The sequence below is a fragment of the Streptomyces sp. NPDC053560 genome, from assembly GCF_044544605.1.
In the GTDB taxonomy this organism is placed as follows: Bacteria; Actinomycetota; Actinomycetes; order Streptomycetales; family Streptomycetaceae; genus Streptomyces.
Genome location: NZ_JBITXI010000006.1, coordinates 1 through 54,341 on the forward strand (window position 1 = coordinate 1; position 54,341 = coordinate 54,341).

General features: G+C 72.4%; 55 protein-coding genes and 2 pseudogenes (1 of these 57 running past the window's edge). 28 read left to right on the forward strand and 29 right to left on the reverse strand.

What is annotated here, in order from left to right; translation table 11 throughout:
• Positions 1-166: 166 nt before the first annotated feature.
• The 3 genes from ACIGQF_RS15420 to ACIGQF_RS15430 form a co-directional block, all read right to left on the reverse strand.
• A complete protein-coding gene (locus ACIGQF_RS15420; RefSeq protein ID WP_399710170.1) occupies positions 167-418 on the reverse strand; it encodes a YbdD/YjiX family protein in 252 nt (83 codons plus the stop codon).
• A 120-nt stretch (positions 419-538) separates the two neighbouring features.
• Positions 539-2,737 carry a carbon starvation CstA family protein gene (locus ACIGQF_RS15425; protein WP_399710172.1) on the reverse strand — a complete coding sequence of 733 codons (2,199 nt, stop codon included), beginning with the start codon at positions 2,735-2,737 and terminating at the stop codon, positions 539-541.
• A 168-nt stretch (positions 2,738-2,905) separates the two neighbouring features.
• Positions 2,906-3,667 (reverse strand): GntR family transcriptional regulator, encoded by a 762-nt coding sequence (locus ACIGQF_RS15430; RefSeq protein WP_361564102.1) that lies wholly within the window; start codon positions 3,665-3,667, stop codon positions 2,906-2,908.
• A 242-nt stretch (positions 3,668-3,909) separates the two neighbouring features.
• Here ACIGQF_RS15430 and ACIGQF_RS15435 point away from each other — a divergent pair, with 242 nt between their 5' ends.
• From ACIGQF_RS15435 to ACIGQF_RS15460, 6 genes are all read left to right on the forward strand, one after another.
• Positions 3,910-5,163 (forward strand): extracellular solute-binding protein, encoded by a 1,254-nt coding sequence (locus ACIGQF_RS15435; protein ID WP_399710174.1) that lies wholly within the window; start codon positions 3,910-3,912, stop codon positions 5,161-5,163.
• Positions 5,164-5,238: 75 nt separating this feature from the next.
• Complete coding sequence (locus ACIGQF_RS15440) at positions 5,239-6,225, forward strand: carbohydrate ABC transporter permease (protein ID WP_399710176.1); 987 nt, start codon at positions 5,239-5,241, stop codon at positions 6,223-6,225.
• The gene (locus tag ACIGQF_RS15445) at positions 6,222-7,052 is read left to right on the forward strand and encodes a carbohydrate ABC transporter permease (protein ID WP_399710178.1); all 831 of its coding nucleotides are present in this window, start codon (positions 6,222-6,224) and stop codon (positions 7,050-7,052) included. Before ACIGQF_RS15440 ends, ACIGQF_RS15445 begins: the two co-directional genes overlap by 4 nt.
• A gap of 217 nt (positions 7,053-7,269) precedes the next feature.
• Positions 7,270-8,865: a glycoside hydrolase family 3 protein gene (locus tag ACIGQF_RS15450; protein ID WP_399710180.1), complete on the forward strand. Its 1,596-nt coding sequence runs from the start codon at positions 7,270-7,272 to the stop codon at positions 8,863-8,865.
• Between the two features lie 50 nt (positions 8,866-8,915).
• Entirely contained in the window at positions 8,916-9,986 is a 1,071-nt protein-coding gene (locus ACIGQF_RS15455; RefSeq protein WP_399710182.1) for an SIS domain-containing protein, read from the forward strand.
• A gap of 517 nt (positions 9,987-10,503) precedes the next feature.
• Positions 10,504-11,973, forward strand: coding sequence for a sensor histidine kinase (locus ACIGQF_RS15460; RefSeq protein ID WP_399710184.1), 1,470 nt, complete (start codon positions 10,504-10,506; stop codon positions 11,971-11,973).
• Positions 11,974-12,246: 273 nt separating this feature from the next.
• On the opposite strand, the gene ACIGQF_RS15465 is transcribed toward ACIGQF_RS15460, so the two are convergent.
• Together ACIGQF_RS15465 and ACIGQF_RS15470 are read right to left on the reverse strand one after the other, a co-directional pair.
• Complete coding sequence (locus ACIGQF_RS15465) at positions 12,247-12,504, reverse strand: WhiB family transcriptional regulator (RefSeq protein WP_003983230.1); 258 nt, start codon at positions 12,502-12,504, stop codon at positions 12,247-12,249.
• 318 nt (positions 12,505-12,822) lie between these two features.
• Positions 12,823-13,806, reverse strand: coding sequence for a diacylglycerol/lipid kinase family protein (locus ACIGQF_RS15470; RefSeq protein WP_399710187.1), 984 nt, complete (start codon positions 13,804-13,806; stop codon positions 12,823-12,825).
• 82 nt (positions 13,807-13,888) lie between these two features.
• Between ACIGQF_RS15470 and ACIGQF_RS15475 the strand changes: the two genes are divergently transcribed.
• Positions 13,889-14,344, forward strand: coding sequence for a hypothetical protein (locus tag ACIGQF_RS15475; RefSeq protein WP_399710189.1), 456 nt, complete (start codon positions 13,889-13,891; stop codon positions 14,342-14,344).
• Positions 14,345-14,895: 551 nt separating this feature from the next.
• Here the strand turns inward: ACIGQF_RS15475 and ACIGQF_RS15480 are convergent.
• The 4 genes from ACIGQF_RS15480 to ACIGQF_RS15495 all read right to left on the reverse strand — a co-directional run bounded on the left by ACIGQF_RS15480 (position 14,896) and on the right by ACIGQF_RS15495 (position 17,350).
• Complete coding sequence (locus tag ACIGQF_RS15480; protein ID WP_052867834.1) at positions 14,896-15,828, reverse strand: RNA polymerase sigma factor SigF; 933 nt, start codon at positions 15,826-15,828, stop codon at positions 14,896-14,898.
• A gap of 43 nt (positions 15,829-15,871) precedes the next feature.
• A complete protein-coding gene (locus ACIGQF_RS15485; RefSeq protein WP_361564011.1) occupies positions 15,872-16,285 on the reverse strand; it encodes an anti-sigma regulatory factor in 414 nt (137 codons plus the stop codon).
• A gap of 266 nt (positions 16,286-16,551) precedes the next feature.
• Positions 16,552-17,040 (reverse strand): GNAT family N-acetyltransferase, encoded by a 489-nt coding sequence (locus ACIGQF_RS15490; protein WP_399710191.1) that lies wholly within the window; start codon positions 17,038-17,040, stop codon positions 16,552-16,554.
• A gap of 49 nt (positions 17,041-17,089) precedes the next feature.
• Positions 17,090-17,350: a UBP-type zinc finger domain-containing protein gene (locus ACIGQF_RS15495; protein ID WP_361564015.1), complete on the reverse strand. Its 261-nt coding sequence runs from the start codon at positions 17,348-17,350 to the stop codon at positions 17,090-17,092.
• Between the two features lie 40 nt (positions 17,351-17,390).
• Between ACIGQF_RS15495 and ACIGQF_RS15500 the strand changes: the two genes are divergently transcribed.
• Positions 17,391-18,998, forward strand: coding sequence for a Na+/H+ antiporter (locus ACIGQF_RS15500; protein WP_399710194.1), 1,608 nt, complete (start codon positions 17,391-17,393; stop codon positions 18,996-18,998).
• Positions 18,999-19,040: 42 nt separating this feature from the next.
• On the opposite strand, the gene ACIGQF_RS15505 is transcribed toward ACIGQF_RS15500, so the two are convergent.
• The 3 genes from ACIGQF_RS15505 to ACIGQF_RS15515 all read right to left on the reverse strand — a co-directional run bounded on the left by ACIGQF_RS15505 (position 19,041) and on the right by ACIGQF_RS15515 (position 21,186).
• Complete coding sequence (locus ACIGQF_RS15505) at positions 19,041-19,934, reverse strand: 1-aminocyclopropane-1-carboxylate deaminase/D-cysteine desulfhydrase (protein ID WP_399710949.1); 894 nt, start codon at positions 19,932-19,934, stop codon at positions 19,041-19,043.
• A gap of 184 nt (positions 19,935-20,118) precedes the next feature.
• The gene (locus tag ACIGQF_RS15510; protein WP_399710196.1) at positions 20,119-20,709 is read right to left on the reverse strand and encodes an N-acetylmuramoyl-L-alanine amidase; all 591 of its coding nucleotides are present in this window, start codon (positions 20,707-20,709) and stop codon (positions 20,119-20,121) included.
• Between the two features lie 243 nt (positions 20,710-20,952).
• Positions 20,953-21,186 carry a hypothetical protein gene (locus ACIGQF_RS15515; RefSeq protein WP_361564022.1) on the reverse strand — a complete coding sequence of 78 codons (234 nt, stop codon included), beginning with the start codon at positions 21,184-21,186 and terminating at the stop codon, positions 20,953-20,955.
• A 125-nt stretch (positions 21,187-21,311) separates the two neighbouring features.
• Here ACIGQF_RS15515 and ACIGQF_RS15520 point away from each other — a divergent pair, with 125 nt between their 5' ends.
• Both ACIGQF_RS15520 and ACIGQF_RS15525 read left to right on the forward strand, forming a co-directional pair.
• Entirely contained in the window at positions 21,312-22,007 is a 696-nt protein-coding gene (locus tag ACIGQF_RS15520; protein ID WP_399710198.1) for a helix-turn-helix domain-containing protein, read from the forward strand.
• 10 nt (positions 22,008-22,017) lie between these two features.
• Complete coding sequence (locus tag ACIGQF_RS15525) at positions 22,018-22,929, forward strand: glutaminase (RefSeq protein ID WP_399710200.1); 912 nt, start codon at positions 22,018-22,020, stop codon at positions 22,927-22,929.
• Positions 22,930-22,971: 42 nt separating this feature from the next.
• Here ACIGQF_RS15525 and ACIGQF_RS15530 read toward each other — a convergent pair whose 3' ends face one another.
• Positions 22,972-23,415: a VOC family protein gene (locus ACIGQF_RS15530; RefSeq protein WP_399710202.1), complete on the reverse strand. Its 444-nt coding sequence runs from the start codon at positions 23,413-23,415 to the stop codon at positions 22,972-22,974.
• Between the two features lie 88 nt (positions 23,416-23,503).
• Complete coding sequence (locus ACIGQF_RS15535) at positions 23,504-24,442, reverse strand: beta-ketoacyl-ACP synthase III (RefSeq protein ID WP_399710204.1); 939 nt, start codon at positions 24,440-24,442, stop codon at positions 23,504-23,506.
• Positions 24,443-24,631: 189 nt separating this feature from the next.
• Here ACIGQF_RS15535 and ACIGQF_RS15540 point away from each other — a divergent pair, with 189 nt between their 5' ends.
• Positions 24,632-25,642 (forward strand): NAD-dependent epimerase/dehydratase family protein, encoded by a 1,011-nt coding sequence (locus tag ACIGQF_RS15540; RefSeq protein ID WP_399710207.1) that lies wholly within the window; start codon positions 24,632-24,634, stop codon positions 25,640-25,642.
• 54 nt (positions 25,643-25,696) lie between these two features.
• Here the strand turns inward: ACIGQF_RS15540 and ACIGQF_RS15545 are convergent, their stop codons facing one another.
• The 4 genes from ACIGQF_RS15545 to snpA all read right to left on the reverse strand — a co-directional run bounded on the left by ACIGQF_RS15545 (position 25,697) and on the right by snpA (position 29,887).
• Positions 25,697-26,785: a magnesium and cobalt transport protein CorA gene (locus ACIGQF_RS15545; protein ID WP_399710952.1), complete on the reverse strand. Its 1,089-nt coding sequence runs from the start codon at positions 26,783-26,785 to the stop codon at positions 25,697-25,699.
• 67 nt (positions 26,786-26,852) lie between these two features.
• Entirely contained in the window at positions 26,853-28,124 is a 1,272-nt protein-coding gene (locus tag ACIGQF_RS15550; RefSeq protein WP_399710209.1) for a CynX/NimT family MFS transporter, read from the reverse strand.
• Positions 28,121-28,813: a FadR/GntR family transcriptional regulator gene (locus ACIGQF_RS15555; protein ID WP_399710211.1), complete on the reverse strand. Its 693-nt coding sequence runs from the start codon at positions 28,811-28,813 to the stop codon at positions 28,121-28,123. Before ACIGQF_RS15555 ends, ACIGQF_RS15550 begins: the two co-directional genes overlap by 4 nt.
• A 423-nt stretch (positions 28,814-29,236) precedes the next feature.
• Positions 29,237-29,887 (reverse strand): snapalysin, encoded by a 651-nt coding sequence (snpA, locus tag ACIGQF_RS15560; RefSeq protein ID WP_399710213.1) that lies wholly within the window; start codon positions 29,885-29,887, stop codon positions 29,237-29,239.
• Positions 29,888-30,114: 227 nt separating this feature from the next.
• On the opposite strand from snpA, the gene ACIGQF_RS15565 reads away from it, so the two are divergent.
• The 3 genes and pseudogenes from ACIGQF_RS15565 (at position 30,115) to ACIGQF_RS15575 (ending at position 32,518) form a co-directional block, all read left to right on the forward strand.
• Positions 30,115-31,062: a LysR family transcriptional regulator gene (locus ACIGQF_RS15565; protein WP_399710215.1), complete on the forward strand. Its 948-nt coding sequence runs from the start codon at positions 30,115-30,117 to the stop codon at positions 31,060-31,062.
• A 233-nt stretch (positions 31,063-31,295) separates the two neighbouring features.
• Positions 31,296-31,700, forward strand: coding sequence for a YciI family protein (locus tag ACIGQF_RS15570; RefSeq protein ID WP_399710954.1), 405 nt, complete (start codon positions 31,296-31,298; stop codon positions 31,698-31,700).
• A gap of 13 nt (positions 31,701-31,713) precedes the next feature.
• A pseudogene (locus ACIGQF_RS15575) lies at positions 31,714-32,518 on the forward strand (DUF6596 domain-containing protein).
• Here ACIGQF_RS15575 and ACIGQF_RS15580 read toward each other — a convergent pair.
• Positions 32,466-32,891, reverse strand: coding sequence for a hypothetical protein (locus tag ACIGQF_RS15580; protein WP_399710217.1), 426 nt, complete (start codon positions 32,889-32,891; stop codon positions 32,466-32,468). The pseudogene ACIGQF_RS15575 and the gene ACIGQF_RS15580 sit on opposite strands and share 53 nt — an antisense overlap.
• Before the next feature lie 390 nt (positions 32,892-33,281).
• Between ACIGQF_RS15580 and ACIGQF_RS15585 the strand changes: the two genes are divergently transcribed.
• Positions 33,282-34,019 carry a GAF and ANTAR domain-containing protein gene (locus ACIGQF_RS15585; RefSeq protein WP_399710219.1) on the forward strand — a complete coding sequence of 246 codons (738 nt, stop codon included), beginning with the start codon at positions 33,282-33,284 and terminating at the stop codon, positions 34,017-34,019.
• Entirely contained in the window at positions 34,019-34,762 is a 744-nt protein-coding gene (locus ACIGQF_RS15590; RefSeq protein ID WP_399710221.1) for a GAF and ANTAR domain-containing protein, read from the forward strand. The genes ACIGQF_RS15585 and ACIGQF_RS15590 overlap by 1 nt, the downstream gene beginning before the upstream one ends.
• Before the next feature lie 22 nt (positions 34,763-34,784).
• Here ACIGQF_RS15590 and ACIGQF_RS15595 read toward each other — a convergent pair whose 3' ends face one another.
• Together ACIGQF_RS15595 and sodN are read right to left on the reverse strand one after the other, a co-directional pair.
• Positions 34,785-35,513 (reverse strand): GAF and ANTAR domain-containing protein, encoded by a 729-nt coding sequence (locus ACIGQF_RS15595; RefSeq protein WP_399710223.1) that lies wholly within the window; start codon positions 35,511-35,513, stop codon positions 34,785-34,787.
• A gap of 248 nt (positions 35,514-35,761) precedes the next feature.
• A complete protein-coding gene (gene sodN, locus ACIGQF_RS15600) occupies positions 35,762-36,157 on the reverse strand; it encodes a superoxide dismutase, Ni (protein ID WP_030085982.1) in 396 nt (131 codons plus the stop codon).
• Between the two features lie 141 nt (positions 36,158-36,298).
• On the opposite strand from sodN, the gene sodX reads away from it, so the two are divergent.
• Positions 36,299-36,757, forward strand: a complete 459-nt coding sequence (gene sodX, locus ACIGQF_RS15605; protein WP_399710225.1) for a nickel-type superoxide dismutase maturation protease — start codon at positions 36,299-36,301, stop codon at positions 36,755-36,757.
• On the opposite strand, the gene ACIGQF_RS15610 is transcribed toward sodX, so the two are convergent.
• Positions 36,754-37,377, reverse strand: coding sequence for a CGNR zinc finger domain-containing protein (locus ACIGQF_RS15610; protein ID WP_399710227.1), 624 nt, complete (start codon positions 37,375-37,377; stop codon positions 36,754-36,756). The two genes, sodX and ACIGQF_RS15610, sit on opposite strands and share 4 nt — an antisense overlap.
• Positions 37,378-37,423: 46 nt before the next feature.
• Between ACIGQF_RS15610 and ACIGQF_RS15615 the strand changes: the two genes are divergently transcribed.
• On the forward strand, positions 37,424-38,230 hold the full coding sequence (locus ACIGQF_RS15615; protein ID WP_399710229.1) for a class I SAM-dependent methyltransferase: 807 nt from the start codon (positions 37,424-37,426) through the stop codon (positions 38,228-38,230).
• Between the two features lie 74 nt (positions 38,231-38,304).
• Here the strand turns inward: ACIGQF_RS15615 and ACIGQF_RS15620 are convergent, their stop codons facing one another.
• From ACIGQF_RS15620 to ACIGQF_RS15630, 3 genes are read right to left on the reverse strand one after another with little or no spacing between them, the layout of a single operon-like run.
• Positions 38,305-39,057, reverse strand: a complete 753-nt coding sequence (locus ACIGQF_RS15620; protein ID WP_361556536.1) for an amino acid ABC transporter ATP-binding protein — start codon at positions 39,055-39,057, stop codon at positions 38,305-38,307.
• Positions 39,058-39,089: 32 nt separating this feature from the next.
• Entirely contained in the window at positions 39,090-40,034 is a 945-nt protein-coding gene (locus ACIGQF_RS15625) for an amino acid ABC transporter permease (RefSeq protein WP_399710231.1), read from the reverse strand.
• Between the two features lie 57 nt (positions 40,035-40,091).
• The gene (locus ACIGQF_RS15630; RefSeq protein ID WP_399710233.1) at positions 40,092-41,060 is read right to left on the reverse strand and encodes an ABC transporter substrate-binding protein; all 969 of its coding nucleotides are present in this window, start codon (positions 41,058-41,060) and stop codon (positions 40,092-40,094) included.
• Positions 41,061-41,600: 540 nt separating this feature from the next.
• On the opposite strand from ACIGQF_RS15630, the gene ACIGQF_RS15635 reads away from it, so the two are divergent.
• From ACIGQF_RS15635 to ACIGQF_RS15660, 6 genes are all read left to right on the forward strand, one after another.
• The gene (locus tag ACIGQF_RS15635; RefSeq protein WP_361555453.1) at positions 41,601-42,806 is read left to right on the forward strand and encodes an NADP-dependent malic enzyme; all 1,206 of its coding nucleotides are present in this window, start codon (positions 41,601-41,603) and stop codon (positions 42,804-42,806) included.
• Between the two features lie 308 nt (positions 42,807-43,114).
• Positions 43,115-44,077, forward strand: a complete 963-nt coding sequence (locus tag ACIGQF_RS15640) for a zinc-binding dehydrogenase (protein ID WP_361555456.1) — start codon at positions 43,115-43,117, stop codon at positions 44,075-44,077.
• On the forward strand, positions 44,077-44,685 hold the full coding sequence (locus tag ACIGQF_RS15645; protein ID WP_399710236.1) for a HutD family protein: 609 nt from the start codon (positions 44,077-44,079) through the stop codon (positions 44,683-44,685). Before ACIGQF_RS15640 ends, ACIGQF_RS15645 begins: the two co-directional genes overlap by 1 nt.
• 192 nt (positions 44,686-44,877) lie before the next feature.
• On the forward strand, positions 44,878-46,122 hold the full coding sequence (locus ACIGQF_RS15650; RefSeq protein WP_399710238.1) for an extracellular solute-binding protein: 1,245 nt from the start codon (positions 44,878-44,880) through the stop codon (positions 46,120-46,122).
• A 75-nt stretch (positions 46,123-46,197) separates the two neighbouring features.
• Positions 46,198-46,407, forward strand: a complete 210-nt coding sequence (locus tag ACIGQF_RS15655) for a helix-turn-helix domain-containing protein (protein ID WP_361555465.1) — start codon at positions 46,198-46,200, stop codon at positions 46,405-46,407.
• The gene (locus tag ACIGQF_RS15660; protein ID WP_399710241.1) at positions 46,407-46,958 is read left to right on the forward strand and encodes a Clp protease N-terminal domain-containing protein; all 552 of its coding nucleotides are present in this window, start codon (positions 46,407-46,409) and stop codon (positions 46,956-46,958) included. Before ACIGQF_RS15655 ends, ACIGQF_RS15660 begins: the two co-directional genes overlap by 1 nt.
• A 23-nt stretch (positions 46,959-46,981) precedes the next feature.
• Here ACIGQF_RS15660 and ACIGQF_RS15665 read toward each other — a convergent pair whose 3' ends face one another.
• The 4 genes from ACIGQF_RS15665 to ACIGQF_RS15680 form a co-directional block, all read right to left on the reverse strand.
• Positions 46,982-47,860 (reverse strand): hypothetical protein, encoded by an 879-nt coding sequence (locus ACIGQF_RS15665; protein WP_399710243.1) that lies wholly within the window; start codon positions 47,858-47,860, stop codon positions 46,982-46,984.
• Positions 47,861-48,039: 179 nt separating this feature from the next.
• Entirely contained in the window at positions 48,040-49,077 is a 1,038-nt protein-coding gene (locus ACIGQF_RS15670; protein ID WP_399710245.1) for a helix-turn-helix transcriptional regulator, read from the reverse strand.
• A 3-nt stretch (positions 49,078-49,080) separates the two neighbouring features.
• Entirely contained in the window at positions 49,081-49,959 is an 879-nt protein-coding gene (locus tag ACIGQF_RS15675) for a DUF4097 family beta strand repeat-containing protein (RefSeq protein ID WP_399710247.1), read from the reverse strand.
• A gap of 115 nt (positions 49,960-50,074) precedes the next feature.
• Positions 50,075-50,254, reverse strand: a complete 180-nt coding sequence (locus ACIGQF_RS15680) for a DUF6104 family protein (RefSeq protein ID WP_018536135.1) — start codon at positions 50,252-50,254, stop codon at positions 50,075-50,077.
• Between the two features lie 126 nt (positions 50,255-50,380).
• Here ACIGQF_RS15680 and ACIGQF_RS15685 point away from each other — a divergent pair.
• The 4 genes and pseudogenes from ACIGQF_RS15685 to ACIGQF_RS15700 all read left to right on the forward strand — a co-directional run.
• A pseudogene (locus tag ACIGQF_RS15685) lies at positions 50,381-50,776 on the forward strand (CU044_2847 family protein); the annotation flags it as partial.
• A 29-nt stretch (positions 50,777-50,805) separates the two neighbouring features.
• Positions 50,806-52,833, forward strand: a complete 2,028-nt coding sequence (locus ACIGQF_RS15690) for a trypsin-like peptidase domain-containing protein (protein ID WP_399710249.1) — start codon at positions 50,806-50,808, stop codon at positions 52,831-52,833.
• A 110-nt stretch (positions 52,834-52,943) separates the two neighbouring features.
• Positions 52,944-53,966, forward strand: coding sequence for an AAA family ATPase (locus tag ACIGQF_RS15695; protein ID WP_399710251.1), 1,023 nt, complete (start codon positions 52,944-52,946; stop codon positions 53,964-53,966).
• A 4-nt stretch (positions 53,967-53,970) separates the two neighbouring features.
• Positions 53,971-54,341, forward strand: partial view of an SAV_2336 N-terminal domain-related protein gene (locus tag ACIGQF_RS15700; protein WP_399710253.1) — the 5' end (the start) only. 2,926 nt of this gene lie beyond the right edge of the window; only the first 371 of its 3,297 coding nucleotides appear in the window; its start codon is at positions 53,971-53,973; the stop codon falls past the right edge of the window.

Here is a 54,341-nt window from a genome sequence, read left to right on the forward strand (position 1 = left end):
GGCCGGGGGGGGGGGGGGGGGCGGGGGGGGGGGGGGGGGGGGGGGGGGGGCCGCGGGGGGGGGGGGGGGCGCGGGCGCTGGGGGGGGCCTCCCCCCCCCGCCCCCTCCCCACCCCCACCTCCTCCACTCACCCCTCCACCCTCCCCCTCCGCCCCCGGCACCCCCCTCAGCAGCAGCGGAAGCCCGAGCGGGGGTCTCCCTCCTGGGAGTCCGTGCGGTGGCGCTCGAACTCACGGCGCGTGGGCACCGGCGCATCCGGGGCGTGCCGGCGGAGATGTCCGACGTACCGTTCGTACGCCGACTCGCCGGTCAACTCCCGTACGTACCACCGGATGCCACGGCCCCATCGCGCCACCAAGGCCGCCCACCGCACCCCGCCCCGCGAGCCCGAGCCCTGCCGCGCCTCGGTCGCCCCCATCGTCCGCCTCCTAAGCCGTCGCCCAGTCACTCCTGTCGTTCCTGCCCCCTCCGGCCCCCGCCGCCGTTCCCCGACCCGGCCCCAGGACCTCACCCGGCCCTTGGGCCCGGCCCCAGAACCTCACCCGAACCCTGGCCCCGACCCGGTCCCCGGACCCGACCCGACGCCCGCTCCGCCCCCATCCCCATCCCTGGCCCCCGCTGCCGCCAGGAGTTCGGCCTTTTCCTCTCGTGTGGTGATCAGGCCGGCGGGGGCCACGATGCGGGAGGCGACGTACGGGGCCTCGTGCAGCGGGGCCGCGTCCGGAGTGCGGAGGTGGCGTATGCACATCCGGGCCGCGTCGGCGATGACGATCACGATCAGCAGGGCCAGCACCGCCGACAGCACGCCGTCCACCGTGGAGTTGGTGACGACCGTGTGCATGTCGTCCATCGACTTCGCGGGCGGCAGCACCTTCCCCGCGTCGATCGCGTCCTGGTAGATGGCGCGCTGCGTGAAGAAGCCGACCTTCGGGTCGCCGGAGAACACCTTCTGCCAGCTCGCGGTCAGGGTGACCACCGCGTCCCAGGCCAGCGGTATGCCCGTGATCCAGGCCCATTTCACCCGGCCGGACTTCACCAGCAGCGTCGTGCACACCGCCAGCGCGACCGCCGCCAGCAGCTGGTTGGAGATACCGAAGATCGGGAAGAGCTGGTTGATGCCGCCCAGCGGCTCGTGGACGCCCACCCACAGGAAGTAGCCCCACAGACCGACCACCGCCGCGCTGCTCAGCAGCAGCCCCGGCTTCCAGCTGATGTCGCGGAACGGTTTGTAGGCGTTGCCCAGCATGTCCTGGAGCATGAACCGGCCGACCCGGGTGCCCGCGTCCAGCGCCGTCAGGATGAACAGCGCCTCGAACATGATCGCGAAGTGGTACCAGAACGCCTTCATCCCGGCGCCGCCCACCACCTGGGAGAAGATCTCGGATACGCCGACCGCGAGCGTGGGCGCTCCGCCCGTCCGGGACAGCAGCGTCTGTTCCTCCACGGCCTTGGCCGCTGCGGCCAGCTGGTCCGGGGAGATCGCGTAGCCGAACTGGGCGACCGCCTGGGAGGCGGACTGGACCGTGTCGCCGATGACGCCGGCCGGTGCGTTCATCGCGAAGTACAGGCCGGGGTCGATGATGGAGGCGGCCACCAGCGCCATCACCGCGACGAACGACTCCATGAGCATCGAGCCGTACCCGATCATCCGAATCTGGGTCTCCTTCTGCACCATCTTCGGTGTGGTGCCCGAGGAGATCAGGGCGTGGAATCCGGACAGGGCGCCGCAGGCGATGGTGATGAAGGCGAAGGGGAAGAGGGAACCGGCGAAGACCGGGCCGTCACCGCGGCTCGCGAAGTCCGTCACCGCGTCCATCTTCAGCGTCGGCAGGGCGATCACCACGCCCAGCGCCAGCAGGCCGATGGTGCCGATCTTCATGAAGGTGGAGAGGTAGTCGCGGGGCGCGAGCAGGGTCCAGACGGGGAGCACGGAGGCGATGAAGCCGTACGCCACCAGCCAGATCACCAGGGTCTTCGGCTGGAGGGTGAAGGTGTCGGCCCACGAGGACTCCGCGACCCAGCGGCCGCCCACGAGGGCGAGGAGCAGCAGGGCGATGCCGATCAGGGAGACCTCGGTGATCCGGCCGGGGCGCAGGAAGCGCAGGTAGACGCCCATGAGGAGGGCGATGGGGATCGTCATGCCGATGGAGAACGTGCCCCAGGGGGAGGCGGCCAGCGCGTTGACGATCACCAGGGCCAGCACGCCCAGCAGGATGATCATGATGGCGAAGGCGGCGAGCAGTGCCGCGGCGCCGCCGAAGGGGCCGATCTCCTCGCGTGCCATCTGGCCCAGCGACTTCCCGTCCCGCCGGGTGGAGAAGAAGAGGACCACCATGTCCTGCACGGCGCCGGCGAAGACCACTCCGACGATGATCCAGATCGTGCCGGGGAGGTAGCCCATCTGCGCGGCGAGCACCGGCCCGACCAGCGGTCCGGCGCCCGCGATGGCCGCGAAGTGGTGGCCGAGCAGGACGCGGCGGTCGGTGGGGTGGAAGTCGATGCCGTTGTTCAGCCGCTCGGCCGGGGTCGCGCGGGTCTTGTCGACCCGCAGGACGCGCGTGGCGATGAAGCGGGAGTAGAAGCGGTAGGCGATGGCGTACGTGCCGAGCGCGGCGGCGACCATCCAGGCCGCCGACACCTCCTCGCCGCGGCTCAGTGCGAGAAGGGTCCAGCCGGCCGCGCCGATCAGCGCAACGGCTGTCCAGATGACGATCGTTCGGGGTGATGTCGTACGCACTGGCCGTCCTTCCGTCCCGACGGTGACGGAAGGACCGTAGGGCAGGGCGTGTGACGTGCGCTACACCCTGTGGAAAACCCGGGTGACGGGGATACGCGGTTCCGTTTCGCCCGCCGAATCCCCCGCCCCCGCGGGCCGTGACCGTGAGCGCTGCCCCGGCCCGTACCTCTAGTCGGTGGGCCGCTGGAGCCGGGCGACGAACTTGTACCGGTCGCCGCGGTAGACCGAGCGCACCCACTCCACCGGGCTGCCGTCGTGGTCCAGGGAGTGCCGGGACAACAGCAGCATCGGCAGGCCGACGTCCGTGCCCAGCAGCCCGGCCTCGCGCGGGGTGGCGAGCGAGGTCTCGATGGTCTCCTCGGCCTCCGCCGGGCGGACGTCGTAGACCTCGGCGAGCGCGGTGTAGAGGGAGGTGTACTTGACCAGGTTGCGGCGGAGCGCGGGGAAGCGCTTGGCCGACAGGTGGGTGGTCTCGATGGCCATCGGTTCGCCGCTGGCCAGCCGCAGCCGTTCGATGCGCAGCACCCGGCCGCCGGCCGCTATGTCCAGCAGCCCGGCCAGCCGGTCGTCGGCGGTGACGTACCCGATGTCCAGGAGCTGCGAGGTGGGCTCCAGGCCCTGGGCCCGCATGTCCTCGGTGTAGGAGGTCAGTTGCAGGGCCTGGGAGACCTTGGGCTTGGCGACGAAGGTGCCCTTGCCCTGGATGCGCTCCAGCCGCCCTTCGACGACCAGTTCCTGCAGGGCCTGCCGTACGGTCGTCCGCGAGGTGTCGAACTCCGCGGCGAGGGTGCGCTCGGGCGGTACCGGCGTGCCCGGCGGCAGGGTCTCGGTGATCTCCAGCAAGTGCCGCTTGAGCCGGTAGTACTTGGGCACCCGGGCGGTACGCGCGGCTCCGCCGCCGGACTCCGCTCCGGCCCCGTCGGTCTCCATGCCCCGCCCTTCCGACTCCACTCGTGCTGTCGTCACCGGCTCCTCCGTACGTAGCGGCTCACATGGTGGCACGGGTGGGGTGCCGCTGCTCCCTCGCAGGTCCGCGCCTGCCGGATGTCGGTCCGGTAACGGAGCCGACTGCGACTCTTATACACCTCTTGACACCCCTAAAGGTCTAGGCCAAGCTGCGAGCACTGGTCTAAACCATTAAAGACCACACCCAGCCATTAGGGGAGTGTGCTGTGAAGCGTGGGCTGATCGCGGCGACAGCTGTCGCGGGAATGCTGGTAAGTGTCGCGGCCTGCGGGTCCGGCGAGTCGGCGGGGGTGGACGACAAGACGCTCACCGTATGGGCCATGGACGGCTCCACGCCGGCCGGGTGGACCAAGGACGTCAAGGCGGCCTTCGAGAAGAAGACCGGCGCGAAGCTGAAGATCGAGATCCAGAAGTGGAACGGTATTCAGCAGAAGATCACCACCGCGCTGTCCGAGGAGAACCCGCCGGACGTCATCGAGGTCGGCAACACCCAGACCGCCGCCTACGCCAAGACCCAGGGCCTCGCGGAACTGGACGACCTGAAGAAGGACATCGGCGCCGACTGGACGCCGTCCATCAACAAGTCGGCCGTCTACCAGGGCAAGCAGTACGCGGCCCCCTGGTTCGTGGCCAACCGCGTCGTGATCTACAACAAGAAGGTCTGGGCCGACGCCAGCATCGAAGGCACCCCGAAGACCCGCACCGAGTTCTTCAAGGACCTCGCGCAGATCGAGAAGAAGACCGACGCCGAGCCGATCTACCTGCCCGGCCAGAACTGGTACTTCTTCGACGGCCTGACCATCGGCACCAAGGCCGACCTGGTGAAGAAGCAGGGCGGCAAGTGGGTCTCCAACCTGGCCGACCCCAAGGTCGCCAAGGCCATGGACATCTACAAGCAGTACCAGTCCTTCAGCAAGGCCCCCAAGGACAAGGACGAGGCCACCCCGCAGCAGGGCGAGGTCTTCGCCAAGGGCAAGACCGGCGCGTTCATCGGCATGGGCTGGGAATCCGCCATCGCGATCAAGGCCAACCCGAAGATCGAGAAGGACATCGGCTACTTCACCATCCCCGGTGAGACCGCCGACAAGCCCGAGGGCGTCTTCCTCGGCGGCTCCAACCTCGCCGTCGCCGCCGGCAGCCAGAAGCAGGACCTGGCCAAGGAGTTCCTGAAGATCGCGCTCTCCGACAAGTTCGAGGGACAGCTCGCCAAGGAAGGCGGCGTCATCCCCAACAAGGAGTCGCTGCAGACCGCGCTGAAGGGCAACCTCGCGGGCGAGGCGGCGGCCCCCGCCGTCGAGGGCGGCGGCACCACCCCGCTGATCCCCGAATGGGGCGCGGTGGAGAACCCGCCCAACCCCATCAGGACGTACATGACCGCCGTCCTCAACGGCAAGAGCCCCGAGGCCGCCGCGCAGCAGGTCGAGGGCGAGTTCAACAAGCGGCTCAGCCAGCAGCAGTAAGCACCGACACCTGCCGGGCGCGCACCGCGCCCCGGCAGGTGTACCGCCGGGGAGGGCGCGAACGAGATGGCAGCCATGTCAGTACAGAGCAGACGGACCGGGGAACCGCCCGGCACCGTCCGCAAGGAGAAGGCCGGCGGCCCGTCCCGGCCGCCGCGGCGGAGCCACGCGTGGGCGGCCGGCCGCGCGCCGTACCTCCTGCTGCTCCCCGCCCTCGCCGTCACCGTGGTCCTCCTCGGCTATCCGATGATCACCAACGGTGTGCTGTCCTTCCAGAACCTCAACATGGGACAGCTCATCCAGCACGTCACGGAGTGGAACGGCGTCGACAACTACCGCCAGATCCTCGGCAACGCCGAATTCTGGCGGGTCACCGTACGCTCCCTCCTCTTCACCGCGGCCAACGTCGCTCTCATCATGGTCGTCGGCACCCTGGTCGGACTGCTCCTCGCCCGGCTCGGCACCCGGATGCGGTTCACGCTCCTCTTCGGCCTCGTCCTCGCCTGGGCCATGCCGCCCATCGCCGCCACCACCGTCTACCAGTGGCTCTTCGCGCAGCGCTTCGGCGTCGTCAACTGGGTGCTGGACAAGCTCGGCTGGCACTCCATGGCGGACTTCAACTGGACCGGCAGCCAGTTCTCCACGTTCTTCGTCATCATCGTGCTGATCGTCTGGCAGTCCGTGCCGTTCGTCGCGATCAACCTCTACGCCGCGACCACGACGATCCCCAAGGAGCTCTACGAAGCGGCCGCCCTCGACGGCGCCGGTACCTGGAAGAGCTTCACCTCGGTCACCCTGCCCTTCATCAGGCCGTTCCTCTACGCGACGACGTTCCTCGAAGTCATCTGGGTCTTCAAGGCCTTCACCCAGGTCTTCGCCATCAACGAGGGCGGCCCCGACCGGCTCACCGAGATCCTCCCCGTCTACGCCTTCATCGAGGGCATGGGCAACCAGCACTACGGCATGGGCGCGGCGATCTCCCTGCTGACCATCGTCGTCCTGCTCGCGCTCACCTCGTACTACCTCCGCATCGTGCTCCGACAAGAGGAGGACGAGCGATGAAGCGCACCCTCTTCGGCCGCATCTGGCCCAACGCCACGGCCCTGTTCCTGACCGCCGGCTTCGTCTTCCCCGTCTACTGGATGTTCAGTACGGCGCTGAAGCCCACCGGCGACATCATCAGCGAGGACCCCGTGTGGTTCCCGCTCACCCCGACCCTCGAACACTTCCGGACCGCCGTCACCGCGCCGCACTTCTGGACGTACGTCGGCAACTCCGTCACCGTGACCGTCCTCGCCGTCGGCATGTCCCTCGTCATCGCCCTGCTCGCGTCGTTCGCGATCGCCCGGATGCGCTTCAAGGGACGCCGCGGCGTCATCGTCACCTTCATGATCGCCCAGATGGCCCCCTGGGAGGTCATGGTGATCGCGATCTACATGATCGTCCGGGACGCCGCCCTGCTGAACAGCCTGGTCCCGCTCACCGTCTTCTACATGGTGATGGTGCTGCCCTTCACGATCCTCACGCTCCGCGGCTACATCGCGGCCGTCCCCAAGGAACTGGAGGAGTCCGCCATGGTCGACGGGTGCTCCCGTCCCCAGGCCTTCGTGAAGATCATCCTGCCGCTGCTCGCGCCCGGACTGATGGCGACCTCGCTCTTCGGCTTCATCACCGCCTGGAACGAGTTCCCCCTCGTCCTCATCCTCAACAAGCAGACCGAAGCGCAGACCCTTCCCCTCTGGCTCTCCGGCTTCCAGACGAACTTCGGCGACGACTGGGGTGCCACCATGGCCGCCGCCTCCCTCTTCGCCCTCCCCATCCTGATCCTCTTCCTCTTCCTCCAGCGCAAGGCGGTCGGCGGACTGACCGCCGGCGCGGTGAAGGGGTGAGGGCAACGAACCCGCCGTACCGCGGCACACCGGCGAAGGCGGCCCTCCCGGGGACGCCGTCGTCGGCGTGGTGCGGCCCGATACCGCCCGCTTCCGGCGGGCGCCCGCCCGGATGCGGTCTGATGAAGGCCGCCCCCGGCCCCGTACGGACCGCTCCCGGCCGTACCGCCGCCCGCCCGCCTGCTCGCCCCAGCGCAGTGAAGGGACACGCCGCTCCATGACGACGCTCGCCCGCTCCGCCGACACCCTCACCCGCGACGCGCTGGCCGTCCTCCAGCCCGGCTTCACCGGAACCGACGCGCCCGACTGGCTGCTGCGCCGCCTCGGCGAGGGCCTGACCTCCGTCGGCCTGTTCGGACGCAACGTCCACAGCCCCGAACAGCTCGCCGCCCTCAACACCCGCCTCCGCGCCGAGACCGACGGCATCCTCATCGCCATCGACGAAGAAGGCGGCGACGTCACCCGCCTCGAAGTGCACGGCGGATCCTCCTTCCCCGGCAACCTCGCCCTCGGCGCCGTCGACGACCCCGGCCTCACACAGGCCGTCGCCCGCGAACTCGGCCGCCGTCTCGCCGACTGCGGCGTCAACCTCAACTGGGCCCCCAGCGCCGACGTCAACTCCAACCCCGGCAACCCCGTCATCGGCGTACGGTCCTTCGGCTCCGACCCCGGCCTCGTCGCCCGGCACACCGCCGCCTATGTCCGGGGCATGCAGTCCGCCGGCGTCGCCGCCTGCACCAAGCACTTCCCCGGCCACGGCGACACCGCCGTCGACTCGCACCACGACATGCCCCGCATCGACGCCGGCCTCGACACCCTGCAGGCCCGCGAACTCGTCCCCTTCAAGGCCGCCGTGGACGCCGGCACGAAGGCCGTCATGAGCGCCCACATCCTCGTACCGGCCCTCGACGACGACCTGCCCGCCACCCTCAGCCCGGCCGCCCTGCACGGCCTGCTGCGCGCCCCCGTCGCATCCGGAGGCCTCGGCTTCGACGGCCTGATCGTCACCGACGCCGTCGAGATGCAGGCCATCGCCGCCACTTACGGCATCGAACGCGGCAGCGTGCTCGCCGTCGCCGCGGGCGCCGACGCCATCTGCGTCGGCGGCGGCCTCGCCGACGAGCACACCGTCCTCCGCCTCCGCGACGCGCTCGTCGACGCCGTGCGCTCCGGCGCACTCCCCGAAGAGCGCCTCGCCGACGCCGCCGCCCGCGTCCGCGCCCTGTCGCAGTGGACACGGGACACCGCCCAGTGGATCCGGACCACGGCGGAGACCGCGGCAGCGCCGTACCGGGCGGCCGCGGCAACGGCGTCCGGCACCACGGCCGACCCCGAGGTCGGGCTGCGCGCCGCCCGCCGGGCACTCCGGCTCACGGCGGGCAGCACCCCGTACGAGCCGCTGCGTACCCCGGCGTACGTCGCGGCCTTCACGCCCGTCGCCAACATCGCCGTGGGCGACGAGACCCCCTGGGGCGTGGCCGCCGAACTCGCGCGGCTGCTCCCGGGGACCGACACCGGCTCCTTCAGCGCGGTGCAGGCCGCCGAGACCGGTACGCCCGCAATGATCTCAAATGTGCTCCGCGAGGCGGCGGATCGTAGGATCGTCGCAGTGGTACGCGACGTTCACCGGCACCCCTGGATGGCCGACGCCCTCGCCGCTCTCATCGCCGCGCGGCCCGACACCGTCGTGGTCGAGATGGGAGTCCCGCAGGCGCCGCCCACGGGAGCGCTGCACATCGCGACTCACGGTGCCGCCCGCGTCTGCGGACGGGCCGCCGCGGAGGTCATCACCGGCGACGACGCCGGCCGCTGACGCCCGCGGGCACACGAACCGCATAGAACTGCCACCTGGAGGCACCCAGCATGTCCGCCACGACGCCGGCCCAGCACAGCGAGCAGCCGGGCCGGATCATGTCCGGTGAGATGGCCGAACAGCCCGCCGTGCTGCGCCGCATCCTCACCGAGGGTGCTCCCAAGATCCGTGAGGTCGCCGAGCGGATCGCCGCGCGCAACCCGCGCTTCGTCCTGCTCACCGCCCGCGGCACCTCCGACAACGCGGCGCTGTACGCCAAGTACCTGCTCGAAGTGCAGCTCGGCAAGCCCTGCGGCCTCACCTCCATGTCCACCACCACCGCCTACGGCGCCCAGCCCGACCTCACCGACTGCCTGGTCATCACCGTCAGCCAGTCCGGCGGCTCGCCCGACCTGGTCGCCTCCACCGAGGCAGCGCGCGCCGCCGGGGCCATCACCCTCGCGGTGACCAACAACGCCGGCTCCCCGCTCGCCGAGGTCAGCGAGTTCCACATCGACGTGCTCGCCGGGCCGGAGAAGGCCCTGCCGGCCACGAAGACGTACACCGCCGAGCTGCTGGCGCTGTACCTCTTCGTCGAGGGGCTGCGCGGCGGTGACGGCGCGGCCGCCAAGGCCCTGCCCGACCTGGCCGAGTCCGTCCTGGCCCGCCAGGAGGAGGTCAAGGCGCTCGCCGCCCGCTACCGCTTCGCGGAGCGGATGGTCCTCACCTCCCGCGGTTACGGCTACCCGACCGCGAAGGAAGCCGCGCTGAAGCTGATGGAGACCAGCTACATCCCGGCGCTGTCCTACTCCGGCGCCGACCTGCTGCACGGCCCGCTGGCCATGGTCGACAACATCTCGCCGGTCATCGCGATCGTCACCGAGGGCAAGGGCGGCGAGGCCCTCCAGCCGGTGCTGGAGCGGCTGCGCGGCCGCGGCGCCGACCTGGTCGTCGTCGGCAGCCGGGCGGAGGTCGACAAGGCAGCGGCGGGCTTCGCGCTGCCCACCGACGGCGTCGCCGAGGAGGTCCAGCCGATCCTGGAGATCCTGCCGCTGCAGATGCTCGCGTACGAGGTGACCATCGCCCGCGGCCAGGACCCGGACGCGCCCCGCTCCCTCGCCAAGGTCACCGAGACCCGCTGACCGGGGGAGGGGCGGGCCCCAGCCTCCCCGGCAGTCCACGCCGGCCCCGTCCGGCCGGCGCCCCTCCCTCACTCGTGTGCGCGGCCCCCGCTCCTCCGGGAGCGGGGGCCGCGCCGTTTTCCCCCGGAAGCAGCCACGCGATCACTCGCACGGGGGAGCGGCCGGGGGCCGGGAACAGGGGGAGGGGCCGGGCGACGACCCGAGAAAAGAGCCCTGAAAACACCCGCGGGCCGCGGCGCCGGGACAGGACCCTCAACCTGTCCGGCACCGCAGCCCGGAGCTGACATCGGCCGGCGCACGCCGTGAGGTGTGCGGTTCCTCGCGGCGCCCGGTCCGGCCGATCGGAGGCCGCGGCGCAGTCAGGGCAGAGAGCGCCTCGGTCCTCTATCCGCCTTCCTGTGCGGGGAAGGCGGAGGCCTTTACCGATTCATTGTGGACTAGACCAGGCTCATCAGTCCATGCCTGTGCACGGTCAACGCTTACACCGTACGCCGGTAGGCTCGCATACGTGCCCTCCATGAACGATCTCGTCCGCCAGCACACCGCTCTGAGCGACTCCGACCTCGAGTGGCTCCACACGCTGGTGTCCGAATGGCAGCTGCTCTCCGACCTGTCCTTCGCCGACCTCGTCCTGTGGGTCCCCACCCTGGACGGCACCCGGTACGTCTCGGTCGCGCAGATGCGTCCGAACACCGGGCCCACCTCGTACCAGGACGACATGGTCGGCCATCTGGTGCCGCGCGGGCGCCGCCCCATGCTCGACTCCGCGCTGGACGAGGGCCGCATCGTGCGCGAGGGCGACCCCGAGTGGCGCGAGGAGGTTCCGGTACGGGTGGAGTCCATCCCCGTGCGCCGCGAGGGCCGGGTGCTGGGCGTCATCGCGCGGAACACCAACCTGCTGACCGTACGGACCCCCAGCCGGCTGGAGCTCACCTACCTGCAGAGCGCGTCCGACCTGGCGCAGATGATCGCCGCAGGATCGTTTCCCTTCCCGGGTCAGCAGGTCGACATGGATGCCTCGCCGCGGGCCGGCGACGGGCTCATCCGGCTCGACGCCGACGGCGTCGTCCAGTACGCCAGCCCGAACGCGCTCTCCGCGTACCACCGCCTCGGGCTCGCCGCCGACCTCGTGGGCCACCACCTCGGCCGGGCCACCGCCGAACTGGCGCCCGCCCGCGGCCCCGTCGACGAGGCACTGGTGAAGCTCGCCAGCGGCTGGGCACCGCGCGAATTCGAGGTGGAGGGGAACGACGGCGTCATTCAACTGCGCGCCATCCCGCTCAAACCGAAGGGCACGCACATCGGTTCACTCGTGCTGCTGCGCGACGTCACCGAATTGCGACGCCGAGAGCGCGAATTGATGACGAAGGACGCGACCATCCGGGAAATCCACCACCGGGTGAAGAACAACTTGCAGACCGTGGCCGCCCTCTTGCGGCTGCAGGCCCGGCGGATGGATTCGCCCCAGGGACGCGAGGCACTCAACGAGGCGGTCCGCAGGGTCGGTTCGATCGCCATCGTCCACGAGACGCTGTCCCAGACGCTGGACGAGCGGGTGGAGTTCGACGAGATCGCCGACCGGGTGCTGGCCATGGTCGCGGAGATCTCGCCGGGGAAGGTCACGGGACGGCGCACCGGCCGCTTCGGGATCCTGGACGCCGAGGTCGCGACGCCGCTGTCGATGGTGCTCACCGAGGTCCTGCAGAACGCCCTGGAGCACGCCTTCGCGCCGGGGGAGCTGGGCACGGTCGAGGTGGGCGCGGTACGCGGCGGCAGCCCCGCCGAGCCGCGGCTGCGGGTCACCGTCCAGGACGACGGCCGCGGGCTGCCCGAGGGCTTCGACCCGCAGCGCGCGGGCAACCTCGGCCTCCAGATCGTGCGGACGCTGGTCGAGGGCGAGATGGGCGGCACGTTCGACATGCTGCCGGCGCCCGGGCGCGGCACCCAGGTGGTGCTGGACCTGCCGGTCGGGGCCGAGAAGCACTGAGGCGCGCGGGCGGGGGCCGACCGGGCCGGCGCTCGGACGGCGCCGGCCGGCGCGTTCACTCCGTACGCACCTCCGCGCGCTCCCGGCGTGCGTCGGCCGTATGGGTACGGGTGCGTGGCCCCGGCCCCGGCCCCGAACAGCAGTAGGCCCCGGACCGAGTTCCGGTCCGGGGCTCAAAGCTCACATTGCTGTGGGGTACCGCCCATGCCCATCAGGCTGGGGGCGCATCGGGGGTACTGCGCGCTGCGGCTCGGATGCCACGGGGCGTCTGGTTCAGGCGCTGGCGTTGCGCGCCCGGTTACGAGCCGCACGGCGCTTCATTGCGCGGCGCTCGTCCTCGCTCAGACCACCCCAGACGCCGGAGTCCTGACCGGACTCGAGCGCCCACTGCAGGCACTGCTCCATGACGGGGCAGCGGCGGCAGACGGCCTTGGCTTCCTCGATCTGCAGCAGCGCAGGACCGGTGTTGCCGATGGGGAAGAAGAGCTCGGGGTCTTCCTCGCGGCAAACGGCGCGGTGACGCCAGTCCATGGCTGCTCCATCTCCTCGTATTACGGGAAAGTTGCTTGTGAATGTGAACGCTTTCACGAATCCCTCCGCAAGGGAAGGGCCGAACGCCCGCAAGGGGCTGGTGCGGTCCTGGAAAAGAGGAGGGGATTCGGGCTCTCAAGGGGGCCGGTAGAGCGGCCGTCCCGATCGCCATGAAGAGACTCGCAAACCTCGGCGACGGATACAACCCCTTCCGGAAACTTTTTTTTGATTCCTTGGTGTCGCCTAGGTCACAGCCGTACTTCTAGGGGGTGGAAGTCAGCCTAAACGTTCGACTGAAAGGACTTTAGGCCCTACTGCTCACACAATCACACGCAGTGCACGGCGTACGCCTGTGAACGTCACGCTGGAACGCAGTCCCAGGTGGTCGCCGTCCATCTGAAAGGGCAGTGGAACCTGTGAATGCAAGGTGAAGTCCGTCTGATCATGAAGCGATACGGCGTGCTTTCCCTGCGGCCCGCGATCCGGGGTTGACGCCAGCAGCTGGGTGGCGTACCGCGCGACCGCGGGCGTGGACAATCTGGTCAGCGCGAAGACGTCCAGAGCGGTGTCGAAGGACGCCGCCGGCGCCGGGTACACGGGGCGACTGCCCAGGTAGGTCCAGGGTGCGGTGTTGCAGATTATGGAGAGGACGAGATCTTCGATCACCTCCGTCGTGCCTGGTTCGGCGCCCGGGTGCTCCAGCGTGATCGTGCCGTGCCGGCGATGCGGGTCGCCCATGAACTGGCGCATGACCTGCCGCACGTACAGCGCATGCGTCGAACGCTTGCCGCGTTCGCGCTGTTGTTCGACTCGGCCCACGACACCGGCGTCGAAGCCGAATCCCGCGCAGAAGGTGAACCAGCGCTCGGGAATCATTTCGTCCTGGGTGTCCGCCGTGCCGGCGGCCAAACCCAGTCCCACCGTCCGTTCGCTTCCGTCCCGCAACGCGTCCAGCAGGGCGCCGGTGGCCTCCACGGCGTCGTTCGGCAGGCCGAGGGCGCGGGCGAAGACGTTGGTGGAGCCGCCGGGGACCACGGCGAGCCGCGGCAGTCCCTCCGGATCGGGGCCGTGCGTCAGCAGACCGTTGACGACCTCGTTGACCGTGCCGTCGCCGCCGAGCGCGACCACCAGCTCCGTCTCGCCGCTCTCCGCGGCCCGGCGGGCCAGGTCGCGCGCGTGACCGCGGTACTCGGTCTGCGCGACCTCCAGCTTCAGGTCGCTGGCCAGCGCGTGGGCCAGTACGTCACGGGTGCGCGCGCTGGTGGTGGTTGCCGCGGGGTTGACCACAAGGAGTGCACGCATGGGATGCAGGGTACCTACCTGCTGGTACGGGGGCCCAGCCCTGCCCGTCAGGTGGACCGGGGCCCGGCAGTACCCTGCAGGGGTGAGCAGCAGCAAGCAGAACCGCACCGCAGCCGCCCCCGCGCCCGCACCCGAACCGGCCGGTCCGCGGCCGCGCCGGCTGACCGCAGCGGCTGTGCTCACCGGCCTGGAGGGTCTCGCGCTGGCGGCGCTGGGCGTCTACATGCTGGTCGACGGGCTCACCGGCTCGCCGGACAGCCCGCGCCAGGCCGAGATGGGCGGCATCACCATGATCGTGCTGGCGCTGCTGCCGCTGATCGCCGCGCGCGGACTGTGGCTGCGGCGGCGCTGGAGCCGCGGGCCCTCGCTGATCACTCAGATCGTGGCGCTGCCGGTGGCGTGGACGCTGATCAACGGCGGCGGCGCGCTGCTCGCGGGCGGCGTGGTGCTGGGCGTGGTGGCCCTCCTCGTCCTCGGCCTGCTGGTCAACCCGACAGCCACCGAAGCCCTGGGCATCGGCCCGCGCGAGGACGCGTAGCGCCCACTGACCGCGGGCGTCCGACTCCGGGGCGTCCGACTCCGCGGGCGCGGCTGTTCGGCGGCCTGCGTCCGCCGTGCTGCCAGTGCCGCACGCCGGCGCCCGATCCGCCGTTCCGACGCCAGGCCTCGACCGTGGCGGCCCGGCAATGACGGCGTACGGCCCTGCGGGGCCACGGCACCTCGGTCGCGGGGCCGCTGGGCACCCGGCTGCGCCCGCGCAAGCGCTCGGCGCGTTCCGCCGGTGTCGGCGTGGGGTGTAGTCATGCGCTGGGTCTACGCGGGCGTGGCAGGGGGCGTGGGCATCGGTTGCGCACCGGCGGGCGTGGAGACGTGGAGAGGCCGTGCGCCGGGCTTGTGCGGGCGGTATGGCGACGGGCGTGGGCCCGAGGCCGTGCGCCGGGCTTGTGCGGGCGTAAGGCGACGGGCGCGGGTCGCACCGGGCCGGGGGCTCTCGCAGGAGCCCGTACGGCGGATCGGTGCGGCCCGCGCCCGTGGGTGCCGCGGCCGGGAGTGTGCGGGTCCGGCGGTCTCCCGCCCCGCCGGAGTGGGCTACTCCTCGACCAGCAGCTTGTCGCGGAGCTGGGCCAGGGTGCGGGCCAGCAGCCGGGAGACGTGCATCTGCGAGATGCCGACCTCCTGGGCGATCTGCGACTGGGTCATGTTGCCGAAGAAGCGCAGCAGCAGGATCTTCTTCTCGCGCGGCGGCAGATCCTCCAGCAGCGGCTTGAGGGATTCGCGGTACTCCACGCCCTCCAGCGCCTCGTCCTCGGCGCCCAGGGTGTCGGCGACCGCGGGGGACTCGTCGTCGGTGTCGGGAACGTCCAGCGAGAGGGTGCTGTAGGCATTGGCCGATTCCAGCCCCTCCAGCACCTCCTCCTCGGAGATCCGCAGATGCTCGGCCAGCTCGTGCACCGTGGGCGCACGGCCGTGCCGCTGGGAGAGCTCAGCGGTTGCCGTGGTCAGCGACAGCCGGAGCTCCTGGAGCCGGCGCGGCACGCGGACCGCCCAGCCCTTGTCGCGGAAGTGCCGCTTGATCTCGCCGACCACGGTCGGGGTGGCGTACGTGGAGAACTCCACGCCGCGCTCCGGATCGAACCGGTCCACCGACTTGATCAGACCGATCGTGGCGACCTGGGTCAGGTCGTCCAGCGGCTCGCCGCGGTTGCGGAAGCGCCGGGCGAGATGCTCCACCAGGGGGAGGTGCATCCGGACCAGGGTGTTGCGCAGCTCCGCGCGCTCGTCGGAGCCCTCCGGAAGCTTGCGCAGCTCGTAGAACATCGCGCGGGCACCGCTGCGGTCCTGCGGATCGTGCGCATCATGGGGGTGATGCTGCGGATCCTGCTGCTGCCGCTGCTGCTCGCTGTGGTCCATGTGGTCCGCCCGCTCTGCCTGCTCCGCCGCGTTCAACCGGCCGCTGAGGTCGTCCGTGCCCATTGGGTGCGGCCGGGCCTGCTGCTCGGGGATGGCCAGTCTCGGCTCCATCCGCGCGCCGCGCTCCAGATCCTTCACAGGGCCCCCTCTTCGGTCATGACGGTCCGGGACCGGCGCCGCGCTCCTTGTACAGACTGATGCTGACCGTCCGGTCCTCCGCGACGGTGGAGTCGACCTTGCCGGCCAGTGCGGAGAGCACCGTCCAGGCGAAGGTGTCGCGCTCCGGAGCGCGGCCGTCGGTGGTGGGAGCCGACACGGTCACCTGAAGCGCGTCGTCGATCAGGCGGAAGACGCAGCTCAGCACACTGCCGGGGACGGCTTGCTGCAGGAGGATCGCGCACGCCTCGTCGACGGCGATACGCAGATCCTCGATCTCGTCGAGGGTGAAGTCCAAGCGGGCTGCCAGTCCGGCCGTGGCCGTACGCAGCACCGAAAGGTAGGCACCCGCAGCGGGCAGCCGGACTTCCACGAAGTCCTGATTCCCGGGCTCGCCTGCGATCTGGGACACCCTCACCTCCAAGGTGACACAAGCTGTTTGAGCTGATATTCATGCCGGACCGGATCCTCCCGGCGGAAGGAACGGCCACCCGGCACAGCGCATGCGCTGTGTGACGCTATCGCGATCTGCGGTGCGATGTCGCCCGGGATCGGCGTGGCTGCCGACCTGGCACGACGGTGGGACTCGCAGTGTCCCGCAAACCCACGAGTGTCACTCATTGTAAGCCTACGGGTACGGACAGTGGCTAGGGGTCTGCACTGTCAAATCGGCTCCGGTTACGCTGCGTTGACATCTGCAGTCGCCGCGAGGTCGTGCAGTGCCTCTCCAGTGAGCCGGAAGACGGTCCATTCGTCCATGGGCTGTGCACCGATCGACTTGTATATACCGATGGACGGTTCATTCCAATCCAGGACTGACCATTCAAAACGTCCGTATCCGCGGTTGACGCAGATCTGCGCCAGGGCGGCCAGGAGCGCCTTGCCGTGTCCTCCGCCGCGGTGTTCGGGGCGGACGTACAGGTCTTCCAGGTAGACACCGTGCGTGCCCGTCCAGGTGGAGAAGTTCCGGAACCACAGGGCAAAGCCCACGGGGGCGCCGGACTCCTCCGCGATCAGTCCGAAGACCGCTGGATGGTCACCGAACAGTGCGTCGCGCAGCTGCTCTTCGGTCGCTTTCGCGGACTCCGGCTCGCGCTCGTACTCCGCGAGTTCGCGGATCATGGCATGGACGGCGGGGACATCGGCGGGCGTCGCGGTGCGGATCATGCCGTGAAGGCTAGCGGGCACCACTGACAACCGGCCGCGCGTCCCGCTTTCAGACCAGGGACTTGTCGGCGAAGCACCAGCGCCAGTCCTCGCCGGCGCCGAAGGAGCGCATCACCGGATGCCCGGTCGTCTCGAAGTGCTCGGTGGCGTGCCGGTACGGCGAGGAGTCGCAGCAGCCGACGTGGCCGCAGACCAGACAGAGCCGCAGCTGCACGGGGTGGCTGCCGACGGCGAGGCACTCGGGGCAGGTGTCACTCAGTGCGGCCGGTTCGGGGCGCGGCAGTTCGAGAACGTGCGTGCACTCGCTCATGATTGCCAGGTTAGCCGGAACGCGGGGACGGGGTCGTGCCATGGACGTGATGCCACTGCTGCTGCTGGTCGCCGGGAGTGCGGCGGTCGCGGGACTGGCGCGGCGCACCCCGGTGCCCGCGCCCCTGCTGCTCGTCGCCGCCGGGCTGGGCGCCGGATACCTCCCCGGCGTCCCCGAGTACCCGCTCGACCCGCACATCGTGCTGCCCCTGCTGCTGCCTCCGCTGCTGCACACGGCGGCGCTGGAGAGCTCGTACCTGGACCTGCGGGCCAATCTGCGCCCGGTGGCGCTGCTGTCGATCGGCTACGTGCTCTTCGCGACGGTCGTCGTCGGGTACGCCGCGTACCTCTTGATCCCGGACCTGCCGCTGACCGCGGCCCTCGTACTGGGGGCGGTCATCGCGCCTCCGGACGCGGTGGCGGCCACCGCCATCGCGCGCCGGCTGCGGCTGCCAGGCCGGATCACGACCATCCTGCAGGGCGAGTCGCTGGTCAACGACGCCACCGCGATCACCGCCTACAAGGTGGCGCTGGCCGCCGCCGTCGGTGAGGGCGCGACCTGGGCGGGCGGCCTGAAGGAGTTCGCGATCGCGGCGGTCGGCGGCGTCGGGATCGGGCTGGTCCTCATGGGGCCGCTGCACTGGCTGCGCTGCAAGCTGCGGGACTCGGCGCTGCTGGAGAACACCCTGTCGCTGCTCATCCCGTTCGTGGCGTACGCGGCGGCGGAGCAGGTGGGGGCCTCCGGAGTGCTCGCCGTCGTGGTGGTCGCGCTCTACCTCGGGCACCGCTCGTGGCAGGTGAACTTCGAGACGCGGCTCCAGGAGGCCGCGGTGTGGTCGATGGTCTCCTTCGTGCTGGAGTCCGCGGTCTTCGCGCTGATCGGGCTCCAGCTGCCGGTCGTGCTGCGGGGGCTGGGGGAGTTCAGTGCCGCGCAGGCCCTCACGTACGCCGCGGTGGTCTTCGTGGTGGTCGTGGTCGCGCGCTTCGTGTGGGTCTTCCCCGCGACCTACTTGCCCCGGTGGCTGTCGCCGCGCATCCGGGAGCGCGAGCCCGAGGTGACCCGGGCGGCGCCGGTGATCGTCGGATGGGCCGGGATGCGCGGCGTGGTCTCGCTGGCGATCGCGTTCTCCATCCCGGCGACGATGCACGACGGGGAGGCGTTCCCCGCGCGCAACCTGATGCTCTTCCTGACCTTCAGCACCGTCATCGGCACCCTCGTGATCCAGGGGCTGACGCTGCCGCCGCTGATCCGGCTCCTGAAGCTGCCCCGCCCGGACCCGCAGGCCGAGACGCTCGCCGAGGCACAGGCCCAGAACGAGGCGTCGGACGCGGCGGAACAGCGGCTGCGCGAGCTCCTGGAGGACCCGCGCAACGCGCTGCCGGGGCCCCTGGAGGACCGGCTGCGCACCGTACTGGAGCGGCGCCGCAACGCCGTGTGGGAGCGGCTGGGGCCGCCGAACCCGGAGACCGGGGAGTCGGTGGAGGCGACCTACCTGCGGCTTGCCCGGGAGATGATCGGCGCGGAACGCGAGGTCTTCGTACGGCTGCGGGACGCGCGGCGGATCGACGACGAGATGCTGCGTACCCTGCTGCGCCGACTGGACCTGGAGGAGGCGGCGGCCTACCGCGAGACGGTGAGCCCGGAGTAGCTCCGCGGACGCGCCGTGTGCCGCCCCACAAGACCCGCCGCGTCAGGGCGTACCGGTGATCACCGCGGCCACGGTGGTGCCCGGTGCGAAGGCGCCCTCCTCGGCGCGTGTCACGAGGCCCAGCAGCAGCTTCGCCACGTATATCCGCTCCAGGGGCAGGCCGTGCCGCGCCTCGAAGTCCGCGGCGAACTCCTCCAGCGCGGGAGTGGTGCGGGCATATCCGCCGCAGTGGAACTCCGGGTCCAGCCGCCAGTCGCCGCGCCGGCCCCCGAAGGCCGCCGCCTGGAGGCGCAGCACGTCAGCGGCCAGGAAGTGGTCGGGCCCGTGGCCGCCCTTCAGGACGGGGAAGCCGAGGGCCCGCTGCCCCGGGGCGAGCCCGGCGGCCAGCCCCGCGAGCGTGCCGCCGGTACCGCAGGCCACGGCCACGACATCGGCCACCCCGGCCAGCTCCTGGCCCAGGGCGGCGCAGCCGCGGGCGGCGAGCGCGTTGCTGCCGCCTTCGGGGACCGGCCGGTACGGCCCGAAGCGCGCGCGGAGCGCGTCGAGCACCTCGGGGTCGTCCTTGCGGCGGTAGCGGGCCCGGTCGATGAAGTGCAGCCGCATGCCGTCGGCGGCGCAGCGGGCCAGGGACGGATTCAGCGGCCGGTCCGCCAGTTCCTCGCCCCGTACGACGCCTATGGTCGCCAGGCCCAGCAGGCGGCCCGCCGCGGCCGTGGCGCGCAGATGGTTGGAGTACGCGCCGCCGAACGTGAGGAGCGTGCGGTCGCCGGCCGCCGCGGCGGCGCGGAGGTTGGGCTCCAGTTTCCGCCACTTGTTGCCCGGCAGGTCCGGGTGGATCAGGTCGTCCCGCTTGAGCAGCAGGCGAACGCCGCGGCGTGCGAACCGGTCGTCCTCGATCTCCTGGACCGGGGAGGGCAGGCGCGGCCGCAGCGTCATCGGGTCGGGGACGGTGCCGGTCACGCCTCCATTGTCGGTGCGACAGCCACCGCGGATCGAATCGGTGTACGGAACCGCAGACCGCAGACCGCAGACCGCCGGGCGTCCGGCCCGCCCGGCCGTCCGGCCGTCCGGCGGTGGGCCGGACCGGCCGGAGGGCACAGCGGCCGCGCGCCCGTACGGGTCAGCGCAGCCGCTTGCCGATACGCTCCCGCAGCGCGTCCATCGTGAAGCCGCGCGGGTCGACCTTGCCCGGCTGCCATTCCAGGTGGCCGATGACCGAGCGCTCGTTCCAGCCGTGCACCCGGCACAGGGCGGCCGTCGCCTTCTCGATGGCCTCCATCTGCGCCTCCGGCCACGGGTCCTCGCCGTCGCCGAGGTTCTCGCACTCGAAGCCGTAGAAGACGCGGTTGCCGTCGGTGTCGGCCTCGTTGTCCGGCGGCAGCCGCTTCTCGGCGATCACCGCCCGCAGGACGTCGCCGTCGCCGAGCCCCGCGTGGTTGGCGCGGCCGTGGCCGACCAGGTGCACCGTGCCGTCCTTGGTGATCACACCGTGACACAGCGGGCCCGGCAGCTCCGGATGGCCGTCGTAGCAGAGCTGCACGGTCTCCTCGGCACCCGAGGTCACGGTGTGGTGGACCATCACACCGTGCACCCCGCCCCAGGGGCCCTTGTGGTTGCGGTTGTGGGTACGCCAGTCGCCGACCTCGACGACGCGGAGCCCTTCGTCCCGCAGCGCTTCGAGGAATCTGTCCGCCGACATGGGTGAGGCCATGAACGCCTCCGTTCCAGGTGCACGACGGCCGCCGATCGCGTACCGCCTCGTAAATCGCTTGTACTGGAACGGGAGGTTCGGGGTCAGCAGTTCGCGGCCAATGCGAGGCGAACCGGCCGCTTACGGGGCATACGCTGGACATATGTCCCCGCGGGCCGGGTTTCGTGCGAGGACACCCAGGGAACTCCGCCGCGCTGCGCACGCCGGGCGCCCGCGGCGGCGCACGACCGGCGCCCGCCGCCGTCAGCCGCGCAGGAAACCGTCCCCGTGCACGGCGATGTGCGCCTCCAGAGCCTGCACGGCCGCCGCCGTGGCCTCCGGGGAGCCGCTGCCGCGCCGCTCCGCGTAGTACGCGGCGCCCAGCCGCTTCAGCAGGTCGGAACCCGCGCGCTGCTGCTGCACCTCGTCGACCTTCTGCTTGCCCTGTGCCAGGCCGCGCTGCGCCTGCTCCTTGGCACGGTCCAGGAATCCCGCCATCGTGCTGCCCTCCGCGTCGGTCCATCGGTTTCGCAGACACCGGCGCCCGCCTCGGCCGGCCCGGTGCGTGCCGTACCCGATCAACGGGCGGGGCGCGGCGCCGGTTCCCGTGCCAGGCTGGAGACGTGTACCAGGAACGGCCGTCCGAACTGCCCGGCGCGGTCGTGTGGACCAAGTCCCCCGACCCGGCGCCGCGCCCCGTGCTGCCCGACGGCTGCACGGACCTGATCTGGTACGACGGCCGGCTCCTGGTCGCCGGGCCGGACACCCGTGCCCACCTGCCGCAGCCCGCCGAGCGCGCTCCGGAGTCGCCCGTCGTCGGTCTGCGCTTCGCTCCGGGGCAGGGCCCCGCCGTCTTCGGGGTACCCGCGCACGAACTCCGCGACCTGCGCATCCCCCTCGCCGACCTGTGGCCGGCGGGCCGGGTGCGGCAGCTGGCCGACCGGCTGGCCGGGGCGGGCGAGCCCGGCCGGCTGCTGGAGGGGGTGGCCGCCGGCCGGCTGCGCGCCGGTGCCGCGCCCGACCCGGCAGGTGCCCTCATCGCGCGGGCCGCGGCCCGGGGCACCCCGGTCGGCGAGCTGGCCGACGCGGTGGGCGTGGGCGAGCGCCAGCTGCACCGCCGCTGCCTGGCCGCCTTCGGATACGGCCCGAAGACCCTCGGCCGGGTGCTGCGCCTGGTGCGCGCCCTGGACCTGGCCCGGTCCGGCATGCCGTACGCGCAGGTCGCCGCGGTCGCCGGGTATGCCGACCAGGCCCATCTGGCGCGCGAGGTGAAGGCGCTGGCAGGTGCTCCGCTGGGAGCGGTCATCGCGTCGGGATAGCGTGTGGACCATGGACTACCAGGGCGTTCTGGAGGAGGTGGCGGCACAGGCGAAGCCGCTCGTACGGCAGGGGAAGGTCGCCGACTACATCCCCGCATTGGAGTGCGTCTCGCCGGACCGCTTCGGGATGGCGCTGGCCGACATCCACGGGGACGTGTACGGCGTCGGGGACTGGGAGGTCCCGTTCTCCGTGCAGTCCGTCTCGAAGGCCTTCTCCCTCGCCCTCGTACTGGCGCAGGGGGACCAGAGCATCTGGGAGCGGGTGGGGCGTGAGCCCTCGGGCACGCCGTTCAACTCCCTGGTGCAGCTGGAGTGGGAGCACGGCATCCCGCGGAACCCTTTCATCAACGCCGGGGCGCTGGTCGTCACCGACCGGCTGCAGACCCTCACCGGGGACGCCAGCACGGCGATGCTCGACTTCCTTCGGGAGGAGAGCGGGAACCCGGACATCGCCTTCGACCGGGCGGTCGCGGGCTCCGAGGCCGACCACGGCGACCGGAACGCCGCGCTGGCCCACTTCATGGCGAGCTTCGGCAACCTGGAGAACCCGGTGCCCAGCGTCATCGAGCACTACTTCTGGCAGTGCTCGATCGAGATGAGCTGCCGGGATCTGGCCACCGCGGGCGGCTTCCTCGCGCGCCACGGGCTGCGCGCCGACGGGTCCCGGCTGCTGGCGGCGCGGGACGCCAAGCGGATCAACGCGGTGATGCTGACCTGCGGTACGTACGACGCCGCCGGCGAGTTCGCGTACCGGGTGGGGCTGCCCGCCAAGAGCGGGGTCGGCGGCGGCATCGTGGCGATCGTCCCCGGGCGCTGCACACTGTGCGTCTGGAGTCCGGGGCTGGACGCGCGCGGCAACTCGGTCGCCGGTGCGGCGGCCCTGGACCACTTCACGACGCTCACCGGGTGGTCGGTGTTCTGAGGCGCTGCGGACCCGGCGCCCGGCCGGTCCGGGCCGGCCAGTTCAGGCCAACGACGCGAAGAGGTCGACGCCGTGGCCGTCCGGGTCCAGGACGACGGCGTACCGCTGGCCCCAGACGGCGTCCCACGGCTTCTTCTCGCCGCGGTGTCCGGCGGCGACCAGCTCCGCGTAGAGGGCGTCGACGGCCTCCGGGCCCGCGCACTCGAAGGCGAGGTGCGGGGTGGCCCCCGGGGACGGCGTCCACTCGGGATTGATGGAGCGCAGCGTCTCGTGGCTGTCCCACATCAGCCGCAGCCCGCCCGGCAGCTGCGCCTCAGCGTGCGGGGCGGAGTCGGCCTCCGCGGGGATGTCCAGGCCGAGGCGCCGGTAGAAGGCGAACGAGGCGGCCATGTCGGCGGCTGCCAGGCCGATCGCGGCGAAGCGGGGTGCCGGGGCGGCCTGCGCGGCGGCGCCGGCGGGGTTCTGGGGGGTGTGTCGCTCAGTCATGGCCCGAGCGTACGAAGGCGCGGGGACGGCCGTCTTGAACGAATCGGACGTCCCCGCGCCGTGCACCCGTACGGGGCCCGCGCCGCCTCTAGGGGCAGCGGACGATCTGCCCCGCGTAGGAGAGGTTGCCGCCGAACCCGAAGAGCAGGACCGGCGCACCCGAGGGGATCTCGTGCCGTTCGACCAGCTTTGAGAAGGCCAGCGGCACGGACGCCGCCGAGGTGTTGCCGGACTCCACGACGTCCCGGGCGATCACCGCGTTGACCGCCCCGATGCGCTCCGCGACCGGTTCGATGATCCGCAGGTTGGCCTGGTGCAGGACCACGCCGGCCAGCTCCTCGGGGAGTACGCCGGAGCGCTCGCACACCTGCCGGGCGATGGCCGGCAGCTGGGTGGTGGCCCAGCGGTAGACCGTCTGGCCCTCCTGGGAGAAGCGCGCGGGCTCGCCCTCGATGCGCACCGCGTCGCCCATCTCGGGCACCGAGCCCCACAGCACAGGGCCGATCTCCGGCTCCGCCGCGGCCGTCACCACCGCGGCGCCCGCGCCGTCGCCCACCAGGACGCAGGTCGAGCGGTCCGACCAGTCCACGACGTCGGTGAACTTCTCCGCGCCGATCACCAGCGCGGAACGCGCCGAGCCGGCCCGGACGGCGTGGTCGGCGGTGGCCAGGGCGTGGGTGAAGCCCGCGCAGACCACGTTGACGTCCATCGCGGCGGGCGCCGCCAGCCCGAGCCGGGCGGCCACGCGGGCGGCCGTGTTCGGGGACCGGTCCGTCGCCGTGCAGGTGGCGACGAGCACCAGGTCGATGTCGGTGGGGGCCAGGCCGCTCGCCGCCAGCGCCTTCGCCCCGGCCGCTGCCGCCATCGCGTCCACGGTCTCGTCGGGCGCCGCGATGTGGCGCGTACGGATGCCGACGCGGCTGGTGATCCAGGCGTCGTCGGTGTCGACGAGCTCGGCCAGGTCGTCGTTGGTGAGCACCTTGGCCGGCTGGTAGTGGCCCAGCGCCAGGACGCGCGACCCGGTCATCTTCTCCCCCTGAGGGCGAACGGAAGCGGAATATCGACCTCACAAGTGTTGGCGGTACGCGCGCGCCACAGGGTGCGAGTCCGTACAGTCTTCGGCGCGCGGATCTGGAGACTTCCGACCGTCACCCGCCGATTCCGCTGTGAGCGAGGCGCGGTGCGGCCGAACTGCCGTGCGGGCAGAGTCGGCACCATGAGACTGCTGATTCTGGGTGGTACGGAGTTCGTCGGGCGGGCCGTCACCGAGGCGGCCCTCGCGAAGGGATGGCAGGTCACGGTGTTCCACCGGGGCCGGCACGAGGCACCGCGGGGCGCGGCGGTGCTGCACGGGGACCGCACCGCTCCCGAGGGGATCGCCGCGCTGCGCACGGGGGAGTGGGACGCGGTCGTGGACACCTGGGCCTGGGCGCCCTCGGCGGTGCGCGACGCGGCCCGGCTGCTGGCGGGCCGGGCGGGGCGCTACGCCTACGTGTCGAGCGGTTCGGTGTACGCCTTTCCGAAGGCGCCGGGGCTGGGCGAGGAGGCCCCGCTGGTGGCGGGCGCGCCGGACGCGGGCGACGTGCCGTACGAGGAGGCCAAGCGGGGCGGTGAGCTGGCGGCCACGGAGTCCTTCGGCGACGGCGGGGCGCTGCTCGCGCGGGCCGGGCTGATCCTCGGCCCGTACGAGAACGTCGGGCGGCTGCCGTGGTGGCTGACCCGGATCGCCCGCGGCGGCCCCGTTCTGGCGCCGGGGCCGGCCGAACTCCCGATCCAGTACATCGACGTCCGCGACCTTGCCGACTGGATCCTGCACGCCGTCGAGTCGGGTCTGTCCGGCCCGTACAACCTGGTCAGCAGGAGTGGGCACGCCACCATGGGCAGCCTGCTGGAGGCCTGCGCCGAGGTCACGGGGGCGGATGCCGAGCTGCGCTGGACCGCGCCCGAGGACGTGCTCGCGGCCGGCATCGAGCCGTGGACGGAGCTGCCGGTGTGGTTGCCGCCGACGGGCCCGGACTGGGCGGGGTACCACGACTCCCTGCACCGCACGGGGGTGGAGAAGGCTTATGCCGCGGGGCTGCGCTGCCGGCCGGTGGCGGAGACGGTGGCGGACACCTGGGACTGGATGCGGTCCTTGGGCGGGCAGCTGCCGCAGCGGCCGGACCGCCCGCAGAAGGGCGTGCCTCCGGAGAAGGAGGCGAAGGCGCTGGGCCTCGCCGGGCACTGAGGGCCGCGGGCCGTGCCGCCACGCACCGGTACGGCCCGCAGGCGGCGCCCGCCGCTACAGCCAGCCGTTGCGCTTGAAGCCCCGGTGGATCACCGCGCAGGCCGCCACGATCACGAGCATGACCACCGGGTATCCGTAGACCGAGTCCTTGCCCCACAGGTGCTCGAAGTTCATGCCGTACACGCCGCACACCATCGTGGGCACCGCCAGGATCGCGACCCAGGCACTGATGCGGCGCATGTCCTCGTTCTGCGCGATGGTGACCTGCGCAAGGTGCGCCTGGAGTATGGAGTTCAACAGTTCGTCGAAGGCCGTGATGCGCTCGTTGACCCGCGCCAGGTGGTCGGCGACGTCCCGGAAGTAGGTCCGTATCCGCGGGTCGACCTGGGCCAGCGGCTCGGTGGAGAGCCGGTCCAGCGGGCGGTCCAGCGGGGCCACGGCCCGCTTCAGCTCCAGCAGTTCGCGCTTGAGCTGGTAGATCCGCCCGGCGTCGGCGTTCCGCCCGTTCTCGGCGAAGACCGCGCTCTCCACCTCGTCGATGTCGTCCTGGACGGCCGCCGTGGCCTCCAGGTAGCCGTCGACGACCAGGTCGGCGATGGCGTGCAGGACGGCGGAGGGGCCCAGCGCGAGCTGCTCCGGCAGGGCCTCCAGGGACTCGCGCAGCGGGCCGAGCGAGCCGTGGCCGCCGTGCCGGACGGTGATCACGAAGTCCTCGCCGGTGAAGACCATGATCTCGCCGGTGTCCACCACCTCGCTGGTCGCGGTGAGCCGGTCGTGCTCGACGTAGCAGGCGGTCTTGAAGACGGTGAAGAGGTTGGTGTCGTACTGCTCCAGTTTGGGGCGCTGGTGCGCTTGGACCGCGTCCTCCACGGCCAGCGGGTGCAGCCCGAACAGCTCCACGATGTCGGCGAACTCCGCTTCGGACGGCTCGTGCAGCCCGATCCACACGAAGCCGTCCCCCGAGGAGCGGACCAGGCGCACCGCCTCGTCGACGGGGTGATGACCGGCCAGCCGGGCTCCGTCCGCGTACACCGCGCAGTTGACGACCGCGGTACCGAGCGGTGAGCGCGCCGGGTGGGCCAGGTCGACCCCGTGGCTGCGCTGCTGGGGCAGGCGCACCGCTCTGCGGAGGTGGCGGATCATGGACATGGGCGGCTCCGGGGCGACGGTGGTCGGGCGCCGCTCAGTATGCCGATCAGGGCCTTCCGGTTCACCCCTCGCCCGCGACGTGCCGGTCCCGGGCGGCCCCGAGGCCCGTGAGGACCTGCGGGACGAGCAGCACGAGCAGGACGACGACGGGGACCGTCCAGGTACCGGAGGCGTCGTGCACGGCGCCCAGGACGGCCGGGCCGGTCGCGGCCAGGATGTACCCGAAGCACTGCGCCATGCTGGACAGCTGGGACGCGTGCCTCGTGTCCGGCGCGCGCTGCACGATGAAGAGCAGCGCCAGGCTGATCGCGGCGCCCTGGCCCAGGCCGAGCAGCGTCATCCAGACATAGGCCCCGGCCACCGGCGCCGCCAGCACCCCCGCCAGGCCCGCGGCGCACAGCACCGCGCCCAGCGCGGCCAGGTGGCCCGTGCGCAGCCTGCGGCTCGCGATCACGGGCGCCAGGAAGGAGCCCGCGATGCCCAGCAGCGAGGAGAAGGACAGCATCCAGCCCGCGTCGCCCGCGCTCATCCCGGCGTCCGTGAGCATGGTCGGCAGCCAGGCGGTCGCCGCGTAGTAGCTGAGCGACTGCAGGCCCATGTAGCCGGTGACCTGCCAGGCCAGCGGGGACCGCCACAGGCCGCGCACCGGATGCGCCGCCTGCCGCGCGGCGTCCGCCGGCACCCGCGTACGGGACCGGAGCTGCGGCAGCCAGACCAGCAGCGCGAGCACCGCGAGCGAGCCCCAGCAGGCCAGCGTGGCCTGCCAGCCGAGGCCCGTGGCGGACCGCAGCGGGACCGTCACGCCCGCGGCGAGGGCGGCGCCGCCGAACAGCGACATGGAGTACAGCCCGGTCATCAGCCCGGTCCGGGTGGGGAAGTCCCGCTTGATCAGGCCGGGGAGCAGCACGTTGGCCACGGCGATGCCGGCGCCGATGACGACGGTGCCGGCGAACAGCGCGGCCACCTGGTCGGCCAGCCGCAGCACGGTGCCGACGCAGATCAGCACCATCGTGCCGAGCAGCGACCGCTCCAGGCCGAAGCGCCGGCCGAGCCGCGGCGCGACGGGCGCGAGCAGGCCGAAGCAGAGCAGCGGGAGGGCGGTCAGCAGGCTGGTGGCGGCGGCCGACATGCCGCTGTCGGCGCGGATGGTGTCGGCCAGCGGGGAGACGGCGACCAGCGCCGGACGCAGGTTCAGGGCCAGCAGGACGACGCCCGCCGCCAGATAGAGCGTGCCGCGCGCGGTACTCGGGGGGACGGGCGCGGACTCTCTCGTACGGACGGCGGTCCTGGCCCCTTCCGTACGTATCGCCGTCCCGGTCTCTTCCGCTGTCATGCCTGCTCCCGAAGGGCCGTGGCCGCCTCGTCGAGGTGCGTCAGCGCGGCCCGTTCCGCGGCGTCCGCGTCCCCGGCCTCGATGGCGTCGACGATCGCGGCGTGCGCGTCGAACTGGTGGCGTACCGCGTCGGGCACGGGCGCCGCCACGACGGACCGCAGCGTGGCGCGCAGCGCGTCGGTGAGGTGCCCGTAGAGATCGGCCAGGACGCTGTTGTGCGCGGCGGCGGCGACGGTGCGGTGGAAGGCGATGTCGGCTTCGATGAAGGCCGCGGTGTCGCCCGCGCGCCAGGCGGCGTCGCGGTCGGCGAGGGCGTCGCGGAGCGCGGTGACGTCCTCCTCGGTGCGGCGCAGCGCCGCGTACCGGGCGGCGTCCCGCTCCAGGGAGGCGCGGACCTCGTAGGCCTCCAGCTCGCAGGAGCGGCGCAGCCTGCGCTGCACGGCCGCCCCGAAGTCGCTGCTGGCGCGCACATACGTGCCGTCACCCTGGCGCGGCTCCAGCATGCCGGTGTGCACGAGGGCGCGGACCGCCTCGCGGACGGTGTTGCGGCCGACGTCGAGCTGCTCGACGAGCACCGGCTCCGCCGGGATCTTCGTGCCGACCGCCCACTCGCCGGCGGCGATCAGGCCCTCGATCTGGTCGATGACCAGGTCCACCAGGCTGGTGCGGGTGGTGCTGCGCAACGGCATCGGCTGCCGTCCCCTTCCGGTGTCCGGACCGCTGAGGGGCCGGGATCGATGTGACGCGAGTACACCGGTGATAGGAACATCCCATGTTTGGACGTGTCAAAAAACCCCGGACCGCGACGGGCCGGGGCGGGGGTGGTACGAGGGACCGGACGGGGCGCCGGGCGCTGCACTGGAACGCGCCGGGCGCTGAGCTGAAACGCGCCGGGGGACTGCACTGAAACGCGCGGAGGGGTGCCGCGGTGGGGGAGACCACCGCACGTGGCGGGGGGTGAACGCGCGGCCGGGAGGGCGCGCGCTGTGGGGGGGGGATGCACGCGCGGCGGGGCTCGTGGACCCCGCCGCGCGCTTCAGTGCCGGCCCGTGGTGGCCGGCCGTCGGCCCATGGTCATCGGCAGTCGGCCGACGGCCGACGGTCCCGGTGGGTCAGGACGCCTTGTCGAGGGCGCCCTTGATGCCGTTCGCCCAGAGCTGGTCGACCTTCGCGCGCTCGTTGGCGTCCGGCTGGGCGTTGGTGCAGGACGGGCCGGGGCCGCCACCGGACATCAGCTCGCTGCACGGGCCCTCGTAGTGGTCCGGCAGGCCGAGGACGTGGCCGGTCTCGTGCGTGGTCACGCGGGTGGAGTCGTACTCCTGGTTCTGCTGGTAGTCCAGGAAGACGTAGCCGCGGCCGTGGCCGTCGGTGCTGGCGTAGGAGCCGCGCGGGTCGTTGCCCTCCCGGTACGTGAAGTCCGCGCCGCTGCCCGACTGGAGCTTGACGTTGGAGACGGCGCTGTTCCAGATCTGCGCGCTCGCGGATATCTGCTGCGCGAAGGTGGGCGCACCGCTCGCGTCGTACGTCACCGTCACCGAGGCGGCGCCGGTCTTCTTCTGCTTGGCGAGCGCCGACTTCAGCACGGCCTCGAAGAAGCGCTTGGTGTCGGCCTTCTCGGCGGCCGAACCGACGTACTGCGCCGCGGTGACCCGGTTGTCCGTCGGGGCGTGCGAGGGGGTGGCCACGGCGGGCACCGCGGCGGCGAGGGTCGCGGCCAGGCCCAGACCAAGGGCGGCGGACAGCGCAGACTTCGGAGATCTCATGTGGGGGGCTCCTTAGTGTCCGGGGGCCCGGCCGAGGTGTGGGGCAACGGCCGGGGCCCGCGGATGAACTGTGGTGCCGCTGAGTCTGCGCGAGATATTCACGGCCGCGGAGATTTCATGTGGCGATAGGACAATCCAATAACCCATGGGGAATGTGTGGTTCGCGGGGTTTGGGTGGCTGGTGCGACGCATAAGGACGTCGTTATGCTCCGCGCGTGGAGCTAGAGGTGAGGCACCTACGCGCGCTGTGCGCCATCGCCGACACCGGCAGCGTACGCAAGGCCGCCCGGCAACTGGGCATGACCCAGCCCTCGTTGACCACCCAGCTGCGGCGCATCGAGAACGCCCTGGGCGGTCAGCTCTTCTTCCGCGAGCGCTCCGGCAGCCGGCCGACCCCGCTGGGCCACACCGTCCTGCACCGTGCCCGGCCGATAGTCGCAGAGATGACCGCGCTGGTCGACGAGACACGGTCGGCGGTGGTGCGCGAGCACGGCACCCGGCTGCGGGTGGGCAGTACGGGAAGCCGTGCGGTGGCCGGCTGGCTGCGCCGGCTGCGGGACCGGCTGCCCGAGACCGACACCACCATCCGCATCGACCTCTCCGGCAACACCCTGCTCCAGATGGTCGCCGCCGGCCAGCTCGACGCGGCCTTCGTGCACGAGGTCGAGGGCACACCGCTGCGCGTCCCCGAGGGCCTGGAGGAGCGAGAACTCCTCGCCCGAGAGCCGCAGTTCATGGCCCTTCCGGCGACGCACCCGGCGGCCGCGCTGGAGTGCGTCACGCTGGCCGACCTCGCCGACGACCAGTGGATGGTCGACCCGTCGGTGGACGGCGAGTGGGCCGGGCTGCGGCGGATCTTCACCGCGGCCGGGATGGACCCGCGCGTGGTGCACGGCGACTACCTCGCGGCGGCCGACCTGGTCGCGGCCGGCGAGGTCGTCACGCCCTGCCAGCCGACCTCCCGCCCCCGCCACGGCATGGTGGTCCGCCCGCTGTGCGGTGACCCGCTGGCCGTACGCCTGTTCCTGGCGTACCGGGGCGGCGGCCGGGACACCGAGTGGGTCGACGCGCTCTTCGCCGACCTGCGGGCCGCGTACATGGAAGTGGCCTGGTCGAGCACGGCCTACCGCAAGTGGCTGGTGCGCAACGAGAGCCTGCTGCCGGTGGGGTCATAGGCCCTTTGAAGACACGTGCGACGCATCGTCCCGTATGCCGTGCGGCGGACATACGGGGCGAGGAGAATCCGTAGCGGAGGCTCGTGTGCGGCGGGGCGGAAGAGCGCCCGGAAGAAATCTTCGGGAGTTTTCCCGGCCCGTGTCGAGGTTCGGCCGCCGGCTCCGACGTCTCCCATGAGAGGCGCCCAGCGGGGACGCCGGAAGCTCCCGAAGGAGTGAGCGACGTGAAGTACATGCTGATGATCCAGGCGAGCCAGGCCCACTACGACGCCATGAACGGCAAGGACTCGGGCGCGGTCCGGTGGACCGAGGCCGACCTGAAGGCGATGTTCCAGTTCATGGCGGACCTGAACAACGAGCTCACCGAGAACGGCGAGATGCTCGACGGGCAGGGCCTGAGCGAGCCCGCGCAGGCCCGCGTCGTGACCCTCGGCGAGGACGGCGTACCGGCCGTCGTGGACGGGCCGTACGGCGAGACCGAGGAGGTGCTCTGCGGCTACTGGCTGCTGGAGTGCGCCTCCCTGGACCGCGCCACCGAGATCGCGAAGCGCATCCTCCAGTGCCCGACGCCCGAAGGCGCCGGGAACGGCCCCGTCACCATCCGGTCCATCCCCGACAGCGCGCCCTGCGACGTCTGAGCGGCCGCGTGGCGTGGCCGCGCCGGAACGCGCCGAGGACCTGCTGCGCCGCCTGGCGCCGCAGGTCCTCGGCGCGCTCGTCCGCCGGTACGGGCATTTCGATCTCGCCGAGGACGCCGTCCAGGAAGCGCTGCTGGCCGCGGCCGTCCAGTGGCCCGCCGACGGCCGCCCGGACAACCCGCGCTCCTGGCCGATCAGAGCCGGCGCGCGCCGGCTGACCGAGGCAACGCGTCGAGCCGGCCCACGAGGCCATCCGGCTCACCCGGGCGCTGCACGCGCTGCTCCCGGAGGACGGCGAGGTCGCCGGGCTGCTCGACCCGATGCTGCTGACCGACGCCCGGCGCGCCGCGCGCACGGCGCCCGACGGGTCGCTCGCCCCGCTCGCCGAACAGGACCGCGGCGCCTGGGACCGGGCGGCGATCACCGAGGGCGTGGCTCTGGTCAGTGACACGTTCCGCCGTACGGCGCTCGGGCCGTACCAGCTCCAGGCCGCGATCGCCGCCGTGCACGACGAGGCCGCGCGCCCCGAGGACACCGACGGGCGGGAGATCCTCGGCCGGTACCGGCTGCCGGCCCGGATCGCCCCGAGTCCGATGGTCACCCTCAACGAGGCGGTCGCGCTCGCCCTGGTCAGCGGCCCGCGGACCGGTCTGGACCTCCTCGCCACCCTCTCCGGCGACCCGCACCTGGCGGGCCACCACCGCCTCGAAGCGGTCCGTGCGCACCTGCTGGAACGGGCCGGGGGGACCGCGGAGGGGAGCCGTGTCAGAGCCGGCGTGTCCGCGCGGCGATGCCGTGCCCGACGAGAAGGTAGATGACGGCCGGCAGGCCGTGGTTGAGCACGACCCGGAGGCCTTCGGTGTCCATCGTGAAGATGTCCTGCGACCACCACGCGAGCCCGCCCGCGACGCTCTCCACGAAGTCGACGAACACGTTCGCCTGATTCGCGCCCAGCAGGTACAGCAGGATCCACAGCACGAGGAACCCCGCGGCGATGTCGGCGATCGTGTGGACGATCAGCGCCGTACGGGCCGTGCCCGCGCCGTCGCGGGGGCGTCGGTACCGCTCGCGGGGACGGTCGTCGTAGGGCGGCTGTGGCTGTCCCCGGTCGTACGGGGCGTACCCGGCGTCGTAAGGGCCCTGCGGGGCGTGCGGGCCGGCCGCCGGCACGGAGTCGTGGGGACGGTTCACGGGAGTGTCCAATCCGGCGCAGCACGCCTCGTCGTCAGGAAAGCGGTCATGGCCGGTGGTGCGCGTTCCGGCCGGGACATTCCGCGGCTGCGCTCGGCATCCGCATCTCCGTCTGCGCCGGGTGACCCCTGCCGCGTTACGCCCGTCCGCGATAGGTCACCAAAAGGATCCGTGGGCGGAATGCACCGGGAAATCCGCCCGGAATTCCGTGTGGCCGACCCCGCCCGCGGCCCGCCGGCACCGCCCGTGCGCGGTGCGGAGGCGGAGATTCCGGTGGGGTCGGCCGCACGTCGCAGCGCGTACGGAACCAGCGGATAGGCTGGGAGTGGGCCCGCTGCGAATGGGCAGGAGCCGTCGTCACGGCGAGTACGGGAAAGCGGGTGAACGCCGGTGGGCACGAGCGCACGGATGGCCGCCGTCCTGCAGACCTTGCACCCCGTCCGCGGCGACCGGGCGCTGATCGGCAGTGACCCGGAGATCTGTGCCCGTGCGCTGGGTGTGGACGGGGTGGCCCTGTCCCTGCTGAGCAGCGACCAGGCGTCCGAGCTGGTCTGGGTCTCGAAGAACGGCGTGAGCGGCCCGCTGGAGGACCTCCAGTTCACGCTGGGCGAGGGGCCGGGCATCGACGCGGTGGCCCGCGGCGCCGTGGTGCTCGAACCGGACCTGGCGCGGCTGCCCGCCGACCGCTGGCCCCTGCTGCTGCCCGAGCTGTCGTCGCTCCGGGTCGGCGCGGTGTTCTGTTTCCCGCTGCTGGTCGGCCGCGTCTGCCTGGGCGTGCTGACCCTCCAGCGGCAGGAAGCGGGGCCGCTGTCCGACGCCGGCATGGACGACGCGCTCATACTGACCGGAGCGCTGACCGCCGTGCTCCTGGACGGCGGCGCCGCGAGCGATGCGCTCATGGCCGCCGAACGCCCGTCCGACCTCTACCGTGCGGCCGTCCACCAGGCGACCGGCATGATCAGTGTGCAGGCGGAGATCCCGCTGTCCCAGGCGCTGCTCCGGCTGCGTGCTTACGCCTACCGATACGGACGCCCCATTCTGGAGGTCGCCGAGGACGTGGTCGCCAGGCGCCTGGACTTCCGAAATGATGGACCCGAGCCGGACGAGTCCGGCCGGAAGAGGAGATGATGGCGGTGGCTCCGCAGGAAAGGGTGCTGCAGGCGTTCGGCGAAGCGGTCGGCACGCTGATCGACGACTTCGACCTGATCGACGCCCTGCACCGGCTGTGCGCCAGGGGCGTCGAACTCCTCGACGTCACCGCGGTCGGCATCATGCTCGCCGACCCGCACGACGACCTCCAGGTGCTCGCCGTCTCCGAGGAACACACCGGGCTGCTGGAGCTGTTCGCGCTGCAGGCCCGCGGTGGCCCGTGCGCGGAGAGCCACCGCTCCGGAGAGCCCCGGGTGAACGTCGGTCTCACGGCGGACGCCGGTACCGGTCTGCCCCCGGCCTTCGCCGAACGCGCCCGGCAGGCCGGGTACGCCACCGCCCACGCGCTGCCACTGCGGCTGCGGCAGCGGTCCATCGGGGCGATCGGACTGCTGCACGCGGGACCGCACACGCTCGGCCCCTCGGACGTACGCCTGGGCCAGACGCTCGCGGACGTGGCGACCATCGCCGTCCTCCAGCAGCACACCGCGGAGCGGGGCAACGTCGAGCGGGCGCAGGTGCAGGCGGCCATCGTCAGCCGTACCGTCATCGAGCAGGCCAAGGGGGTCCTGGCGGAACACTGGGGCACCGGCGTGGACACGGCGTTCGACGCGCTGCGCGGCTACGCCAGGACGCACCACGAGCGCCTCGCGGGCCTGGCCCGCAAGGTCCTCGACGGCACGCTCGACCCGGCGGCCCTCCGCCCGGCCGACCGGCCCTGACGGTCCCGGCGGGCGGGCCGCCTCAGGCGGTGCCCCGCGGGCCGTGGCCGTCCCCGGCCGTCCCGCCGAGCAGCCGGGCCAGCGTCTCCTCGGCGATGTCGGGCAGCGGCCGTCCGCTGCCGAAGGCGTCGGCGCGGAGCCGGGCGAGCGCCTCGTCGACGGGTACGCCCATCCGCTGGGAGAGCACGCCGGCCGCGCGGTGCGTACGGCCCCAGTGGGCCTCCATCGTCGGCGTCGGGTCCCACGGCAGGACGGCCGGCGACGTCAGCAGCGCCAGTCCCACGGCGCGCGTCGCCGAGGCCCATTCCCGCAGGGTCGCCTCGTCCGGGTCCCACGGCTCCAGCCGCAGCAGGTCCACCGAGCCGATGGGATGCCCGCCCTCGCCGTCGGTCATCGGGAAGGCGTAGACCGCTCCGATCTCCGGCAGCCGCTCGCGGGCCGCCGGGCCGAAGAGCGGCCACTGTGTCAGCCGGCCGTGCAGATCCGCCACGATCACCGGATTGCCGGTCGAGGCGGCCGTCACGCACGGCCCCTCGCCCATCTCGAACTGCACCTGCTCCAGCCGCAGCGCCGCCGTCCCGCTCGCGTGCAGGAGCTGCCGGTCGGGCGTGTCGGTGAGCAGTGAGAGAGTCACCCCGTCCACCGGCAGGGCCCGGCACAGGGTGGCGCAGAGCACCTCCGGGAGGTCTCGCGGATCCGCTTCGGTGGCAGCGGCCAGTACCTGCTCCGCCGCGGTGGGCGGCTCTCTCATACGATCACTTGCCTCGTTGGTCCGCGTGGACGGCGTATGAACGGCGTACCCCGACGAGTAACCCGGCGGGGACCAGGGCAAACCCCGGTGACGGCACACGTCTGCCGAGGGTACGGGGGCCAGGTCCCCCCCCCCGAACAACGACCGCACCCGGCCCGCCATGACCGCCGGGTGCGGCGGTCTGCGGACCGGGTGCGGTCGAATCGGCCAGGAGCTGCGCGAGCGCAGACCGGAGGCCGGGGCCCGGGTCAGGCCTTCTTGGTCTCCCAGAAGATCTTGTCGATCTGGGCGATGTAGTCCAGCGCCTTCTGGCCGGTGGCCGGGTCGTTCGAGCCCTTGGCGGCCGAGAGGGCCTTCAGGGTGTCGTTGACCAGCTGGTGCAGCTCCGGGTACTTCTCGAAGTGCGGGGGCTTGAAGTAGTCGCTCCACAGCACCGAAACGTGGTGCTTGGCCAGCTCCGCGCGCTGCTCCTTGATGAGGACAGCGCGGGTGCGGAAGTCCGCATCCTCGTTGGCCTGGTACTTCTCCTGGACGGCCTTGACCGACTCGGCCTCGATGCGGGCCTGGGCCGGGTCGTAGACGCCGCAGGGCAGGTCGCAGTGGGCGCTGACCTTCACCTTGGGGGCGAACAGGCGGGAAAGCATGTTCAGTCCTTCCTCGTGATCGTCTTCTCAGGTGCGAGATTACTCGGTACGGGAAGCCTTTTCTCGGGTGCCCCGGGGGTCTTAGGGCAAAAGTCCAGTGTCAGGCTGGGACTGGTGGAGGAACGGACCGGGAGGTGCCGGATGCCGGAGCAGGTGCATGAGCGCTGGCCCGATCAGGGACAGGGACAGGGCCGGGAGGGCAGGGGACCGCTCCGGACGATCGGTCTGGCCGAGGTGTACAACCCCTCGATGGTGCCCACTTTGCACCCCGGCGACCAGCTGGTGGTCAAGTACGGCGCGGTGGTGCGGCCCGGGGACGTGATCGTGCTGAAGCACCCCTTCCGGCAGGACCTGCTCATCGTCAAACGGGCGGTGGAGCGGCGCGACGGAGGCTGGTGGGTCCAGGGGGACAACCCCTACGTGGCGAACGACAGCCGCGAGTTCGGCACCGTGCCCGACGAGCTGGTAGTGGCCAGGGCATGGCTGCGGGTGCGCCCGCCGCGGGAGGCACGGCGTTCGGTCCCCGGAGTGCTGTCCTGGGCGCTGTCGGCGGTCCGGCCGGTCCGGCCCCTGCGCCCGGCACGCGGCACCCGGCGCTAGCCCTCCGTCCGCTCCGGTCCGCCGGCGGCCTCGTCCGGCCCGGTCGCCCGGGTACCGGCGGCCTCCTGGCGCTTGCGGGCGCGGTAGGCCGCGACGTTGGCGCGGGTGGCGCAGCGGTCGGAGCAGTAGCGCCGGGAGCGGTTGGTGGAGGTGTCGAGGTAGGCGTTGCGGCACGGTGCCGCCCGGCAGATGCCGAGCCGGTCCACGCCCAGTTCGGTGAGGTGGACGGCCAGTCCCATGCAGGCGGTGGCCGTGTAACCGGCGGTGGCGTTGGCGGCGTGGTCGGCGATGTGCAGGTGCCAGTCGGGGCGGCCGTCGGCGTCCCGCATCTCGTGCCCGGAGATCTGGGGGCTGACCGGGAACTCCATCAGAAGGGCGTTGAGCAGGTCGACGGCGAGCGTCTCGTCCCCGGAGTCGGCCGCCTCGAAGACGGCGCGCAGCCGGCCCCGTACGGCGCGCAGCCGCGTCACGTCGGCGTCGGTGGCCCGGCGCGCGCTCTGCTGGGCCACGCCGAAGAGGGCGCGTACGGCCTCGACCGAGGTGAGGGTGTCGCCGCCGCGCTCCGGCTGCTCGCTGTTGACCAACCGCACGGCGTAGTCCGAGTAATAGGCCAGTTCCACTTGTAGTCCTTACCGGGCGCGGGCTAGTCTGCGTACACAGCCCGTAATGGGCGTTGTCTGTTCGAGGGTATTACAGGCGGGAGGGGTTCCGGTGACCGAGGCCGTTGCTCAGGCGGACTGGCAGGCATGGCAGGAGAGTTGGGACCGGCAGCAGGAGTGGTACCTGCCGGACCGCGAGGAGCGGTTCCGGGTGATGGTGGACATGGTCGAGGCGGTGGCGGGCCCCGAGCCGCGCGTCCTGGACCTGGCGTGCGGCACGGGCAGCATCACGGACCGGCTGCTCAAGCGGCTGCCGGGGGCCGTGAGTACGGGCGTCGACCTCGACCCGGCGCTGCTGGCCATCGCCGAGGGGTACTTCGCGGGGGAGGACCGGGTGCGGTTCGTCCGCGCCGACCTCAAGGACCCGCGGTGGACGGCGAAGCTGCCGTACGACTCCTACGACGCCGTGCTGACCGCCACCGCCCTGCACTGGCTGCACAGCGACGACCTGGCCGTGCTGTACGGGCAGCTGGCCGGCCTGGTCCGGGAGGGCGGCGTCTTCCTCAACGCCGACCACATGCCGGACCCGGCGACGCCCCGGCTGAACGCCGCGGACCGGGCGCAGCGGCACGCGCGGATGGACGCGGCCAAGGCGGCCGGCGCGGTGGACTGGAAGGAGTGGTGGCAGCTGGCCGCCGCCGACCCGGTGCTGGCCGGCCCGACCGCCGAGCGGTTCGAGATCTACGGCGAGCACGCCGACGGGGACACGCCCTCGGCGGAGTGGCACGCGCGCACCCTCCGGGAGGCCGGCTTCGGCGAGGCCCGCACGGTCTGGGCCTCGCCCTCGGACGCGATGGTGCTGGGGCTGAAGTAGCCGGAACGACGAGGGGGGGGGGGGGGGGGGGGGGGCCGCCCCCCCCCCCCCCCCCCCCCCCCTCCCGGCGTGCGTCAGAGCACCTTCGACAGGAACGACTTCGTGCGCTCGTGCTGCGGCTTGGTCAGGACGTCGCGCGGGTGGCCGGACTCGACGACCACGCCGTCGTCCATGAAGACCAGCGAGTCGCCGACCTCCCGGGCGAAGCCCATCTCGTGCGTGACGACGACCATGGTCATGCCGTCCGCCGCCAGGTCCTTCATGACGTCCAGGACGTCGCCGACCAGCTCGGGGTCGAGCGCCGAGGTCGGCTCGTCGAAGAGCATCAGCTTCGGCTCCATGGCCAGCGCGCGGGCGATCGCCACGCGCTGCTGCTGGCCGCCGGAGAGCTGCGAGGGGTAGTTGCCGGCCTTGTCCTTCAGGCCGACCCGGTCCAGCAGCTTCAGCGCGCGCTCCCGGGCCGAGGCCTTGGACTCGCCCTTGACCTGGACCGGTGCCTCCATGATGTTCTCCGCAGCGGTCAGGTGCGGGAAGAGGTTGAAGCGCTGGAAGACCATGCCGATGTCGCGGCGGCGGGCCGCGACCTCCTTGTCGCGCAGCTCGTACAGCTTGCCGTGGGCCTCGCGGTAGCCGACCAGCTCGCCGTCGACCGAGAGCCGGCCGGCGTTGATCTTCTCCAGGTGGTTGATGCAGCGCAGGAAGGTCGACTTGCCGGAACCGGACGGGCCGATCAGGCAGAAGACCTCCTTGGGCGCGACCTCCAGGTCGATGCCCTTGAGGATGTGGGCCGGGCCGAAGGACTTGTGGACGCCCTCGGCCTTCACCATGGGTACGGCCTTCGAAGCGGACTTGCTGGCGGTCATGAGGCACCTCCGGCGGGGTGGTTGGCACCACCGGACAGCTTGGCCTTGGCCTTCTGCAGCGGGGTGAGCGGGAGCTGGCGGCTGGAGCCGCGGGCGTAGTAGCGCTCCAGGTAGTACTGGCCGACGCTGAGCACGCTGGTGGCGACCAGGTACCAGACGGCGGCGAGGATCAGCATCTCGACGACGACACCGGAGTCGCGGCCGACGTTCTGCGCGGACTGCAGCAGGTCGTAGTACTGCACCGCGATCACCAGCGAGGAGGTCTTGAGCATGTTGATGACCTCGTTGCCGGTCGGCGGCACGATGACGCGCATCGCCTGGGGTACCACGATCCGGCGCAGCGTCTTGCCGTGGCTCATGCCGAGCGCGTGCGCGGCCTCGGTCTGCCCCTCGTCGACGGCGGTCAGGCCGGCGCGGCAGATCTCCGCCATGTACGCGGCCTCGTTCAGGCCCAGGCCGAGCAGCGCGCACAGGAACGGGGTCATGAAGTCCGACCACTCGTCCTTGTAGATCGGCATGATGTCGATGTACTGGAAGACCAGGCCGAGGTTGAACCACAGGAAGAGCTGGACGTAGACCGGCGTGCCGCGGAAGAACCAGATGTAGAACCACGCGACGGTCGAGGTCACCGGGTTCTTGGACTGGCGCATCACGGCGAGGATCACGCCGAGGACCACACCGATCACCATGGACAGCACGGTGATCAGGAGGGTGTTGCGCAGACCCCGCAGGATGTCCGCGTTGAAGAGGTAGTCCGGGACGGCGCCCCAGTTGACGTTGCCCGTGGCGAAGGCCCGGACGAGCAGCGCGAGCACGCCGATGACCACCAGGGCCGCCACCCAGCGGCCGTAGTGGCGCACGGGTATCGCCTTGATCGGTTCGGGCATGGGGGGCGGGGCGTCCTGCGGCGGCCGGGCCGCCTTGTCGACGTCGACAGTCACGGATGTTGCCTTTCGGGGGTTCGGCGGAGTTCAGCGGGCGGGAAGGGACGGTACGGCTCAGGAGCCGCCGTTGAGCTTCACTTCCTTGACCCCGGCGTCCTTGACCTGCCACTTTTCGAGGATCTTGGCGTAGTCCCCGTTCTTGATGATCGCTTCCAGCGCGGCCTTGAGCGCGTCCCGCAGCTCCGGCCGGCTCTTCGGCACGGCGATGCCGTACGGAGCGGCCTCGACCTGGTCGCCGACGACCTCGAAGTCCTTGCCGCCGCCGGAGGTCTTCACGGCGTACGCGGCGACCGGGTAGTCGCTGGAGACCGCGTCCACACCGCCGGTGCGCAGCCGGGTCTGGGCCTCGGAGTCGTTGTCGAAGGCCTCGATGGAGATCTCCTCCTGGCCGCCCTTCTTGCACTTCGCCGACTCGTCCTTGGCGTAGTCGTGCGAGACGGTGCCGCGCTGCACGGCGATGGTCTTGCCGCAGAGGTCGGCCCAGTCCGAGACGGTGGAGCTCTTGCCCTTCTGGACGTAGAGCGAGACACCGGCGTTGAAGTAGTCGATGAAGTCGACGCCCTCGCCGATCTTCTTGCCGGTGGTGGAGTCGATGCCTTCCTGGCGCTCCTTGGTGTCCGTCATCGCGGACATCGCGAGGTCGTAGCGCTTGGACTTCAGACCGCCCATGAGGGTGTCGAAGGTGGCGTTGTTGAAATTGAGCTGAATGCCCAGCTGCTTGCCCATGGCCTCGGCGAGGTCGGGGTCGATGCCGACGATCGCCCCGTTCTTACGGAATTCCACCGGCTTGTACGTGGCGTCCGAGCCGATCTGGAGGAAACCCTTGTCCTGGACGGCCTTGGGCAGCTTCTTGAAGAGCGGCGCGTGCACGTCACGGTTCTTCGCGGCCTCGCGCGCGGCGATGGCGGCGTCCGTCTGGTCGCCGCAGCCGCTGAGCAGGAGGGCGGCCACGACCGCTGTCGCCGCGCCGGCGACCGCGCGTGACCTGCCGGAAGCCGGGCGACGGGTGGAGCTTGCGGTCATGCGTTTCCTCCTGCGGATCGGAATGAGCCGACTGCGGACCGAGGCGTGGAAAGCCGGCGGGAGTGGGGCCGGGCGCACACCTTCGGGCATCGCGACCTCGTTCGGTCACGGAATCTTGCCATCCGGACTCCGTTATTCGGACTGTCGCTCAGGTCAAAATCGGATAACGGACGTGGCATGGCTGGTCAACGAAGGATGACGGGTCCGCCGGGGGCCTTGCGGGATGCGTTACCGGAACGGAAGTCTCGGCATGTGGACGCCGGGTGATCCGGGCTCCTGCTTCCCGAGGTATTCGCGGTTATTGTCGGAATCGCGCGCGCGGGGGTGACCAATCCGACTCGTCGGGGCGCACACCCGTCGGGTACAAAGGGTCGTTACACCCCTCATCCGGGGCTCAGGGCGCGTGTGCGGCGCGCCCGGCGTCCGTACCTCCCCCCGCGCGGCGGACATCCGCTGTTCAGGGCGCGGACGCGGTGCCCGCCCACCCCTCAACCAGGGAGTGGCCACCCTCAACTGATTTACGACAAAGGGGTCAGACCAGTGGCAGCGGAGATCGTCAATCCTCGCAGCGACAGCGACAGCACGGACGGAGAGCCGTTCGATCCGGCCTTCGCGCTCCACCGGGGCGGCAAGATGGCCGTCCAGGCGACAGTGCCGGTGCGTGACCGGGACGATCTGTCCCTCGCGTACACGCCCGGCGTGGCCAAGGTGTGCAGCGCCATCGCCGAGCAGCCCGAACTCGTCCACGACTACACCTGGAAGTCCCAGGTCGTCGCCGTGGTCACGGACGGCACCGCGGTGCTCGGGCTCGGCGACATCGGCCCGGAGGCCTCCCTTCCCGTGATGGAAGGCAAGGCCATCCTCTTCAAGCAGTTCGGCGGGGTCGACGCGGTGCCGATCGCGCTCGGCACGACCGACACCGACGAGATCGTCGACACCGTGGTGCGGCTCGCGCCCTCCTTCGGAGGCGTGAACCTGGAGGACATCTCCGCGCCGCGCTGCTTCGAGATCGAGCGCCGGCTTCAGGAGAAGCTGGACATCCCGATCTTCCACGACGACCAGCACGGCACCGCCGTGGTCACGCTGGCCGCGCTGCGCAACGCCGCCAAGCTCACCGACCGCTCCCTCGGGCAGCTGCGCGCGGTGATCTCCGGCGCCGGTGCGGCCGGTGTCGCCATCGCCAAGATCCTCATCGAGGCGGGCATCGGCGACGTCGCGGTCTGCGACCGCAAGGGCGTCGTCTCGGCGGACCGCGAGGACCTCACGGACGTCAAGCGGGAGGTGGCCGGCTTCACCAACAAGGGCGGGCTCACCGGTTCGCTGGAGTCGGCGCTGGAAGGCGCGGACGTGTTCATCGGCGTCTCCGGCGGCACGGTCCCCGAGGAGGCGGTGGCGAAGATGGCGAAGGACTCGCTGATCTTCGCGATGGCCAACCCGAACCCGGAGATCCACCCCGACGTGGCGCACAAGTACGCCGCCGTCGTCGCCACCGGGCGCAGCGACTACCCGAACCAGATCAACAACGTGCTCGCCTTCCCGGGCATCTTCGCGGGCGCCCTCCAGGTGCGCGCGTCGCAGATCACCGAGGGCATGAAGCTCGCCGCCGCCGAGGCGCTGGCCGCCGTCGTCGCGGACGAGCTGAGCGCGGACAAGGTCATCCCCTCCCCGTTCGACGAGCGGGTCGCCCCGGCCGTGACGGCCGCGGTGGCCGCTGCCGCTCGCGCGGAGGGCGTGGCCCGGCGCTGACGCCGCTGCCGCCCGTGGTCCGGGCCCGCTCCCCTCGAGGGAGCGGGCCCGGACCCGTTAGGGGCGCGGGGAACTGCGCGACCGGCCACGATGGCGCCGCGGCGGGCCATGGTGAGAAGCGCCCGAGCTCTCGGCTCCCGGGTTCGGACTCCGTGCGTCGCGGGACGGCCAGGCGCCGTAGGGGTACGCGGTCGTGCCCGGCCGCGGCGCCGTGACGGTTGCTCGCGCAGTTCCCCGCGCCCCTGAAGGGGCGCGCGTCACACCGCGTAGTGGTTCCGCAACGGCGTAGCCCGGCCTACGTTGGGATCATGTTCGCTGCCTACGCCGCCCGAATCGACCGTGACGATCCGCTCAGCGGCCTGGAGTTGGGCGAGCGCCCGGCTCCTGAGGTCCGCCCCGGCTGGACGACCGTCAACGTCAAGGCCGCCTCCCTCAACCACCACGACCTCTGGTCGCTGCGTGGTGTGGGGCTCGGCGAAGAAGCCCTCCCGATGATCCTCGGCTGCGACGCGGCCGGCACCGACGCGGACGGCAACGAGGTCGTCGTCCACTCGGTGATCGGCCAGACCGGCCACGGCGTCGGCCCGAAGGAGCCCCGCTCCATCCTCACCGAGCGGTACCAGGGCACCTTCGCCGAGCAGGTCGCCGTCCCGGCCTGGAACGTGCTGCCCAAGCCGAAGGGGCTCACCTTCGCCGAGGCCGCCTGTCTGCCGACCGCCTGGCTGACCGCGTACCGGATGCTCTTCACCAACGCCGGCGTACGGCCCGGGGACTCGGTACTGGTCCAGGGCGCGGGCGGCGGCGTGGCCACCGCGGCGATCGCGCTCGGCGCGGCCGCGGGCCTGCGGGTCTTCGCCACCAGCCGGGACGAGGCCAAGCGCAAGCGGGCGCTGGAGCTGGGCGCCGAGGGCGCCTTCGCGTCCGGCGAGCGGCTGCCGCAGCGGGTCGACGCGGTGATCGAGACCGTCGGCGCCGCCACCTGGTCGCACTCCGTGAAGTCCCTCAAGCCCGGCGGCACGCTCGTGATCTCCGGCGCCACCAGCGGCTTCAACCCCGAGAAGACCGAGCTGAACCGGATCTTCTTCCTGGAGCTGAAGGTCGTCGGCTCGACGATGGGCAGCAAGGAGGAGCTGGCCGGGCTGCTGGACTTCTGCGCCGCCAAGGGCGTCAAGCCGGTCATCGACTCGGAGCTGCCGCTGGACCGGGCCCGCGAGGGCTTCGCGAAGATGGCGGAGGGTGATCTCTTCGGCAAGGTCGTGCTGACCGTCTGATGGAGCCCGTACGACTGCTGCCGGCCGCCGGACGCGCCGCCGCCCCCTGGAGCAACGGGGGCGGCACCACCCGGGAGATCGCCGCCGGGCCGCCCGGCGCCGGCTGGTCCGACTTCGCCTGGCGGGTGAGCCTGGCGGACGTGGACCGGGACGGCCCGTACTCCCCGCTGCCCGGCGTCCGGCGCATCCTCACGATGGTGGCCGGGGACGGGCTGGAGCTGACGGTCGACGGGGAGCGGACGGCCGTCACCGAGCGGTTCCGGCCGCTGTCGTTCGCCGGTGGCGCCGCCACGGACTGCCGGCTCACCGGCGGCCCCGTCGTCAACTTCAACGTCATGGTGCGGGAGGGGCGGTGCGCCGCCGACGTGGCGATGGCCCGCGGCCGGTACGCGGTAGGCGCGGCGGCGGGCCCGCAGGCGGCCGTACTGGTCGTGGCGGTGGCCGGTGAGGCGCTGCTGACGCCCGCCGCGGCCGGGGAGGCGGTGCGGCTCGGCCAATACGACGCCGCGCTGCTGCCCGCGGGGACCGCGGCCGACCTCGACGCGGGCCCGGACGGCGTCGCCGCCGTCGTCACACTCGTCCCGTCCGTCACACCCGTCGGCGGCTGATTTCCGCGCCCGCGTGCGGCCCGTGGGTGAGCATGTGCCCAGGGATGGCGGAGGGACGGCCGGGGGGAACCACTCGTTCGCCAGTGGGAATTCGGCACAGGGGCGGACATGGTCATACGGCGGCGACGCGCTTCCTTATGCGCGGCGGGGCGGGCAGCGGAGGCGACGAGACGGGCGGCCGGTTTCCGGTGCGTGGCATCGGGGGTGGCCGCCGCGCTGGCCCTCTCGCTCGGCGCGTGCGGCACGGGCGGCCCGGGGAACGCGGACGTCACCCTGAAGGTGGTGGTGGCCGACTACGGCGCGGACGCCGCGGACACCACCGCCTACTGGCAGGGCCTCGTCGCCGCCTTCGAGAAGCAGCACCCGGACATCGCGGTCGACCTGGACCCGGTGCCGCACACCCGGCTGACCGAGGCGGTGGCGGACCGCGTGGCGGCCGGGGACGCGCCGGACATCGCGCAGACGGGCGCCTTCGCCTCGTATGCGCGGTCCGAGCGGCTCTACAGCGCGGACGACCTGCTCTCCATCGCCACTCAGGCGGACTTCGTCCCGGCGCTGGCCCGCGCGGGCGAGATCAGCCACGTGCAGTACGGGCTGCCGTTCCGGGCGAGCACGCCGCGTCTCTTCTACAACAAGAAGCTGTTCAAGAAGGCCGGTCTCGACGGCCCCCCGACGTCCTGGGACGAACTGGCCGCGGACGCCGCGGCGCTGGAGGAAGCTGGCGTGCGCACGCCGTACGCGCTGCAGCTCGGGCCCGAGGCCGCCGAGGACGAGGCGCTGAGCTGGCTGCTCGGCAACAACGGCGGCTACGTGGGCCTCGGCGGCAGCTGGATCCTGGACTCCCCGCAGAACACCACCGCGCTCCGCGCCGTCCGCGACCGGCTGGTGGTGCCCGGCCTGACCGGCCCCGAGGGCGCGGGGCTGAACCGGTCCGAGGCCTACCGGGCCTTCGTCGAGGGCAAGGCCGGCATGCTGCTCGCCCACCCGGCGCTGATGGCAAGCGCCGACCGGGCATACCTGCCGTACGCGACGGCCCCGTTCCCGCGGCGGCAGGGCGGCACCGCGACGCCCACCGGCAGCACCGACTGGCTGGTGGCGTTCCAGCAGCGCGGGCACGTCCGGGAGGCGGGCGCGTTCCTGGACTTTCTCTACAGCACGCCGAACGTCACCCGGTACGCCGAGCACCAGGGCACGCTGCCGGTCACCGTCCCGGCCGCCGAGGCGATGCGCGCCGACGGCCACCACCGTGCGCTGTGGCCCTTCGTCGACCAGCTGCGCGAGGCACAGTTCCCGCAGCTGGACACGGTCGGCGGCCCGCAGGTGACCGCCGCGCTCCAGAAGCGGATCGCCCGGGCCGTCAGCGAGGGCGGGGACCCGGCGGCCGTGCTCTCCGCCATCCAGCACAAGGCGGACAGCGAGATGTCGCAGGTCTCCTGAGCGGCCGCACCGATCCTCACCCCCCGATCGTCAACTTTGGTTGACGTGCGCGGCGTGTCAACCTACATTGACACCATGACGGAAGCAACGGAACTCGCCGAGCGGGCGGGCGACCGGGACCCGCGTATCGGACTGCGGGCCGTCGCCGCCCTGCGCCGGCTGCTGGAGCAGCTGGAAGCCGTACAGGTGCGCAGTGCCCGCGTGAAGGGCTGGTCGTGGCAGGAGATCGCCGACGAGCTGGGCGTCAGCCGGCAGGCGGTCCACAAGAAGCACGGGAGGCGCTGATGTTCGAGAAGTTCACGGTGAGTGCCCGGGAGGTCGTACGGGGCGCCGTCGCCTGCGCCGACCGCACGGGCGGCGGCACGGTGGGCGAGGAGGAGCTGCTCCTCGCCCTGCTGGAACGGGAGGGCACGCCCGCGGCCGGGGCGCTGACGGCGCTCGGGGCGTCCGCGCGCCGGGCGGCGGTGACCGAGGCGCTGGCGCAGGCGCGCCGCCGCGGCGGCCTCTCGCCGGCCGACACCGAGGCCCTGGCCGGGCTCGGCATCGATGTCGAGGAGATCGTCTCGCGGGTGGAGGCCGAGCACGGGCCCGGCGCGCTGGCGCGGACAACGGCTCGGGGGCGCTTCGGGCGGCGCCCGTTCAGCCGCGAGGCGAAGAGCGTGCTGGAGCGCTCGCTGCGGATCGCCCTCGGCCGCGGCGAGAAGCACATAGGCGACGAGCACCTGCTGCTCGCGCTGACCACGGGCACCGGTGTGGCCACCGCCGTCCTGGCGGAGTACGGCGTGACCCGCGGCGAGGTCGAGCGGGTGCTCGCCGAGCGGTCCCGGGCGGCCTGACGCCGCCCGCCGCCGGCCGGGCGTCAGTACGCGACCCGGATCCGGCCGATGCCGAGGGTGGTGGTCTTCGGCAGGTGCCCGGACTCGAAGACGGCCACCAGCAGTGGGTTGACCAGCTGCGCCAGGCGGTCGGCGCGGGCCCGGCCCAGCGCCCGCCAGGGGCCCGCCGCCAGCCGGTCCGTCTGCCGCTCGATCTCCTCCCGGCCCTCGTGGGCGCGGTCGGTGGCCCGGCCGTCGGGCGCGATCCAGCCGCGCGCGGCGAGCCGGTCCCGGGCCTGGCGCCACTCCGCCGAGGTCCAGCCGCGGCTGCGGAAGTGCTCCTCCGGGGCCGCGCCCACCGCGGCGAAGGAGACCAGCGATTCGCAGGGGTCCAGGCCCGCGGTGAGCAGCGCGGCCAGATGCCCGTCACCGCGGTGCTCGCGCAGGACGGTGAGCGCCTGCCACAGCTCCAGGTGCGGCTCGGCGGGCCAGGGGAGGTCCAGGTTGGCGGCGGCCAGCGGGCGGGCGGCGGGGATGGCGTTCTCCGCGGCCTGCCGGGCCAGCCGGGCCGCCTCCGTGATCTGGTCCTTGGTCAGCCGGTCGCCCATCAGCCGGCGCAGCACCCGGTCCATCGCCCGCAGCCGGGCCTCAAGAACCTTGGCGGGTGCGGCGGTCGACCAGATCAGCGGCACGTACTGCTCGACCATCCGCGGGCTGAAGCTGTAGTACGTGGCGGCGACCAGCTCGGGCCCGGCGGCGCCCAGCGGAGCGGTGCGCCACGCGAAGTAGCTGGGCCAGCGGGTGCCGACGTCGTAGCCGAGGGCCGCCGCTTCCTCGAAGGCCTCGGGAGCGTAGTAGAGGGTGGCGTGGAGCGGTTCGAGCTGGTGCCACAGCCGACGGGCAACCGCGGGATATTCCGACATCGCACACCTCATGGCCTTCAAGATCCCTATGAGCGAGAAGAGTTGACTCTAAGCGTGGGCAAGGCCAGGGGTCTACGGAACGCCGTAGTCGGTCCGTGGGTGGACGAACGGCCCTGCGAAGGGCCGGGTGCCCCGATTACCCGGGGTGAACCCAGCCCTTCGAAAATGACCGTGTGTGACTATCGTGCGGAGCGGCGCAGCAGCGCACCGATGTGCGCCGCGGTCGCCGCGAGCTGCCTGCGGGCCTCCGCCAACTGCTCCTCGTCCACGCCGTGATCGCGTGCGGCGTCCCGGACGTCGTCGCGGAACCGGTCCAGCAGCCGGTCCAGGTCGCGGGCCGGGTCGCCGGTGGCCGGATCGTTCGCCCACGCGGGGCCGGGCGGGGCCGCCGTGTCCGCCCCGGGAGGCGTGTCCTTGGTGAGGTCGGTGGGGCCGGCCGCGCCGGTGAGGCCGTCGGTGAAGCGGCCGACCTCGCGGGACACCTCGGACAGCGCCTCGCGCACCGCGCCCTGCCAGTCGCCCGACCGCACATGGTCCTGGGCCTTCTCCTGCACCCGCCGGATGGCCTCCTGCACCTCCTCGCGCGCGGAGTCCTTGGCGGTCTTGGCCTGCTTGCGGGCGCGCTGCGCCTCCTGCTTGGCGCGCCGGCTCTCCTCCTTGGCCCGCCGGGCCTGCTCCTTCCACTCCTCCTTGGCGCGCCGGAACTCCTCCTTGGCCTGCCGCCAGGCGTCGGGGTCGCCGTAGGCGCGGTCGAAGAAGTCCGCCGGGTCGGGGTGGCCCTGCGGCCCGCCGCTGCCGGACCGCGTACCGCCCGTGCGTGCGCCCTGCCTATGGGTGGCACGGGCGGCCTCGCGCATCTCGCGGCGCAGGTCGCGTGCCGAGCCGCTGACGTCCTCGCGGATGTCGGAGGCGAGCGCGGCCACCGACTCCCGGATCTCCAGCTCCAGTTCGGCGAGTTCGCCGCCGCGTGCGGCCAGTTCGGCGCGACCCGCCTCGGTGATGGAGTACACCTTGCGGCCGCCCTCGGTGGCGTGCGTGACCAGGCCCTCGTCGGAGAGTTTGGCCAGCCGCGGGTAGACGGTGCCGGCGGACGGCGCGTACAAACCCTGGAAGCGCTCCTCCAGCAGCCGGATGATCTCGTAACCGTGGCGGGGCGCCTCGTCCAGCAGCTTCAGCAGGTACAGACGGAGACGGCCGTGCGCGAAGACGGGGGGCATGGGTTACAGCACCTTCTTGTCGGCGGGCGGGTCGGCGGGGGCGTCCTCGGAGCGCGGGCGGCGCAGCAGCGCCAGGGAGCCGGAGACGGTGGTGACCTTCAGGCGTCCGGTGCCCGCGCCGAGCCGTCCGGTGATGCTTTTGGTGCCCCACTGGCCGCCGACCCGGAGGTCGTCGAAGGCGTTGGAGACCCGGCCGCTGGTGGTGCTGGCGTCCACCTCGGCGTCGGCGGGATCGGGGAGCCGGATGGCGACCTCGCCGGAGACCGTCGTGAGGTGCACGTCGGTGCCCTTGGCCGCCGGGTCCAGGTCCACGACCATGCCGCCGGTGACCGACTCGGCCCGCACCGAACTGCCGCCGCCGTCGATGACGGTCAGATCGCCGGAGACGGACTGGAAGCGGAGGTCGCCGGTGACCGCCTGGGCCTCGACCCTGCCGGTGACGGTCTCGGAGCGCACCGGTCCGGTCAGCCGGACCAGGGTGGTGTCGCCGGAGACGCCGCGCAGCTCCGTGCGCCCGGTGACGCCGGAGAGCACCACGCTCGCGTCGCCCGTGCCGACCTCGACCCGGGCGGCGGCCGGGACGGTCACCGAGACGACGGCGTCGCGCTGCCACCCCTTGCGGCCGAGGAACTGCAGCAGCCCTCGCCAGGGCAGGTCGTCGTAGCCGACGGTGAGCGTGCCGCCGTCGTAGGAGACGGTCAGCGGCGGGCCCTTGAGCTCACCGATCTCGATGCGGGTGCGCTCGGCCGTCGCGCTGCCGACGACGTTGACGGTGCCGCCGTACACCCGTATCCGCAGCGCGTTCACCGCCGCGTCGACGTCGAGCGTGCGTGGTCCGGTCACCTCGACCGGGCCGTCCGGCCACTCTTCCCTGACGGACATGGCAGGCCTCCCCTGTGCGGACGGGCAACGCAACATATCGTGTCCCTCTACGGAACACGATATATCGCGGTCGCGTCGCGTCAAGCGCCGCGCGCCCGGGCGCCGCCGTGCGCCCCTATTCGTCGTCCTCGTCGTCCAGCCGTGCCAGCCATGTCGCCAGCCGCTCCACCGGGACCTCGAAGTCGGGGTTGAGGTCGACGAACGTACGCAGCTGCTCGGCGACCCAGCCGAGGGTCACCTCCTCCTCGCCGCGCCGGCTCTCCAGCTCCTCGATGCCTCGGTCGGTGAAATACACGTGAGCGCTCCGCTAAAGGGGTAGGGGTAAGACATTCCAGGTCAGGATAGGCAGCCGCGGTCGGGGGGTCCGCATCGGCACCGAGCGTCCGGCCGGCCTCCTGGCGCAGCTGCAGCGGGGGGTGGCATGAGCGAGGACACGACGCGTGTCGCACGCATCGAACTGCCGGACGGTACGCCCGTCTGGGCCCGGATATCCGGCGCTGAAGGGCTCCTGCCGCGGCCCCGGAGCGAGGCGTACGTGGACAGCGGCCGGCGCGGGGGAGAGGGTGCCGACTACGTCGACAGCGGCTTCCTCGCCGACCGCGTCCTCGGGCGGGTGGAGAGCCTGGACGGGCTGGTGCACGGCGTCGCCCGGTCGCTCGCCGGGGCGCTCCGGGGACTGCGGCCCGACGAGGTCAGCGTGCAGTTCGGGATCGAGCTGAGCGGGAAGTCCGGCAGCCTGGTCGGGCTGCTCGCCGACGGCGAGGCCAAGGCCGCCATCAACGTCACCCTCACCTGGCAGGGCGGCCCGCCCGCGGACCTCGCGGAGGGCGGGACCGGGGGCGGCGCATGAACGGGGCGCACGATCCGGACGCGTACTTCTCCCGGCGCTTCGCCCCGCTCGTCAAGGCCGCCACCGTGCGCATCCACGCCGCCCACGACGGGTATCCCCACGAAGGGCCGCCGGAGCCGTCCCTGTGGGGCAGCGGCTTCTTCGTCGCCCCCAACTGGGTGCTCACCTGCGCCCATGTGGCGCTGGAGGGCGAGGGGGGCGAGGTGGGCGTCAGCTTCGAAGGGGGCAGCGTGCGCGGCCGGGTCGAATGGGCCGAGCCCGCCGTACGCACCGACGGCTGGCTGCCCGCGCCCGACCTCGCCCTGATCCGGCTGCTCCGGCCCACCGCGCACGCCTGCTGCTGGCTCTCGCCGCGCACGGGGCGGGCGCACGGCGGCGAGCGCGTCGCCTACTTCGGGTACACCGAGATCGCCGGGACGGTCGGCGCGTTCGACGGGCGCTGCAGGGTCCGGGGCGAGTTCGGCGACCAGGGGCTGCTGCGGCTGGGCAACGAGGACGAGATGCCGGCGGGGCTGTCCGGCGGCCCGCTGGTCGACGTGGAGCGCGGCGAGGTCATCGGCGTACTGAAGGGCCGGCGGGGCGGCGCGCGGGACGGCGGGCTCGGCATCCCGCTGGCCCAGCTGCGCCGCATCGGCGTCCCCGGCATCCGGATCGGCCGCGAGGAGGACGATCCGTACCACCGCGTGCTGCACGCCCACGACCGGCACCACGCCGATCTGCACGCCGACGTCAGCCAGGCCCGGGACACCTGGACCGAGGCGCAGAGCGGGCTGCCGGCCGCGGCCGCCACCGTCGCCGCGCTGACGCCCAAGCGCCGGGTGGTGCTGCACGGCCTGCTGGCCCAGCTGCCGCCGCCGGTCGGCACGCCCGCGCTGGTGGCGCTGGTCGACGAGCTGCTCCCGAGGCGTGGCGAGGAGCTGCGGCTCGCGCCCCGCGGCTGGCGCGAGGGCCTGGAGGTGTATCTCGACCGGCTCGAACTGCGCGATATACACAGCGAGTTGGAGGCAGTGCTGCGGTATGCGGTGTACGCGGCGACCGCCGAGCACCCCTATCCGGCGGCGGCCGAGGCGGCGGACGCGGTCTGGGGCTGGGTGCGCGACCTGGCGATGACCGAACTGCCGCCGCTGGCCAGGAGTCGCCTGGGTGCCGAGTGGCACGCCCGGGTGCGGGCCCGCGCGGTCGGCCGGTCCCGGCGCGCGGCGGAGGCAGCGGCCGCCGTCCCGCTGCCCTCGGTGCTGCTGGAGATCACCGAACGCGCCTGGGAGCAGGGCCGGTTCGACTGGTACATCACCGCGAGCAGACCCACCGGCGACCTGCCGCTGGGCGAGGGCCGGCACGGCACGGCGCTGGCCGACCTGCCCGCCGAGCTGGCCGGGCCGCTCGGCGAGGCGTTCCGCCGCAGCGACGAGCCGGGCCGCCCAGCCGTCCTGGAGGTCGCCCTCCGGCAGGCGCTGCTGGACCTGGCGGTGGACACCTGGCGGATTCCGCCCGGCTCCCCGCCGATCGGCGAGCAGCGGCCGGTGGTGGTGCGCTGCGCCGACCGGACCGCCGAGCCTCCGCCGGAGGAGGGGGCGGCGCCGGGGTCCGCGCCGCAGGAGCGCTGGGCGCGGCTGCACGAGGACGGCATGGGACACGCCTGCGTCGACTGCGACGAGGGCCGCCCCGAGGACGTCACCGCCGACGCGCTGCGCGATCTGGAAGCGCGGTTCTTCCCCGTGCTGTGCCGGGTGCCCGGCGGTGACGGAGGGCGCGAGGCGATCCGCCGGATCGTCGGCAGCGGCCATCCGGTTGCACTGTGGCGCAGGGAGCGCATGGACCCCGTGTGCGGGGAGTACCACCGCGGGATCCTGCGCACGGTGAAGAGCGGGACGACCGCCCACCGGCTGCCCGCCGCCGTCCGTGAGCTGCGCGCCGGCATCGGCGCGGCGGAGCCGGAAGCATACTGGTCACGCGGGATCACGCTGCTGTACGACGATCCCGGGCGACCGCTTCCGGGGGACGACGACGTGCTGGAGACACCGTGAGGGACGCGCGTCTTTCCGTGTGCTCCTACCGGGCCGCCGCCGGTCCCGATACGGTCGGAGCGTGGCCGGTGCGCAACTGCCGATGACCCACCAGTGACGAGGAGTTCGCAGTGAGCGAACCGAACGAATGGCTCATCTACCGCGGCACGGGCGAGCCCCACGACGGCATCGCGGCCCTTCCCGACCCACCGCCCTGGCGGGACTTCGACGGTGCCCCGCTCGTCGCGCCGGGCCCCGCCACCGACAGTTCCTCCACCCGGCGGCTCGGCGAGCACGTCGCGGAGATGCACCGGCCCAGCGCCGAGGAGCTGGAGATCGTCAACGCCGCGCTGTACCTGCGCCGGCCACTGCTGGTCACCGGCAATCCGGGCACCGGCAAGAGCACCCTCGCGCACGCCGTCGCGCACGAACTGAAGCTCGGCAGGGTGCTCCGCTGGCCGATCGTGAGCCGGACGACGCTCGGCGACGGGCTGTACCACTACGACGCCATCGCCCGGCTCCAGGACGTGCAGATCGCCGCGAGCAGCCGGGCGGCCGGCGGGCCCGGCGCGCAGGCCGCGGCGCCCGGCGGCATCGGCAGCTACATCCGGCTCGGCCCGCTCGGTACGGCCCTGCTGCCCACCGCGCAGCCGCGCGTCCTCCTCGTCGACGAGCTGGACAAGAGCGACATCGACCTCCCCAACGACCTGCTGAACGTCCTGGAGGAGGGCGAGTTCTCGATCCCCGAGCTGGAGCGGCTGGCCGAGCGGGAGCCCGAGGTCGAGGTGCTCACCGACGACGGGCAGAAGGTGCGCATCCGCGACGGCCGGGTGCGCTGCCGCGCCTTCCCCTTCGTCATCCTCACCAGCAACGGCGAACGCGACTTCCCAGCCCCGCTGCTGCGCCGCTGCATCCACCTGGAGCTGGGCCAGCCCGACCACAAACGGCTGGCCACGGTCGTACGGGCGCATCTCGGCGAGGAGGCGGCCCGCGCGGGCGACGACCTGATCGCCCGCTTCCTCGAACGCTCCCGCAGCGAACTGCTCGCCGCCGACCAGCTGCTGAACGCCATCTACCTCACCCACCAGGCAGCGCCGACCACCCGCGACCGGCTCGCCGACCTCCTCATCCAGCGCCTCGACCGGCCGAGGTGACGCCGTGACGCGGGACCGTGCAGGACGCTTCACCGCCCCGCAGAGCTGGGCCGACGTGGTCGCCGCGCTGCGCGGCGCGGGCCTGGACCCGGACGCCGGGGAGCTGGCCGACGCCCTGTGGCTGGCGCAGTGGTACCGGCCGCGCGAGGCCGCGGCGGAACGGGAGGGCGGCGCCGACCCGGCGGATGCCGGCGTCGGGGTGCCGGAAGAACGGACGGCGGCGCCCGCGCGCCCCGACCGGCCCGCGAGCGGCACAGGCCCCGACCGCGAACCGGCGGGCAGCGGCTCCGCCGACCCGCCCGGCACCTCCCGCGTCGCGCTCTACCCGGCCGGCCAGGACCCGCCCGTGAGCGGCGGTGCGGACGGCTCCGGCGC

Excerpts from the sequence above, each read along its gene's own strand:
- ACIGQF_RS15420 (WP_399710170.1), bottom strand. The coding sequence starts at position 418 with ATGGGGGCGACCGAGGCGCGGCAGGGCTCGGGCTCGCGGGGCGGGGTG.
- ACIGQF_RS15430 (WP_361564102.1), bottom strand. The coding sequence starts at position 3,667 with ATGGAGACCGACGGGGCCGGAGCGGAGTCCGGCGGCGGAGCCGCGCGT.
- ACIGQF_RS15440 (WP_399710176.1), top strand. The coding sequence starts at position 5,239 with ATGTCAGTACAGAGCAGACGGACCGGGGAACCGCCCGGCACCGTCCGC.
- ACIGQF_RS15445 (WP_399710178.1), top strand. The coding sequence starts at position 6,222 with ATGAAGCGCACCCTCTTCGGCCGCATCTGGCCCAACGCCACGGCCCTG.
- ACIGQF_RS15450 (WP_399710180.1), top strand. The coding sequence starts at position 7,270 with ATGACGACGCTCGCCCGCTCCGCCGACACCCTCACCCGCGACGCGCTG.
- ACIGQF_RS15455 (WP_399710182.1), top strand. The coding sequence starts at position 8,916 with ATGTCCGCCACGACGCCGGCCCAGCACAGCGAGCAGCCGGGCCGGATC.
- ACIGQF_RS15460 (WP_399710184.1), top strand. The coding sequence starts at position 10,504 with ATGAACGATCTCGTCCGCCAGCACACCGCTCTGAGCGACTCCGACCTC.
- ACIGQF_RS15465 (WP_003983230.1), bottom strand. The coding sequence starts at position 12,504 with ATGGACTGGCGTCACCGCGCCGTTTGCCGCGAGGAAGACCCCGAGCTC.
- ACIGQF_RS15470 (WP_399710187.1), bottom strand. The coding sequence starts at position 13,806 with ATGCGTGCACTCCTTGTGGTCAACCCCGCGGCAACCACCACCAGCGCG.
- ACIGQF_RS15480 (WP_052867834.1), bottom strand. The coding sequence starts at position 15,828 with ATGGAGCCGAGACTGGCCATCCCCGAGCAGCAGGCCCGGCCGCACCCA.
- ACIGQF_RS15490 (WP_399710191.1), bottom strand. The coding sequence starts at position 17,040 with ATGATCCGCACCGCGACGCCCGCCGATGTCCCCGCCGTCCATGCCATG.
- ACIGQF_RS15495 (WP_361564015.1), bottom strand. The coding sequence starts at position 17,350 with ATGAGCGAGTGCACGCACGTTCTCGAACTGCCGCGCCCCGAACCGGCC.
- ACIGQF_RS15500 (WP_399710194.1), top strand. The coding sequence starts at position 17,391 with ATGGACGTGATGCCACTGCTGCTGCTGGTCGCCGGGAGTGCGGCGGTC.
- ACIGQF_RS15505 (WP_399710949.1), bottom strand. The coding sequence starts at position 19,934 with ATGACGCTGCGGCCGCGCCTGCCCTCCCCGGTCCAGGAGATCGAGGAC.
- ACIGQF_RS15510 (WP_399710196.1), bottom strand. The coding sequence starts at position 20,709 with ATGGCCTCACCCATGTCGGCGGACAGATTCCTCGAAGCGCTGCGGGAC.
- ACIGQF_RS15515 (WP_361564022.1), bottom strand. The coding sequence starts at position 21,186 with ATGGCGGGATTCCTGGACCGTGCCAAGGAGCAGGCGCAGCGCGGCCTG.
- ACIGQF_RS15525 (WP_399710200.1), top strand. The coding sequence starts at position 22,018 with ATGGACTACCAGGGCGTTCTGGAGGAGGTGGCGGCACAGGCGAAGCCG.
- ACIGQF_RS15530 (WP_399710202.1), bottom strand. The coding sequence starts at position 23,415 with ATGACTGAGCGACACACCCCCCAGAACCCCGCCGGCGCCGCCGCGCAG.
- ACIGQF_RS15535 (WP_399710204.1), bottom strand. The coding sequence starts at position 24,442 with ATGACCGGGTCGCGCGTCCTGGCGCTGGGCCACTACCAGCCGGCCAAG.
- ACIGQF_RS15540 (WP_399710207.1), top strand. The coding sequence starts at position 24,632 with ATGAGACTGCTGATTCTGGGTGGTACGGAGTTCGTCGGGCGGGCCGTC.
- ACIGQF_RS15545 (WP_399710952.1), bottom strand. The coding sequence starts at position 26,785 with ATGATCCGCCACCTCCGCAGAGCGGTGCGCCTGCCCCAGCAGCGCAGC.
- ACIGQF_RS15550 (WP_399710209.1), bottom strand. The coding sequence starts at position 28,124 with ATGACAGCGGAAGAGACCGGGACGGCGATACGTACGGAAGGGGCCAGG.
- ACIGQF_RS15555 (WP_399710211.1), bottom strand. The coding sequence starts at position 28,813 with ATGCCGTTGCGCAGCACCACCCGCACCAGCCTGGTGGACCTGGTCATC.
- snpA (WP_399710213.1), bottom strand. The coding sequence starts at position 29,887 with ATGAGATCTCCGAAGTCTGCGCTGTCCGCCGCCCTTGGTCTGGGCCTG.
- ACIGQF_RS15570 (WP_399710954.1), top strand. The coding sequence starts at position 31,296 with ATGCTGATGATCCAGGCGAGCCAGGCCCACTACGACGCCATGAACGGC.
- ACIGQF_RS15590 (WP_399710221.1), top strand. The coding sequence starts at position 34,019 with ATGGCGGTGGCTCCGCAGGAAAGGGTGCTGCAGGCGTTCGGCGAAGCG.
- ACIGQF_RS15595 (WP_399710223.1), bottom strand. The coding sequence starts at position 35,513 with ATGAGAGAGCCGCCCACCGCGGCGGAGCAGGTACTGGCCGCTGCCACC.
- sodN (WP_030085982.1), bottom strand. The coding sequence starts at position 36,157 with ATGCTTTCCCGCCTGTTCGCCCCCAAGGTGAAGGTCAGCGCCCACTGC.
- sodX (WP_399710225.1), top strand. The coding sequence starts at position 36,299 with ATGCCGGAGCAGGTGCATGAGCGCTGGCCCGATCAGGGACAGGGACAG.
- ACIGQF_RS15615 (WP_399710229.1), top strand. The coding sequence starts at position 37,424 with ATGGGCGTTGTCTGTTCGAGGGTATTACAGGCGGGAGGGGTTCCGGTG.
- ACIGQF_RS15620 (WP_361556536.1), bottom strand. The coding sequence starts at position 39,057 with ATGGTGAAGGCCGAGGGCGTCCACAAGTCCTTCGGCCCGGCCCACATC.
- ACIGQF_RS15630 (WP_399710233.1), bottom strand. The coding sequence starts at position 41,060 with ATGACCGCAAGCTCCACCCGTCGCCCGGCTTCCGGCAGGTCACGCGCG.
- ACIGQF_RS15640 (WP_361555456.1), top strand. The coding sequence starts at position 43,115 with ATGTTCGCTGCCTACGCCGCCCGAATCGACCGTGACGATCCGCTCAGC.
- ACIGQF_RS15645 (WP_399710236.1), top strand. The coding sequence starts at position 44,077 with ATGGAGCCCGTACGACTGCTGCCGGCCGCCGGACGCGCCGCCGCCCCC.
- ACIGQF_RS15655 (WP_361555465.1), top strand. The coding sequence starts at position 46,198 with ATGACGGAAGCAACGGAACTCGCCGAGCGGGCGGGCGACCGGGACCCG.
- ACIGQF_RS15660 (WP_399710241.1), top strand. The coding sequence starts at position 46,407 with ATGTTCGAGAAGTTCACGGTGAGTGCCCGGGAGGTCGTACGGGGCGCC.
- ACIGQF_RS15665 (WP_399710243.1), bottom strand. The coding sequence starts at position 47,860 with ATGTCGGAATATCCCGCGGTTGCCCGTCGGCTGTGGCACCAGCTCGAA.
- ACIGQF_RS15670 (WP_399710245.1), bottom strand. The coding sequence starts at position 49,077 with ATGCCCCCCGTCTTCGCGCACGGCCGTCTCCGTCTGTACCTGCTGAAG.
- ACIGQF_RS15675 (WP_399710247.1), bottom strand. The coding sequence starts at position 49,959 with ATGTCCGTCAGGGAAGAGTGGCCGGACGGCCCGGTCGAGGTGACCGGA.
- ACIGQF_RS15690 (WP_399710249.1), top strand. The coding sequence starts at position 50,806 with ATGAACGGGGCGCACGATCCGGACGCGTACTTCTCCCGGCGCTTCGCC.